The organism is Sphingomonas radicis, from assembly GCF_051400635.1.
Taxonomy (GTDB): Bacteria; Pseudomonadota; Alphaproteobacteria; order Sphingomonadales; family Sphingomonadaceae; genus Sphingomonas.
Genome location: NZ_JBLFFG010000002.1, coordinates 1021391 through 1077035 on the forward strand (window position 1 = coordinate 1021391; position 55645 = coordinate 1077035).

The window sequence follows — 55645 nt, forward strand, 5'->3', positions numbered from 1 at the left end:
GCCTTGTCCTCGGCGGGCAGCAGCGTGAGCAGCCGGTTCATCCACCCGTCCTTGAGCGCATAGGCCGAGGTGCCGCCGGTCTCGAGCACGTTCTGTCCGTCGAAATGCGAGCGGTCGCGGTACGGCGAGGCGACCGCGTGGACGAACAGCGCCTGCTTCGTCTGGTACAGCCGATGCACATTGGCCAGCGCCAGGTGCAGCGCGAACGTCGAATCGAGCTTCGGCGCAGCGGCAAAGTCCTGCGCGAGCACGCCGCGCTGGCCTGCAAAGGCGGGGTCGCCCACCGGCGCCAGCGTCCCCAGCCCGTCGGCCGCGCCGCGCTGGATGATGAATATGAAGCGCCGCTCGGTGGCGGCACGTGCAAAGGCCATCGGCACGCCGAAGCCCGAAGTGAGGACGGCAGTGCTGCCGAGCGCGACGAAGCTGCGACGCGTGAGCATTTTCTATCTCCGCAGGAATTCGGGGGCGACGAGCATCAGCGCCACGCCTTGGCCGGGGCTTTCGGCGCGGGCGATCGCCTGGGCAGTGGCGGGGCTCAGCGCATCGGGAAAGAGCTCGGCGGCGCGGGCGCGGGCATCGACCAGATCGCGCGTGCGCTGCGCCATCCGCTCGGCCGCTTCCACCCGCCGCATCAGCGCGTCGGGCCCCGCCCAGCTGCCGGCAACGTCGTCCCACCCTGCGGGCGAGCCGGGGCGCCATACCGGCTGGCCGAGCTGGGTCATCAGCCCGGTGATTGCCTGTGGCTGGAGCTCGCGGGTGCCGAGCGCGCGATAGGCCGAGATCGACCATTCCCACGGCGACTTGAACTTGAGCGGCTGCGCGGCCCAGGCCTCGGGCGATTCGATCAGCGCGCGATAGACGGTCGGCAGGTCGCCTCCGGATTCGAGGAACGCCTTCTCGATCCGCGCCACCATCGGCGCGGGCGGATCGTCGCCGCCGAAATGCCGCGCGAGCTTGGTCGCGACGTGGCGCGCGGTGGCGGGGTGCGTGGCGAGCATGTCGAGCACCGCCGCCGCCTGCGCCTCGCCCTGCTGCGGCCAGCTCTTGCCCAGGATCGTGCGCGTGCCCGGCTCGTGCAGGCGCGCGGCGAAGACGAAGCTTCCGGGCGCGTTGCCCGTCCGGCCGGCAAGCCGCGCTGCGGGCCCGCGGCCGAGCCCCGCCACGGTCCACCCGGTCATGGCGCGCGCGAATTCGGTGACGTCTGCCTGGCTGTAGCCGGTGCGGACGCCGAGCGTGTGGAGCTCCAGGATTTCGCGTGCCAGATTCTCGTTGAGCCCCAGCCTGCGCGCGCGGTTGCCCGCAAGGCCCGCCGGGCTGCCGGGCCCCACCGACTGCGCCTGATCGAGGTAGAGCAGCATCGCCGGGTGCCGCTCCACGGCGTGGAGCATGTCACGGAAGCTGCCGAGCAAATTGGGCCGGATCGCTTCGAATTCGAGCGCGCCGGCCAGGCCCACGGTGGTGAGCTTGTCCGCGGAAACGGCGAAATGATTGGCCCAGAAGTGCGTGAGGCGTTCGAGGAAGGGAGTCTCGGAATTGACTGCGGTCAGCGCTCGGGCCTGCACCGCGGCGACATAATGGTCGCGCCCCTCCCGGCGTGCGGCGCGGCGCAGCTCCGCCCCGGCTTTCTGCGGCGTCGCGGACATTCCGGGCATCGCAGCGGGCGCGGGCGCGGCGGCTGGCTGGCCTGCCCCGCGCCGAGCCATCCGCACCTCCGCCATATAGTCGGCCAGCTCGGCGGCGATCGCCGTGCTGGGGGCGAGCACCGCGATCGGCGCCGGGCGCGGATCGTACCGCTCCATCTGCGCCAGCAGCCAGCGCTTTGGCGCCCCGTCCAGCTTTTCCCCCGGGCGGGCGCCGAGCCCGAAGCGGTTGAGCGCGATGCTTGCTTCCATGGTCCTCACCTCTGGCTCAGGCTAGGCCGCACCTGTCGCAGAAGTATGTCAACGCGGCGGCTCATCGCGGGGAGCCTTCGCCTCAACGTCGATTGCATGTTTTGCAATCGTCGCGAACGTCCTTTGCGTTTGCCGCTTTTGGTGCAGTGCAGCATCGTCGTCGCAGAACATAATATAACAGGATGCCGATCTGGCTCTTTTTTAAGGAGAAAGATCGTGACCACTCGTAGCCTTTTCGCGGCAGCTGCCGCTGTCCTCGCCTTCGCTTCGCCGGCCCTCGCCAACGAGCGCAGCTTCACCCACGAAGGCGTCACCTACGCCTACACCGTCACGCCGAAGGGCGATGCGCGCGTGCTCGAGGGCAAGAGCTCGACCGGCGACAAGTTCCGCCTCGTCGTCAAGAACGGCTGGGTGACCGGCTATGCCGCCAACACCCGCGTCTCGTTCCGCGCGCCCAAGGGCACCGCGAGCGTGCAGGTCGCGCAGCGCTAATTCCCTCCTGAGCCTCCGCGGACCTGGTTCGCGGAGGCCTCAGAAGCCCTCGGGCAGATCGACGGGGCCGACTGCCTCGCGGTAGCGGGCGATGGCATAGCGATCCGTCATCCCCGCGATGAAGTCGGCGATATGCCGGCTGCGCCACGGCTCCTCTTTGGGGATCGCCGAGCGCCATTCCTCCGGCATCAGCGCCGGATCCGCGGCATAGGCCGCGAACAGCCCCGCCACCACGCCATGCGCCGCCTGCGCCGCGTCCAGCTGGCTCGGATGGTGGTACAAATTGGCGTACATGAAGCGCTTGAGGCCCCGCTCGGCCTCCCGCATCTCCTCCGAGAAACAGGCAAGCGGACGCCCCGCCGCCCGAACCTCTTCCACCGTGGCCACTCCGGATTCGGCGACCCGCTCCCGGGTCGCGGCGATGAAGTCGTTGACCATCTCGCCAATCTGCGCCCGGATCAGCTCGCCGATCAGCCTACGCCGGCTGACCCCCGGGAACCTCGCCTCCACTTCGCGCCACCCGCTGGCGATCATCGGAACTTCCATCAGCTGGTCGAGCGTCAGCAGCCCGGCGCGCAGCCCGTCGTCGATGTCGTGGTTGTCGTAAGCGATGTCGTCCGCAATCGCCGCCACCTGCGCCTCCAGCGAGGGCCAGCGGGTCAGGTCGAGTGGAAACTGCGCATCGGCCGCCGCCAGCGCCCATTGCGGCTCGAAGATCGGCCCGTTGTGCTTGGCGAGGCCCTCAAGCGTGTCCCAGCTCAGGTTGAGCCCGTTCCAGCCGGGGTAAGGGCTGTCGAGCTCGGTCAGCGTGCGCAGCGTATGGCCGTTGTGATCGAATCCGCCGTGCGCCGACAGCGCCTCCTCAAGCGCGTCCTCGCCCGCGTGGCCAAAGGGTGGATGGCCGATGTCGTGCGCCAGGCACAACGCTTCGGTGAGGTCCTCGTTGAGCCCCAGCGCGCGGGCGATCGTCCGGCCGATCTGCGCCACTTCCAGGCTGTGCGTCAGCCGCACGCGGAAATGATCGCCGTCGGGCGCCATGAAGACCTGGGTCTTGTGCCTGAGGCGGCGGAAGCTGATCGAGTGGATCACTCGATCGCGGTCGCGCTGGAAAGCATCGCGCGGGCCGCGCGCGGTGCCGCCCGGCTCGGGATGCAGGCGTCCGCGGCTCTGTTCGGGCGCGCAGGCCCAGGGGGCGTTCGGTTTCACGCCGATGCCCTACCCCGTCGCGCCCGGGCTGGGAAAGGCCGATCTCACTTGGCCGCGAGCTTGGTTGCCTTTTGCCCAGCCTCGCTGGTGAAGACAAAGGCCGACACGTCCGACTTGGCCAGCGTGTTCACGAATGCCTGGGCCTCGCCTTTGGTCTTGAAGGGCCCTGCGAGCACGCGATTGGTCGCGCGGTCCGGGAGCGACCAGCCGGTCTTGCCCTTGAAAGCGGCCGGCGCCTTGGTCTCGACACGGCTCCAGGCCCGGCTCAGCGATTCTTCGTTCGCGCCGCTCGCGACCTGGACCCAGATCCGGCTGGGTTCGGGCTTGGCCTTTGGCTCGGGCTTCTTGGTCGGCTTGGGATCGGGCTTGGCTGCTGCCGGCTTGGCGGCTTCGGGCTTGGGTTTGGGGGCCGCCTTCGTAGGCGCAGGCGTCGCCGGTGCCGCCGCAGCCACGCGCGCGGGAGCAGCTACCGGCGTCGATGGCGGAAGCTCCACAGGGAGGGCCGATACGACTTCCAGCTCCCTGGCCGGAATAGTCAGATTGGCGACGATTGAGGCGAGCACCGAATCCTCCTCGCCAGCGCGGGCCGGGCCGGGTGGAGCGGGCGACGCCACGGGCACGGATACAGCAGCCGAAGCTTGGGTAACTGGACGCTGAGCCTGCGGCTGGGGGCGTGTCTCGGCCGGCAGCGGCTGCGCGGAAGCAAGCCGCACCGGTGGCGCGGAATCCGGCTGGATAATCGCCGGGCCGCCCTGCGCGACGACACCGCGCGTAACCGGCTGCGTTGCTGCGGAAGTCGAGGCGGTGGACGGCAGTGGCTGGACAATGGGCCGGGACGGCGCCTGGACGACCGGGCGCGGAGCAGGCTGGGGCGGCGGAGAGGCCGCTGCCGTTTGTGCCGGAGCCTGCGCGACCGGCGCTTGCGCGGTGGTCCGGGCCGGAGCAGGCTGCGCCCCCGCCGTCTGCACCGGCGCTTGCGTAGCAGTAGTCCTGCTCGAGCGCCGCTGCGCGGTACGCGAACGGCGATCGTTGGTGGCGCGCGCGGGAGGCTGTGCCTGGGCGACCTGCACGGGCTGCTGCTGCGGCACATACGGCGCCATCTGCGGCGCCATCCGCGCATCCGCCAGCCGCGCCGGGGTGGGCGAGATTTCGCCGAAATGCGCGGCGAATGCCCTGTCTCCAGGCGTCATGGTCGCGAGCCGGCGGAAGAAGGGCGCCAGCGCCGATCCCATGTTGCCGGGCATCATCGTCGACGCGATCCGCTCCGCGCCCGCGACGTCGCCGTTCATCGCCTGGACGAACGCGCGCGTGCGCCACGCGGCGCGATCCTGGCGCCGCAGAAGCGGATCGAGCTGGCGCATCGCCTCGTCGATGTTGCCGGTGATGCCGAGCGACAGCGCATAGCGGCGCACCGTCTCGTCATCGCGGTCGGTCTGGAGCGCGAGCTTATAGTCGCGCTGCGCGAGCAGCGGCTGGCCGAGCAGGTCATAGGCAAAGCCGCGATCCGCCGCATAATCGCGCATCTGCACGCCGCGCGCCTCGGCCGTCTGGAACAGCCGCAGCGCTTCCCCGGGGCGGGCGAGGCGGACCAGCGCCATGGCACGGCCGGCCAAGATGCGCGGATTGGCGGGGTCCACCGACTGGGCGCGCGCGAAGAAGGCAAAGGCAGCGGCAGTGTCGCCCAGGCGCACGCTGAGCTCGCCCGCCCGGAGCAGCGCCGGAACGTTCTGCGGGCTCGCCGCCAGCACCCGTATCTCCTGGGCGAGCTGATCTGCGTCAGGGTTCGGCCGCGCGACCATTCCGGTCGTCTGGGCCTGCGCCGGCACCGCGCCCGCAGCAAGAGCGGCGGCGAGCGCGAGCGGGCGCAGAAATCGTATCCGCTCCATGCCGGCCAGCTTAGACCCGATCCTAGGTTAACAGCCAATGACGCGCCGCCGGCTCCTCGCCGAAGCGAGCCGAACCGGCGACGACGTGCGCCAAGTTATTGATTGTTCTGGCTGCGCAAGAACCGGGGGATGTCGAGCGGGTCCTTTTCGCCCTCATCGTCGGCTGACGGCTTGGCGCCGCGCGAAGCCGCCATGCGCTCGAACAGCGTGCCGCCGGCGCGACGCACGGGCTTCGAGTCCGAAAGCAGATCGTCGTCGCCACCTCCGGTCAGCCACCGGCGGCGGCTGCCGATTCCGGGCGCCGGCTCGGGAGCGGGCTCTGGCGCGGCAGGCTCCGCAAACGACGCGGGCTCTTCGGGCACCGCACTCTCGGAGCCGAGCAGCAGCTCGTCCGAACCGCCCTGATCCTCGAAGCTCGCGACAGGCTCGGGAGCCTGGGGTTCAGGCGCATAGGCTTCGGTCGCTGCCGGCACTTCGGCGACAGGCTGAGCGACGGGAGCCTCAGGCTCGGCCTCGAAGCTCGGCTCTACAACCGGAGCCGCGACCGGCGCGGGTTCGGCGGCGGCAGTGCGGCGCGGGTTGGAGAAGGAGAAGACACGGGGTTGTTCGGCTGCGGTCGGCGTCATGCGCGGCTGCGCATCGGCGTCGATCCCGGTCGCCACCACCGACACGCGGATCTTGCCCTCGAGCTCGGGATTGAACGCCGAGCCCCAGATGATGTTCGCGTCGGGATCGACGAGCTCGCGGATGTGGTTGGCCGCTTCGTCTACCTCGAGCAGGCGCATGTCCTCGCCACCGGTGATCGAGACGATCACGCCCTTGGCCCCGTTCATGCTCACGCCGTCGAGCAGCGGATTGGCGATCGCCTTCTGCGCCGCCACGAGTGCGCGGTCGTCGCCGTCGGCCTCGCCGGTGCCCATCATTGCCTTGCCCATCTCCTGCATCACGGAGCGGACGTCGGCGAAGTCGAGGTTGATGAGCCCAGGCATGACCATCAGATCGGTAATGCCGCGCACGCCCTGCTGGAGGACCTCGTCGGCCATCTCGAACGCTTCCTTGAAGGTCGTGTTCGCGTTGGCGATCAGGAACAGATTCTGGTTCGGGATGACGATGAGCGTGTCGACATATTTCTGCAGCTCTTCGATGCCGGCCTCGGCGCTCTGCGCGCGGCGCTTGCCCTCGAAGGCGAACGGCTTGGTGACGACACCCACCGTCAGTATGCCCATGTCGCGCGCAGCCTTGGCGATCACCGGCGCCGCACCGGTGCCGGTGCCGCCGCCCATGCCGGCGGCGATGAAGCACATGTGCGCGCCCTCGAGCGCCTGCTGCACCTGATCGATCGTCTCTTCCGCAGCCGCGCGTCCTATTTCGGGACGCGATCCTGCACCCAGGCCCTGGGTGATCTTCGCGCCGAGCTGGATCCGAAGCCCCGCCGCCGACTGCTTGAGCGCCTGGGCATCGGTGTTGGCAACGAGGAACCCGACCCCCTGCACATCCGAGCGGATCATGTTCGCGATCGCGTTGCCACCCGCGCCGCCAACCCCGATCACCGTGATGCGCGGCGTCAGTTCGTCGACGTCTGCGGGAAGAAATTCAATGCTCATCCTATGGTCTCCTTGGCACCCCCGTCGCGACGTGCGGTGCCTTGAAATCTGTTCTGCACGAACGACCGGGTCGACTCTAGAGGAAAGAGCGGTGCCCCGTCGCGTTTCTTTAATAATTCGACCGGAAGGCCGCCATCAGCCGCTGGAGAATCGCACCGGCGCTGACCTTGGTCACCATCTGGTGCGGTTGCGGCTCCAGCGCCCGCAAGTCGATTGGGTCCGCAGCGGCGAACCGCGCGAGCCCCGCAAGCGTCGCGAACCCGGGGCCCGCATGCGCCTCAGGCAAAGCGATCAGCCCCTTGGGCCGGCCGACACGCACTGCGCTGCCGAGCGCTTGCTGCGCGTAATCGGCGATGCCCTTCAGCTCCGCGCCACCGCCCGTGAGCACGATCTGCCGGCCCACCGGATCGGCGAAGCCGAGCTTCTTCAGCTCCTTCTGGATCTCGCTCATCAGCCTTTCGAGGCGCTGGCGGATGATCGCGTTGAGCTGTGCCTTGGTGACCCGCGGCCCCTCCGCCCCGCCGTCGGGGATCGCGGGGACCACGTCGATCATCTCGTGATTGTCGCGCGGGGACAGGTTCGCCGAGCCGTGGAAGCATTTGGTGCGCTCGGCCCAGTTGCGCGCAGTGCCCAACGCGGAGGCGATGTCGTCGGTGATGTCGGCCGAGCCCATCGGGATCGACGCGAGACCCGCGAGCACGCCGCCCGCGAAGACCGAGACGTTGGTGACTCCCGCCCCCACTTCGACCAGCGCAACGCCGAGCTCGCGCTCCTCGTCGCTGAGGCACGCGAGCCCCGTAGCGACCGGCGCCGCGATGATCGAGCGGACTTCGAGATGCGCCGAGCGGACGCAATGATCGAGGTTGCGCACCGGCGAACCTTCGGTGGCGACGACATGGATGTCGACGCCGAGCCGATCGGCATGCAGCCCCAGCGGGCGCTTGACGCCGGCGAGCCCGTCGACCGTATAGCGCGTCGGCTGCGCATGGAGGATCATCTTGCCCTGCGGGTCGATCGCCTCACGCCCCGCTTTGAGCAGCTCGTCGATGTCGGCCTGCTCGACGCGGTGCCCGCCGAGATCGGCTTCGAGCTTGACGATGTCGGACAGCAGCCCGCCCGCCGAGAAGCTGACCCAGACGTCTTCGATGTTGAATCCGGCGATACGCTCGGCCTGCTCCACCGCCTCGCGGATCGCTAGCTCGGTCGCGTGCATGTCGGCGACATAGCCGCGCTTGACGCCGCGGCTCTCGCGCTGCCCGGTGCCGAGCACCACGAGCTGCCCGTCCTCGGCCTTTTGCGCGATCAGCGCCGATACTTTCGACGAGCCTACGTCGAGCGCCGTGATCAGCCCTTCCGGTGCGGTCTTCGCCATTGCCCCAATTCCCTGCTCAAACGCCTTTATCCCCCGATTCAGGCGGAGTCACAACAGTTTGCCTGCGCACTACGAGCTTTTCCGGATCGCGCATGTCGAAACCGAGGTGGCCGTGGCCGAGAAGGCGCTGCGCAGTGTCCAGCTCGGCGAATTTCTTGAGCGCGGCGGCAGCCTCCGCCTCCCCCTCCGGAAGCTGCAGCCGCTCGCCGGTGTCGAAGGTCAGATCCCAGCGCCGGTTGCCGATCCAGGTCGCCGCTTTCACCATCGGCCGGAGCGCCGGGGAAGCATCGAGCAGCTTGCGCCGCGCAGGCTCCTGCGAATTGGCGCCATCGCCGATCAGCAGCGGCAGGTTCGGCATCGCCTCGGGCGAGACCGGCTCGAGCGGAACGCCGGAGGTGTCGATCAGCATCAGCTGGCCGTGGTTCTGCCAGATCGCCGCAGCCTGGCGCTCGACGATGAAGATACGCAGCGTGTTGGGGAGTTGCCGCGAGACGCGGGCGTCCTGCACCCACGGGTGCTGGAGCAGCCGTTCGCGGACCAGCGCCAGATCGACGAGCGGCATCGCCCGCGAATCCTGGTCCAGCGCCTGCTCATAGACTGTCATCCGGTCCATGCGCTTGAGCCCGTCGATCTGGATCGCGTCGACCTTGAGCCCCGCCTCGCCGACCACGTTGGAGACGGCGACACCCGCCATCGCCGGAACTCCGAGCCAGGCCGCCACGCCGAGCGCAGCCGCAGCGACCGTCCCGACGATCGTTCCCGTGACGATCCGGTGCAGCGTTTCCGGGCTGATCGGCAGCGCGGCGAAGGCGCGTTCGAACAGCCCCGGCTTCTTCGGGCGGCGCGCAGCCGCCTTCTTCCTGGACGGCGCGCCGCGGCGGGTGGTGGAAAGCTGGGCTGGCTTGCGGCTCAAGTCGCCCCTCCCGCGAGCGCTTCGTCGACGATCTTCTGCACGAGTTCGGCATAGCTCATGCCGATGTGCCGCGCCTGCTCGGGCACCAGACTCAGCGGAGTCATGCCGGGCTGGGTGTTCACTTCGAGCAGGAACAGCCCGTCGATGCCTTGGCTGTCGTCCCAGCGGAAGTCCGAGCGCGACGTGCCCTTGCAGCCGAGGATGCGGTGCGCCTCGAGCGCGATGCGCTTGCAGGCGTCGGCGATCTCGTCGGGAACCTCTGCGGGGCAGACATGCTCGGTCAGCCCGTCGGTATATTTGGCGTCGTAATCATAGAAGCCGCTCTTGGGCTTCAGCTCGGTGACGCCGAGCGCAATGTCGCCCAGCACCGCAGTGGTGAGCTCGCGCCCCCGGATGAAGGGCTCGGCGAGCAGTTCGTCGAACTCCTGCCACGGCCCGATTGCCTCGCGCGCGATCGGATTGCCGTAATTGCCCTCCGCCGTGACGATCGCCACGCCCACCGACGAGCCTTCGTTGACGGGCTTGAGGACATAGGGGCGCGGCAGCGGATCGCGCTCGTGCAGCTCCTCGGTAGCGACCATGCGTCCGCCGGGCATCGGCACACCGTGGGGCACCAGCGCTTGCTTGGTGAGCTGCTTGTCGATCGCGATCACCGAAGTGACCAGCCCAGAATGCGTGTAGGGGATACCCATCAGGTCGAGCATGCCCTGGACGGTGCCGTCCTCTCCCGGCGTGCCGTGAAGCGCGTTGAACACGATGTCCGGCTTGAGCTCGGCGAGCTTCACCGCAACGTCGCGCGCCATGTCGACGCGCGAGACGCGGTGGCCCAGGCTCTCGAGCGCGTCCGCGACGCCGTTGCCCGACATCAGCGAAACCTCGCGCTCGGCGGACCACCCGCCCATCAGGACGGCGACGTGGAGGGAACGAAAAGCCCTCTCCCCTCCGGGGAGAGGGTTGGGAGAGGGGGAGTGTGAGACGTTGGTCATATCTACTGCCCCTCTCCCCGACCCTCTCCCCAAAGGGGAGAGGGAGAATTGCGCACGCCCACTCTCTGAATCTCCCATTCCAGCTCGATACCCGACTGGGCCTTCACCTTGGTGCGGACCTCCTCGCCCAGCGCCTCAATGTCGGCCGAAGACGCGTTGCCCAGGTTGAGCAGGAAGTTGCAATGCTTCTCGCTGACCTGCGCGTCACCCCGGCGGAGGCCACGGCAGCCCGCCGCGTCGATCAGCGCCCAGGCCTTGTGGCCTTGCGGGTTCTTGAAGGTCGAGCCGCCAGTCTTCGAGCGCAACGGCTGGGATTCCTCGCGCGCGGCGGCGATCCGATCCATTTCGGCCTGGATCACCTCGGGCTCGCCCGGATGACCACGGAAAACGGCGCTCACCACGATCGCTCCTGCGGGCAATTCGCTATGGCGATAGGTGTAGCCAAGCTCCTCCAGCGACAGAATCCTGCGCTCCCCGCTGCGCAGCACGATCTCGCACTCGACCAATATGTCGCTGGTCTCGCGCCCATAGGCGCCGCCGTTCATCCGCACGAATCCGCCGACCGTGCCCGGAATCGATCGCAGGAACTCGACGCCGCCGATCCCCGCGTCGCGCGCCTTGGACGAAACCAGTATGCCCGATGCACCGCCCCCGCATCTGAGCGCAGTCGCATCGATCTGCTCGACCGTGGCGAACGCCTTGCCGAGCCGCACCACCACGCCGGGCACGCCCCCGTCGCGCACGATCATGTTGGAGCCCAGGCCCAGCCCCATCACCGGCACAGATGGATCGAGCGCGTAGAGGAAGTCGCTGAGATCGGCGGTGTCAGCAGGCTCGAAGAGCCATTCAGCGGCACCGCCGCTCTTGAACCATACAAGCGGCGCCAGCGGCGCGCCGTGGGTCAGTTTCCCCCGGACAGGCGGCAAAGCGTAACAGACGCTCACTTAAGCCCCCGCAACTGAAGGGATGCCCTCTCCCCGTTCGTGCTGAGCTTGTCGAAGCACCGTTGTTCGAGCGGACATCGGAGAAGCGGAGAACCACCCTTCGACAAGCTCAGGGCGAACGGTGTGGAGGCGGCGTCCGTCACTTCCACCCCCAGAGGCGCGTCCATTGCTTCCACGCGACAAGGTTGGCCTCGGCGGCCTTCTGGCCCGCCTGCTGGAGCTTGGCGAAGTCGCGGCCCGCGTCGAGCATCTTCTCGGCGGCGTCGAGCTGCGCCCGTTGCGCGCGCAGGATCTCGCGCTGCATCTCCACTGCCGTCGAGAACCAGTCGCTCATGCCGCCGCCTCCGTGCGCGCAGCCTCGATCGCCGGCGCCAGGCCCGCCGCCCATTTGGTGATGTCGCCTGCACCCAGGCACACGACCAGATCGCCCGGCGCGCCGGCCTCGGCAATCGCACGGGCGAGCGCATCGGCATCGTTCACCGTCGCGGCGGAGCGATGACCGCGCCGCTTGACGTTCTCGACCAGCGCCTCGGCCGTCACGCCCTCGCGCGGCTCCTCGCCTGCGGCATAGACCGGCGTCACGAACACCATGTCGGCGTCGTTGAAGGCCTGGGCGAAGTCGTCCATCAGATTGCCGAGCCGCGAATAGCGGTGCGGCTGGACGACTGCGATCACCCGGCCCTCGGCGCTCTCGCGCGCCGCGGAGAGCACGGCGCGGATCTCGACCGGGTGATGGCCATAATCGTCGATCACTGTGATGCCATCCGCCTCGCCCACTTTGGTGAAGCGGCGCTTGACCCCGCCGAACTTGGCGAAGCCCTGCTGGATCGTCGCATCCGGAATGCCGAGCTCGAGCGCGACACCGACAGCGGCCAGCGCGTTCTGGACATTGTGCCGCCCGGGCATCGGCAGCTCGATATTCTCGATCGATCGGGTCGTGCCGTCGCGTTGGCGGATGATCGCCTCGAAGCGGTTGCCGCCTGCGAAAGGCGTGACGTTCACGCCGCGCACATCGGCGCTGGCGGCGAAGCCATAGGTCACGATGCGCCGGTCGCGCACCCGCGGGATGATTGCCTGCACCTCGGGATGGTCGAGGCAGAGGAGCGCCGCGCCGTAGAAGGGCACGTTCTCGACGAACTCGACATAGGCATCCTTGGCGCGGTCGAACGAGCCGTAATGATCGAGATGCTCGGGATCGATGTTGGTCACCACCGCGATCGTGCCGTCGAGCCGCAGGAAGCTGCCGTCGCTCTCGTCGGCCTCCACCACCATCCAGTCGCTGTCGCCCAGCCGGGCGTTCGATCCGTACTGGTTGATGATGCCGCCGTTGATCACGGTCGGGTCCACCCCGCCCGCGTCGAGCAGCGCCGCGACCATCGAAGTGGTAGTGGTCTTGCCGTGCGTCCCCGCCACTGCGACGGTGGACTTTAGGCGCATCAGCTCGGCGAGCATCTCAGCGCGGCGCACCACGGGGATGCGGCGCTCATAGGCAGCCTCGACCTCCGGATTGGTGCGCACGATCGCGGTGGAGACGACCACCACCGCCGCGTCCCCCAGATTCTCCGGCTTGTGGCCGATTTCCACCGGGATGCCGCGGTCGCGCAGCCCCTGGACGACATAGCCTTCGGCCACGTCCGAACCCTGCACCTTGTAGCCCAGATTGTGCATCACCTCGGCTATGCCGGACATGCCGATGCCGCCGATGCCGACGAAATGGATCGTTCCGATGTCGGTTGCGACGCCCTTCATGCGCCAGACTCACTCATGCGTATGCGGGCCTTCCTTGGGTAGCTGCCGATCGCGCGACGGGCGCGGCAGGAGCATGGATCGATTCGACCAGGTCCGCGAGGTCCCGGACTGCAAAGGGGCGGCCGCAGCTGCGCGCGCGTGCCGCGGCGAGCGCCAGGCCCTCGGAATCGAGGCCCAGCTTCTCGATCTGCTTCGCCAGCTCCTGCGCGGTGAAGGCGCGCTGCGGGATCGTCCGCGCGCCGCCCGCCTCGCTGATCTCGCGGGCGTTGGCGGTCTGATGATCGTCGGTCGCGGTGGGGAGCGGCACCAGGATCGCCGGGCGGCCCGCCGCGGTGAGCTCAGCGATGGTCGAGGCGCCTGCGCGCGCAATTACGACATGCGCCCAGGCGAGGCGTTCGGGGAGATCGGGCAGATAGGTGGCGATCTCCGCAGGAATCGAATGCGCGGCATATTTGGCGCGAACGGCGTCGATGTCCTCCAGCCGCGCCTGATGCGTCACCTGCAGCCGGCGGCGGAACGCGTCGGGAAGCAGCGCGAGCCCGTCGGGCACCACCTGGCTCAGCACCGACGCACCCTGGCTGCCGCCGGTGACCAGCACGCGGAAAATGCCCTCTTCGTCGAGCGCCGGATAAGGCCGGTCGCGCAGCGCCAGCACTTCCTCGCGCACCGGATTGCCGACGAGGTGGGTCTTGGGCTTCCAGCCCGGCTTGAGCCGCTCGACGCCTTCATAGGAAGTCGCGATCGCATCGACCTTGCCGGCGACATAGCGGTTGACCCGGCCCAGCACGGCGTTCTGCTCGTGGACGATCGTCGGGACGCGGGCGCGGAATGCCGCGAGCAGCGCGGGAAGCGCGGGGTAGCCGCCGAAGCCGATCACGGCGGAGGGGCGCATCTCGCGGTACAGTTTGAGTGCCATCGATCGCCCGGCGAGTATCTTGGTGAAGGCGCGTGCGTAGCCGAGCGGGCCGCCCCCCAGCCTTCCGGCCGGCAGCACATGCGTCTCGACACCCTCGAACAGGCCCGGGAAGCGGACGCCGCGATCGTCGCTCACCAGCGCCACGCGGTGGCCGCGCCGCGTCAGCTCCACCGCGAGCGCCGCCGCGGGCACCATGTGCCCGCCGGTGCCCCCGGCTGCCAGAACGTAGCTGCGCGCCTGCGTCATCCTTTGCTCCACCGGCCCGTATAGGGAGAGCGCTTCAGATACGGGTTTCGCCGCGTGAAAGCGAGCAGCAGCCCGAAGCCGATCGAAAGCGCGATCATCGAAGAGCCTCCGTAGCTGATGAAAGGCAAGGTCATTCCCTTCGACGGCGCGATCCCGGTGTTGACTGCCATGTTTATCATCCCCTGCACCCCAAACTGCGCCCCCAACCCGGCAGCTGCGAGCAGTGGAAATGCTTCCTCCTCGTCGAGCAGCTTCATGAAGACCCGGATTACGATCGCGGCATAGAGTGCCACGATCACTGCGCAGGCGAGCAGGCCGAATTCCTCGCCGATTACCGAGAAGATATAGTCGGTATGCGCTTCGGGCAGGCGGAACTTCATCTGGCCGCTCCCGGGGCCCGTGCCGGTCAGCCCCCCACCCGTGAGCGTCGCGTGCGCCATATCAACTTGATAGCGATCGGCGAGCCCCGCCTCCTTGGTCGGAAACAGAAAATTGTCGATGCGCGTGCGGGCGGTGTCGTAGAAGAAGTAGGCGGCAACCACACCCGCGATTGCCGTGCCACCCAGGCCGGCGATCGCCGCCGGGGAAATCCCCGAAAGCGTGAGCAGGATGAGCCATACGATGCCGAACACCATCGTCTGCCCGAAGTCCGGCTGAAGCATCAGCAGCACGCCGATCACCGCGGTGAGCACTCCGGTGACGAAGAGAACCGGCAGCTCCGGGTCCTTGGCGCGGAAGGAGAGGATCCAGGCGGTGGTGACAATAAAGAACGGCTTCAAGAACTCGGACGGCTGCAGGTCCGAGATGCCGAGGTCTATCCAGCGGCGGGCACCATTCACTTCGGCGCCAACTATCGGCACCAGCACGAGCAGCAGGAAGAAGAATGCGGCGCCAATCAACGACAAACGGCGCGCAAGCGTGACCGGGAGCATCGATACCGCGATCAGCACGGGCAGAGACACGCAGACCCAGATCAGCTGGCGCCAGAAATAATACATCGGCGGCACGATGTGCGACGCATCCGAATAGCGCCGCGCCGCGGCGGGCGAGGCTGCGGCGACGGCAACCAGCCCGATCGCCATCAGCAGCAGCACCAGCGTGAGCAGCATGCGGTCGACTTCCCAGAACCACATGCCTGCGCGAGACGTGTTCGAGCGCCCGAGTTGCTTGCTCACCCGGCGCTTGACCTCGCGGCCGATCGAGTCGGCTCCGGCCGCGTCGTTCATCCGAGCGCCTCCACGGCATCGCGGAAGGCCTGGCCGCGCGCCTCATAGTCGCGGAACTGGTCGAACGAGGCGCAAGCGGGCGAGAGCAGCACGGTATCGCCGGGGCGCGCTTCGGCAGCGGCGCTGCTCACCGCCGCGTCGAGCGTGCCCGAACGTTCCACCGGCATCTCGCCCTCCAGCAACTGCGCGAACATCTCGCTCGCGTCGCCGATCGTATAGGCCTTTGCGACATGGGGGAATCCCGGGCGGCACGCGTCGAGATCGTCGGTCTTTGCCTGGCCGCCGAGAATCCAGTGGATACGCTCGAACGCCGAGAGAGCGGGCGCGGTAGAGGTGGGATTGGTGGCCTTGCTGTCGTTGACGAAGAGCACACCGTTCCTGGTCGCAACACGCTCCATCCGGTGCGGCAGGCCCGGGAAGCTCTCGAGCCCACGATCGATCGCTTCGCGCGCGATGCCAAGCGCCTCGCAGGCGGCGATGGCGGCGAGCGCATTCTGCGCATTGTGCGGACCCTGAAGCGCCGGCCAGCGCGACTGATCCATGCACACGCCGGGAGCGATCTTGGTCAGGTCCTCGCTTCGGCCGGCACGCGCAAGCTGGGCAGCAATCTCATAGGAAGGCGTGTCACCAATCCCGATAACCGCCGCATGCCCCTTCGACTGCATCGCGAACAGCCGCGCCTTGGAGGCGGCATAGGCTTCGAATCCGGCATAGCGATCGAGGTGATCGGGCGTGATGTTGAGCAGCACCGCAACGTCGCAATCGAGGCTGAAGGTCAGATCGATCTGGTAGCTGGAGAGCTCCAGGATATAGACTCCATTCTCCGGCAGCGGGTCGCGTCCGAGAATCGGCAGGCCGATGTTGCCGCCCGCAAGGCTGGGCAGGCCGGCAGTGCGGCAGATGTGATCGATCAGCGCGGTGGTGGTGGACTTGCCGTTGGTGCCGGTGATCCCGACGACCTTGTGCGGCGGCAGTTCGGCCCGAGCTTGCGCAAATAGCTCGACATCCCCGATCACTGGCACGCCGAACGAAGTGGCGTGCGTTGCGATCGGATGCTTATTGAGCGGAACCCCCGGCGAAACGACGACTGCCTCAAAGCCGGTGAGATCGATTTCGACCGGGTCCGCAACCTGCAACCTCACACTGTCCAGAGCGTGCGAGAAAGCCTGCGCGCTATCGACCGCCCTTTCCCGGCGATCCAGGCTGGTATCCCAAATGGTGACCTCGGCTCCGCTCGCCAGCAAGGCGTCGACCGTCGCCAGGCCCGAACGCGCAAGCCCGAGCACTGCATAGCGTTTGCCGCGCCAGGCGGAACAAGTGATCACCGCAGCTTGAGCGTCGAGAGCCCCGCGAGCGCGAGCACGAAGGCGATGATCCAGAAGCGGATCACCACCGTCGGTTCGGACCAGCCGAGCTGCTCGAAATGGTGGTGGATCGGCGCCATCTTGAACACGCGCTTGCCGGTCCGCTTGAAGAAGAAGACCTGGATGATCACGCTCAGCGCCTCGACCACGAACAGCCCGCCGACGATGCCGAGCACCAGCTCATGGTGCGAAGTGACTGCGATCGCGCCCAGCGCGCCGCCCAGCGCGAGGCTGCCGGTATCGCCCATGAAAACCGCGGCGGGAGGCGCGTTGAACCACAAGAACGCCAGCCCTGCCCCAATCATCGCGCCGCAGAAGATCGTGAGCTCGCCCGATCCCGGAATGTGGGGAATGCCCAGATAGGTCGCGAAGCGCGCGTTACCGGTCAGGTAGACGATCACCATGAACGCCAGGCTGGCGATGATCACCGGCATCGAGGCCAGGCCGTCGAGCCCGTCGGTGAGGTTCACTGCATTGCCGAATGCGACGATCGTGAACGCGGCGAAGAGGACATAGAAATAGCCGAGATCGGGATGGATCCAGCTGAGGAAAGGCACATAGAGCTGGGTGCCGGTGTGATGGATGATGATCCAGCTCGCGATGCCTGCGATCACGAACTCGCCGAGCAGGCGGACACGGCCGGAAACGCCCGCGGTGCTCGCCTTGCGCACCTTGTCATAGTCGTCGAGAAACCCGATCATCCCGAAGCCGAAGGTCACGAACATGCACGCCCAGACCAGCGGGTTGCCAAGGTCCATCCAAAGCAGCAGCGATATCATCAGCGAGCTGAGGATCATCAGCCCGCCCATCGTGGGAGTGCCGCGCTTGGCAAGATGAGTCTGCGGCCCGTCGGAACGGATCGGCTGTCCCTTGCCTTGGCGGACGCGCAGCCAGCCGATGAAGCTCGGCCCGATCAGCAGCCCCAGGAACAGCGCGGTCGCCACTGCCGCGCCGGTGCGGAACGACAGGTAGCGGATCAGGTTGAGGATGCCGGGAAAGCCGAGCTGTTCCGCGATCAGGTAGAGCATTAGGCCATCGCCCTTTCCGCCAACGCCGCGACGAGGGTCGAGAGCCGCACGCCGTTAGAGCCTTTCACGAGGACCGCATCGCCCGGCGCCAGCACGACTTCGAGCCGTTCGCGCGCGGTGGCGGCGTCGGGCACATGGACGAAATCCACCCTGCCCTCAAGCGCATTCGCGAGCGGGGCCATGGCTTCGCCCACCAGGATGGCCTTTGCCACGCCTGCGGCCTGGACCGGCTCGCTGAGCCCGGCGTGAAACGCATCCGAATGCTCGCCCAGCTCCCGCATCTCGCCGAGGACGGCGACCTTTCGCCCCATTTCCTGGCCGAGCACCGCCAGCGTCGCGCGCATCGAGGCGGGATTGGCGTTGTAGCTCTCGTCGATGACCAGCGCCTCGCCGTTGCCCACCCTGGTGAGAAACCGGGCGCCGCGGCCCGGCAGACCACCCATCTCGGCAAGCGCGAGCCCCGCCATCTCCAGATCCCCGCCCGCGGCATCGACAGCGGCCAGGATTCCCATGGCGTTCGACACCCAGTGCGCGCCGGGCTGGGCGATGGTGAAGCTCAGCTCGCAGTCGCCAAAGCGGGCAGTGACGAAGGTGCCGCCGGTGCGCGTGCGGATAGACTCGACGGCGCGGTAATCGGCCCCCTGGCCCAAGCCGAAGGTGACGATCTTCGCGGCATGAGGCTCGGCGGCCGCGATCAGCCGATCGCGGTGGCGGCTGTCGAACGGCACGATAGCGGTGCCGCCGGGCTCGAGCCCCCGGGATATCTCGCCCTTGGCATCGGCGATCGCTTCCTCGCTCTCGAAGAAGCCCATGTGGGCCGGTGCAATGGTGGTGACCATCGCCACGTGCGGGCGCACCAGCCGCGTGAGCTGCGCAAGCTCGCCGGCATGGTTCATCCCCATCTCGAACACGCCGAAGCGCGCGTCGCGGGGCATACGCGCAAGGCTGAGCGGCACGCCCGTATGATTGTTGTAGCTTTTGACCGAACGATGCGCGCAGCCCGGCTCGATCCGGTCGAGCGCGGCGAACAGTGCCTCCTTGGTGCCGGTCTTGCCCACCGATCCGGTGACGCCGATCACCTTGCCCTGCATCCGCGCCCGCGACGCACTGCCGAGCGCATTCAGCGCCGCCATCGTATCGGCGACCAGCACGTGTGGGTGCGGCGTCGGCACGGAAACGACCGCTCCGGCCGCCCCCTGCGCGAACGCCTGATCGAGGAAGCGATGCCCGTCGGTGGTCTCGCCCTTGAGCGCCAGAAACAGGTCGCCGGCACCCACTTCGCGCGAATCGAAGGTGACTCCTGAAACCTCGAACCCGACCGAGGCAGCGCCACCGGTCGCGGCGGCGATCTCGGCGGAGGTCCAGAGCACAGAACTCATAAGCCCCTCCCCTTCAGGGGAGGGGTTTGGAGTGGGGCATGTGTCTCTCCGAGGCTAAAGGCTGCTTGGACAGCCCCCACCCCAACCCCTCCCCTGAAGGGGAGGGGCTTAAGGAGCGCCCCCCTCACGCGGCGCATTCCCGCGCCACGGTCACATCGTCGAAAGGAAGCACCATGTCACCCACGATCTGCCCCTGCTCGTGTCCCTTACCGGCGATCAGCACGATATCCTCGGCGCCCGCCATCTCGATAGCGGTGCGGATCGCGTCACGCCTGCCGCCGATGTCGAGCGCGCCTGGTGCGCCCTTGAGCACTTCGGCACGGATCGCCGCAGGGTCCTCGCTGCGAGGGTTGTCGTCGGTCACGATCACCACGTCGGCGCCGGCCGCCGCCGCCTGCCCCATCGGCTTGCGCTTGCCGGGATCGCGATCTCCGCCGGCGCCGAGCACCAAGATCAGCCGCCCCCGCGTATGCGGCTTGAGCGCAGCGATCGCAGCCTCGATCGCATCGGGCGTATGGGCATAGTCGACGTACACCGGCGCCCCGGTCCGGGCGATCACCGCACGCTCGAGTCGCCCGCGCACGGGCTGGAGGCGAGCGAGATTGGCGATAGTCGCTGCGACATCGCCGCCGGTCGCGATCACCAGCCCTGCCGCGACCAGCGCATTGGCCGCCTGATAGGCGCCGATCAGCGGCAGCACCACCGTGTGCGTGCGCCCCTCCGCCTCGATCGTCAGCCCCTGCCCCAGCAACGTCGGATCGCGCGCGACCAGCTTCAGCGTCTCACCATGCTCGCCCACCGTGATGAGCCGGTTGCCACGCATCCGCGCCAACTCCTCCACCCGCATCGCATGCGGATCGTCCGCCCAGACCACCGCGGTGCCATCCGGATCGAGCACATCGGCGAAGAGGCGGAGCTTGGCGCAGAAATAGGCCGCCATGTCGCCATGATAATCGAGGTGGTCGCGGCTGAGATTGGTGAAGGCGGCTGCCCGCACCGGCAGCCCTTCGGTCCGATATTGCGACAGGCCGTGCGACGAGGCCTCGAAAGCAACGTGAGTAACGCCTTCGCGCGCGAGCCCCGCAACATTGGAGAGAAAGGTGACCACGTCCGGCGTGGTGAGCCCGGTGTTCACTCGCTCGTCGGCCGTGGTCACGCCCAGCGTGCCGATCGATGCGGCGTGAAAGCCGGCCATGCGCCACAGCTGGCGCGTCATCTCGACGGTCGAGGTCTTGCCATTGGTCCCGGTCACCGCGATGGCAGTCTCGGGAAAGGGCGCGAAGAACTTCGCCGCGAGCCGGGCGAAGCACTCTCGCGGGCTGTCCGCGGTGATATGGACCGCACCTTCGACCACCGCTTCGGTCCGCGCGACTACGGCGACCGCACCAGCCTTCACGGCATCGGGAATGAAATCCTCGCCATTGACCCTGGCGCCCTCGAAGGCACCGAAGATGGTGCCGGGTGCGACCTTGCGGTGGTCGATGGCGAATCCGGTCACGATCGCAGCCTCGTCGCCGCCCGTCAAAACCCCGAGCTTCATCGGGCGGACGCCTGGGCCCCTTCCGGACCCGTCCAGATCAACGCCTTGAGATCGGCAAGCTCGACGTCGCGCTGCGCGTCGGGAATCACGCCCATCAGCGTCCCCGTGCGGCTGATCACGCGCGAGACGACCGGGGCGGCGGTCCAGGCGGCAGTGGTACGATATACCCCGATCGCGGGGTTTGCCTTGGGCGAATCGAGCATGGCGAGCATCACATAGCGCGGTGCGTCGATCGGGAAAGCCGCTGCGAACGTCGAAACGTTGCGGTGCTTGTCATACCCGCCCCCCGACGCTGCCTCCGCCGTCCCGGTCTTGCCCGCGACACGGAAGCCCGGCGCCTCGCCCTTGCGGCCGGTGCCCATCAGCACGATCATCCGCAGCAGCTGGCGCATCCGCGCGCTGGTCGCCTCGGCAAGCACGCGCTTGCCCGGGTTGGGTTTGGCCGGATCGGCCTTGAGCAAAGTCGCGGGGCGATAGATGCCGCCGTTGACCATCGTCGCATAGGCGCTGGCGAGGTGCAGCGGCGTCACTGCGATGCCGTGGCCATAGGCGGTGGTCATCACCGTGGTGCGCGCCCAATATTGCGGCCAGAGCGGCCGTGCCGCCTCCAGCTCGATTTCGGGCCGAGCGCCGAAGCCCAAACGGCGGAAAATATCCTGCAGCCGATCAGCGCCCAGTTCGTCGGCGATGCGCGCGGTGGCGATGTTCGACGAATAGATCAGCGTCTCGGGGATATTGAGCCAGCGGAACTGCTCGTCGCCGGGATCGTCGTTGATCCGGAAGCGACCGACCTGGAGCGGCCGCGTCGCATCGAAGCGCCGTGACATCGACGTGATCGTGCCGCTGTCGATCGCCGCGGCGACGGCGATCGGCTTGAAGGTCGAACCGAGCTCGTAGACGCTCTGCGTGACGTTGTTGCGCGGCGGCGGCCCCTGGATCGCATTGGGATTGAAGCTCGGCAGCGAAGTCATCGCCACCACTTCACCGGTTCCGACATCGAGGATCACGCCTGCGGCACCGCGCGCCTGAAGCTCGGCCATCGCCCGGCCGAGCTCGCTCTCGAGCGCTCCCTGGACGCGCGCATCGATCGAAAGCGCGACGGGCTGCCCGCGGAGCGTCGGATCGGTCAGCCGGGTGTTCAACACCTTCTCCATCCCCGCCACGCCGTGCCCCTGCACGTCGAGATAGCCGAGCACGTGCGCCGCCATGGACGATTGGGGATAGAGCCGTTCGGGCTCGCGCTGGAACTCGATCGCGGGCTCGCCGAGCGCATTGACGGCGTTGACCAGTTCGGGAAGCGCGCGACGCTTGAGATAGGCGAAGGTGCCGCCCGAATTGAGCAGTGTATAATAGTGCCCTGCGCTCTGCTCCGGAATCAACTCGGCGAGCTTGCGGGCGAGCGCGCCCTTGTCGCCGATCACCTGGTCGGGGTGGACGGCGATCGTCCAGGCGTCGATCGTCCGCGCGAGGGGCGTTCCGTTGCGGTCGACGATATCGGCGCGCGGCGGAACGAATGTCGCGGCGATGTCGCGCGCAGTCGCGGGCTCCGCCCACAGCGCCAGCAGCGCCAGCTTGCCGATCACCACGAGCATGCCGAAGCCGAACAGGAGCGCGAGCACCATCAGGCGCAGCTGCGCGACCGCGACCAGCGCTTGCCGGGCTCCGCCGGTGGCGCGCGCGCGCGCAGGCGGAGCGACGACTACGATCAACGGAGCGCCAGCTTCTCGCGCTTCGCCAGTCGCTGCAGATCGTTCATCGTCGACGCGCTGAGCACGCCGCCGCTTACCATCGCAACGCGCTGGCGCTCGGCCTTCCTGACCAACTTGCGAAGCTCCCCATCATCCCGCGCAGCCACCTTGACCGGGGCAGCAACCTTAACGGATGTCGCGACCTGAGCAACAGCCTGCACCCGCTTGGGAGCAGGGGCAACCGCCGTGGCGACGGTCTCGATCGGCGGCACGCCAGCCGGCACCACCAGCGCGGCGGTCTGCACCTGCGCCCCATCGATCGCGCCCGGCATCGGCTGCCCGAGGCTCGCCAGCTGGGTCTCGCTCGCCAGGAACTGCTCGGGCGCGGGCGCGGCGAGCGCCAGCACTTCGCCGTTCCAGCGCTCGAGCTGGGCCAGGTTGGCGCGCGTGTTGAATTCGGTCTCCAGCTGACGGATGTCGCGGTGCGCCTGCAGGATCGCCGATTTGGTCGCGTTGAGCTTCGCCTGCTCGGCGGCACCATAGGAATTCACCAGGTAGCAGGCCGGCGCCACGATCACGCCGCACAGGAACCAGCCAAGCCCCTCGAAGCGATGCACTGCCATTAGTTCACTCCCTCACTCGTCCACGGCGCGGCCGCTGTGCGACGCGCCACGCGGAGCGTCGCCGATCGTGCGCGTGGATTACGCGCGATTTCCGCCTCGCTCGGGCGCACGGCCTTGGCGGGGGGATCAAAACTCGGTTCGGCACGGGGGCCTATGGCCGGGCGGTGCCGCGAGCCGGCAGGTTCGCTGCCGCTGCGCTCGCGCAGGAAGCGCTTCACCATTCGGTCCTCGAGGCTGTGGAAAGTCACCACTGCCAGCCGCCCACCGGGCTTCAGCACCCGCTCGGCCGCAGCCAGCCCGTCCGCCAACTCATCGAGCTCACGATTGAGGTGGATGCGGATCGCCTGAAAGGTCCGGGTCGCCGGATCCTTCTTGTCGTGCGGTTTGTGCCCCAGCGCCTTGCGGACGACGTTGGCGAGCTCGCCCGTGCGCGAAAGCGGGCGTGCGGCGACGATCGCATGCGCCACGCGACGCGCCCGCGGCTCCTCGCCATAATGGAAGAGCACGTCCGCGATCTCGCCCTCGTCGGCGGTGTTGAGCCACTCGGCCGCAGTCACGCCCGACTGACTCATCCGCATGTCGAGCGGACCGTCCTGCTGGAACGAGAAGCCGCGGTCGGCCTGGTCGAGCTGCATCGACGAGACGCCGATATCCATCGTCACCCCGTCGACGGGCGCGAAGCCGCGATGCGCGAGCTCTTCCGCCATCCGGCTGAACGGCGCCTCGATCAGGATCAGACGCCCATCCGAATTCGCGACGAGAGTTTGGCCGCCTTCGATCGCATGGGGGTCGCGATCGAAGGCGGCCACCTCGGCACCCCGCTCGAGGATGGCGTTGGTGTAGCCGCCCGCACCGAAGGTCGCGTCGACGTGACGCTCGCCGGGCACGATGGCGAGACCGTCGATCACTTCTTCGAGCAGCACGGGAATATGGGGAGCGGCGCCGGTCACAGCTTCACTCCCTTCGACTGACAGAGATACTCGCAGATCTCGCGCAGGCCCGGGTCGGCCTTCTCGTCCTTGAGCAGCGCCTCGGGCGCCCAGATGTCGAAGGTCTCGCCGGCGCCGTTGAAGAAAGCCCATTTCTGGATGCCCGCCTTCATGCGGAAAAAGGGCGGGATCACGAAGCGACCGCTGTCGTCGAACGGCGCCTTCTCGACCAGGCCGAACGCGCGACGCTTGGCGCGCGTGTCCGCTTCACCGCCGCGCTCCTCAGCCAGCTGCTCCTTGCGATCGATCCGGTCGTACTTTTCCTTGGACCAGCTCAGATCGTGCGCGGAGAGGCACGGATCCTCCGGATGAAGGCCCACGACAATCTGGCGGATGTCGGAATTGCGCTCGGCGGCGGCGCGCAGGTCTGCGGGTATGGCGACACGACCTTTCTGATCGACCGCCTGGAGCGCAAATCCCTCGAAGAGCTCCCTATCCGCCACAAAACCCGACCTCAAAAAGCCAGGCACGCCTTTCCCGTCTCCGAAATCACGGCTCCCGCCGCCTCCGGCACCTTGTTTTCACAGGAAAAGGGTCGTGCCCCCTTAGCTCGCCTGTTTAACCACAAAAACGAGCGGGAAACAACGGGAGAATTGGGGATAGAGCGGGAAATTCCGCCACTAGGAGCCACTTTTGCGCAATATTCTCGATTAAGTCTATATTTGTTCTTCTTTTGAATTCTCTGGGCAGGAGCCGCGCGATATCGCCCTCCTGGTCCGAATCCAGGACCTGGGATGGAACGAGGCATGAAAGCGCGAACCCGGCCTTCGCCGGGATAACGGCTTTAGCTAGGCTGCGTCAGCGTACAGGTGCGGGGGCCGGAGACTGCTCGGCTTGGGGCGTGTCGGTGGAGGAAGTGCTGGGCGCCACGCCGAGCTCTGCCAGTGGCTCCTCCTTCGCTGCCTCTTCCTCCGCCTCGGTATCCTGAACTGTCATGTTCGCCACGACCGAGGCGTTGGGCGCGCCCACTGCCGACACCGGCTCGTCACGATTTGCGGAGGAAAGGATCGCGCTGGCGATTCCGATCAGCACCAGAACCAGCGCGAGACCGGTCATTCCGACACGGACGCGCTGCATTGCCTGGGCTGAGTCTTGATGCGATCCCGACTTCATTCTGTGGCATAAATGTAACGCTTCATCCCCGGCTTGTCGAGGGAAGAGCGGCTACGAGCCACTACGGAGTAGCGAGCCAGGCAGGAACCGTGAGGTCCTTCGCGCGCAACCACTCGGGATTGTAGAGCGTGGAGAGGTAGCGAAAACCGGTATCCGCAAGGATCGTCGCGATCCGTTTGCCCGGGCCCAGCTCGCGTGCGAGCCGCACCGCGCCAGCGACGTTGATCCCCGAAGAAAGCCCCAGGCAGAGCCCCTCCTCCGCCAGCAATCGGCGGACCCATTCGAGCCCCTCCTCGTCCGATATCCGGAACTGGGCGTCGACCGGAGCTCCTTCGAGATTACCGGTGATTCGGCCCTGGCCGATGCCTTCGGCGACTGACGAGCCTTTGGCCTTGAGCTCGCCATGCGCATAATATTCGTACAGCGCCGCTCCATGCGGATCGCTCAGCGCGATGCATACCTGCTCGTCCTTGGCCTTGAGTCCCAGCCCCACGCCTGCCAGCGTCCCGCCGGTGCCCACCGCGCAGGTGAAGCCGTCGATCCGGCCGTCCATCTGCGACCAGATCTCCTCCGCGGTGCCGACGATGTGCGCGCGGCGGTTCGCGATATTGTCGAATTGGTTCGCCCAGATCGCGTTGGGCGTCTCTTCGGCGATCCGGCGCGAGGTGTGCACGAAATGGCCGGGGTTGGAATAAGGCGCGGCAGGGACCAGCACGAGCTCGGCGCCGAGCGCGCGCAGCGTGTCCATCTTCTCGCGCGACTGAGTCTCGGGCATCACGATGATCGTGCGATAGCCCTTTGCATTGGCGACGAGCGCCAGCCCGATACCGGTGTTGCCGGCAGTGCCCTCCACGATCGTGCCGCCGGGCGCGATCAGCCCCCGCTCCTCGGCGTCCTGGACAATGTAGAGCGCCGCGCGGTCCTTCACCGATGCGCCGGGATTGGCGAACTCGCACTTGCCATAGATATCGCAGCCGGTCGCTTCGCTGGGCCCCTTGAGGCGCACCAGCGGGGTGTTGCCGATCAGCGCCAGGGTGTCGGGAGTAAGATGCATGGCCGCTAGATAGGGGTGCTCGACCCACCGGGGCAAGCAAGCGAAACTATGCCGCTACTCCCGCGCGCTTCAGATGCGGCCCCAGCCGCCCGGTCAGCCACAGGAAGAACATCCGATAGTCGGAGACGAGCGACCAGAGCGGGTATGTGAAGGTCGCGGGGCGGTTCTTCTCGACGCCGAAATGCGCCGCCCAGGCGAAGCCATAGCCAGCAAGCGGGATACCGAGCAGCCACCAGCCGGACCATGCGATCCCCGCAGCCAACGCCACCAAGGTCAGCGCCGTACCGACATAGTGCAGCCGGCGTGTCTGCGGCTTGGCATGCTCCCGAAGATAATAGGGCCAGAAGTCCGCATAACGAGTGATCGTGCGCGCCATGGAACGAAATCTACAATGACGTGCAGCTATCCACAAGCTGGACGCGCCAGTATCAGCCTGCTCCCGGAGGTGAAACAGATGGTCGTGCGGCCCGACATCAACGGAAGCAAGACGCGCAAGCACAGCTTCCCGCCCGTGGTGGACGCCGGAGTGCGGCTGCTCGTGCTGGGCTCGCTTCCCGGCGATCGCTCGCTGGCCGAGGGGCGCTATTATGCGCACCCGCAGAACCAGTTCTGGCGGCTGATGTCCGCGGTGATCGAATGCGATCTGGTATCGCTCGACTATGACGCGCGCCTCAGCGCGCTGCTCGCTGCGCACGTTGGCCTCTGGGACGTCGTCGCCAGCGCCACCCGCAGCGGGAGCACAGATGCCGCGATGCGGGATGTCGAGGGGCACGACATCGCAGCGCTTGCCGCCACCCTGCCCCACCTGCGTGCGATCGCATTCAACGGAGGCACGGCACTACGGCATGGGATGCGCCAGCTTAGGCCCGCCGCCGCGGACTATGCGATCGTGGCGCTTCCCTCCAGTAGTCCGCTGCATACCGTGGGAATTGCCACCAAGCTGGCTGCCTGGGAGAAGCTTCGGGACCATCTCCGCTGATGGGCGCCGTCAGCCTGCAGCGTTCTCCGCCCTGCCGGTATCGTTGTCGGCCCGTTGATCGGCGCAGCCTGCCAGCCGCCGCGTGCCGATGATCAATTCCGCCGTCAATGCCTGCTTCTCTTCTCCGCAGGGAACCAGGCTGAGCGTCAGCGTCACGCGCTCGCCCTCGGGGGTCTGAGTCGAATAGATTGCGCGATCGCCACTGACCTGGGGCGTTACCGGATAGAAATCGGTCAGCGCCCGCCCGGATCGGTCGGTGAAAGTAATGCGTCCGGGAGCAATGCCCATCCGCCAGAACGGGCGGGCGCCTCCGGCCTCGACGGGCTTCGCCAAATCTATCTGGCCGAGCATGGGTCCGCCACGAAGCTCCACCTTCTTCTTCTCGGTCGGGTTCGCGGTCGTCTCGGACGAACCGCAACCGGCCAGCGCCACCATCAGTGCAATCGCCAGGACACGCATTTCCGATGCCTCCATCTTCGGAGCGATGCTTGCGTGATGCTGTCGGGTCAAGCCAAACGATGTTCCGATCCGGCACAGAGGGAAATGCCTCAGTCGCATTACTGAAATGAATTTGCGCCAAGGCACGCGCAGATTCGCGGGGGACGACGCAATGATTCGCGGCCGGTGCACCGCACCGCACAATTATTGCGTTGCACAATAATAGCACCGAAATTATGTTACCTTGTATCTCGATTCCGCTTGACGGTTGATAATGTCTGAGGAAAAGCGACGTCCGCTATGAATAACACCCCCGTTTTCGCCCTCGCCGCCCTCGCGCTCGTTTCGCTTGCCGCTTGCAAGCCCCAGGCCGAGGAAGTCACCAGCACCGCTCCGGATCCCATGGCCTCGCAGCTGGCCAATGCCGCTCCGGTCGAGCTCCCACCCGCTATCGCCTCTAGCGCTTCGCTGCGCTGCGGCGACAACAGCCTGGTCTTCGTTGACTTCTTCCAGGGCGACAAGCAGGTCCAGCTCCGCACCGAAAAGGGCGGCAGTGCGACCATGCTCAAGGCGCCTGAGCCAGGCCAGCCGTTCGAGGCCGAAGGCGGCTACAAGCTGACCGGAACGCCCAAGAACGTCACCGTCACGCTGCCGGGCAAGGAGCCCAAGACCTGCCGCGCCTGATCCGGCCGCAGATTCTCTTTCAATCCCAAAGGGCCGGCGGGCTTTCCCGCCGGCCCTTTTTCATGGCACCGTGCGGCATGGCCCCGAGTCCGCGCCGATGAGCCATCGCCTCCCCCCTCCACTCGAGCTGGACCCCGGCCTCGTGCTGCGCGCCTATGCGATGGGCGTCTTCCCGATGGCGGATCATCGCCAGGCCGCCAGCGTCTATTGGGTCGAGCCCAAGCTGCGCGGTATCCTGCCGCTCGATCGCTTCCACCTGTCGCGCTCGCTGCGGAAGACGATCCTGGCGGAACGCTTCCGCGTCACGACCGACCAGACATTCGAGCGCATCCTTCAACTCTGCGCGCAATCGGCACCCGACCGGCCCGACACCTGGATCAACGGCCCGATCGAGCGCGTCTTCACCGAGCTGCATCACCAGGGATTCGCCCATTCGATCGAATGCTGGATCGGGGATGAGCTGGCGGGCGGGCTCTATGGCCTGGCGCTCGGCCGCGCCTTCTTCGGCGAATCGATGGTCACGCGGGTGCGCGACGCGTCTAAGGTCGCCTTCGCCCATCTGGTCGCGAGGCTGAAGGCCGGCGGGTTCACGCTTCTCGATTGCCAGTTCCAGACCGATCACCTGGGATCATTGGGCGCGATCGAGATTCCGCGCGACGATTATGTCGCGTTGCTGGGCGCGGCGCTCGGGGATTCTGCCGCAGGGATTTCAGTCGGTGCGCCTTCGGTCGACGGCGATTGGCTCGCGCTCGATCGGTTGCCTCCGCCCCCGCCTCCGCCAGCCCCAGGTGCCGGCTCGGTATCGGGGCCGCTGTCGCGGAAAGTCATCGCGCAGCTCTTGGGCCAGACGTCGTAGATCGGGTGCTGCACCACGTTGAGCGCGGGCCGTTCCTTGTAGAGCCAGCCCGAGAAGACTCGGTGCCACTTCTTGTCGAGCTCAAGCACGTCGACCTGCACGAAGGCGCCGGTGAGCTGATCGGCTTCCCAGGGTGCGGTGCGATCACAGGCGCGCAGCCGCACGATCACGTCGCCGATCCGCGCGGCCTGGCCGGGCTTCAGCTTGAACTCGCGCGACTCGCCATTGCGCTTGTTGAGCAGCCCCAGCACCGCCTCGCGCTCGTTCATCGGCGTCGCGGCGGCGTTGAGGATGCTGCTGTCGGGATCGGTCGTCACCAGCTCGGCACTGCCATCGGTCCTGGCGCCGGGCGCGGTGCCGGGGATGACGATATCGTCCGCGCTGTTGTTGGCCGGCTGGTCGCCGCCCGAGCAGGCCCCGATCGTCAGCGCCAACAGCATCACCGCTGCCGCATGCCCGGGCCGCAGGCTCATGCGTCGGGAGTCCAGGCCTCGTAGTCGCCGGTGGAGCGCGCACGGTGCCCGCCCGCCTCGAGCGCGCCCGACGGCTTGTATGCCATCCGCGTACCGGTCTGGTTGGCCTCCCACGGCTTTTCCCATTCCCGCTGCGGCGGCAGTGCCCGATCGGGCACGTCGTCGATCTGGTGGTGGAGCCAGCTGAACCACTCGGGCGAGATCCGGCTCGCGTCGTTCGAGCCTTTGTAGATTACCCAGCGGCGCGTGAGGCCGTTCGGGTCCTTGCCGCCTTGCCAATAGATATTGCCGAGCGCGTCCTCGCCCACCTTGGTCTTGCCACGCAGACCAAGCCAGGTGCCGAAAGTGGCGCCGTTCCACCAAGTGAAGGGATTGCGATTCAGGCTCATGCGCGCGGGATTAGCCCCGGCAATCAGCGGAGGCAATCGAAACCACCGCCGGTTTCAGGGAGCGCAGCAGCACGATACGTCGCCGCACCGGATCATCGCTGGCCCGGCCAGGTCACCTTGTCACCGGGGGCGATGCCGAGCTCGGCCGACTTGCCGCCCTTGATTTCGAGCACCGCGCTCACGGGCTCGCCCGAGCGCGAGGGTTCCTCCGAGAAGGGAATCGTGTTCTCCGCGATGCTCGCGATCGTCCCGTCGGGACGGATGAAGATGATGTCGAGCGAGCTCGGCGTGTTCTTCATCCAGAAGCTCGCCTCGCGCGGGCCGCCGCCGTCGGCCGGATAGGGCGCGAAGATCATCCCGCCGTCGGCCGGGATGTCGGTGCGGAACATCAGCCCGCGCTCCTGCTCGGCGGCCGTACGCGCCACCTCGACGTTGAACTGCCGCGGGCCCGAGCGCGTCTGGACCGTCACCTGGAGCTTGGTGGCTGCATTCTGCGCCGCGGTGCTGCTGGCTCCGGCGTCCCCCTTGCATGCGCCGGACACGAGAAGAGCCGCTGCGGCAATCGCCGCTGCACAACCACGCACGAACATCATCGTCTCAGCTGGTCCTTTCGACCGCCACCGCAAGCGGCCCTTTTTCGCCTTCGACGATGCGTGCCCGAAGCGGTTGGCCGGGTTCGACCTCTTCGACCTCTCCGCGCCGCAGCGTCTCCATATGGACGAATATATCGGCGGAGTCGGCGTCGCGCACCAGGAATCCATAGCCCTTGAGACGATTGAACCATTTGACCGTCACCGGCTCGAACGGTCCCGCGGACGAAATGAGTTTGAGGCGATCGCCGCGTTCCGCCGGTCGCTTCGGCGGTTCGATGGCTTCGCTCAGGTCGATCGAGCGGATCTCCTTCGCCTGGAGCCCGCGTTGGCGCTTCACCGCGACGCATTCCACACGGGCACCCTCGGGAAGGCTCCGGCGGCCGTGCTCCTGAAGGACGGTGAAATGGATCAATATGTCGCCGATCGCCGGATCATCGGCGACCAAAAAGCCGAATCCGCGCGTAACGTCGAACCATTTGACGACGCCCGAATGGACCTCGCCCTCCGATCCCGTCTCGGCGCCGCAAGCTTCACTCTCCACCGGCCCGACCGCATAGTCATTTGCCGCAAGCTGTGGGTCAGCACGCATTTTCTTTACCCCCAAGCCCGCGACATTAACACAGCATTTCCAGCGATGGGAATTGCTTTGTATCTTTCGCCACGCCCTCAGTCCCACTGAGAGACAGCAAGCATATCAACGTCTTCCCCCGGCGCCATGCGGACGATCCTGCGAGCGAGATCAAAGGAGTGGCCGGCACGGAGCATTGCGGCGAGCTGTTTCTCGCGCTGCGCCTTGTCGGGAACTTCGGCGCCGAACGGACCTATTCGCTTGCGCCGTGCGAAGGCGAGCGCGCTCGTGGCCGCCCGCGCTTCGATATCGGGCGCCAGCGCCGCGGCATCGGCACTCTCCACTCCCGCGTGACGCAGCGCCTCGGCCACGCGTCGCGCTCCCAGGCCCCGCCGCGCCATCGCATTCGCCTTCGCATCGGCGAAGCCCCGGTCGTCGACATAGCCGAGCTCGGCCATCCGCTCAGCGAGTGCCGTGAGGTCCGGAGCGCTCTCGCCGGACCAGCCACGCTCCCGGATCTTGCTTGCGAGATAGGTCGCGAGCCGCCCCCTTGTCGTTGCGTATCGCTCGACATAACGCAACGCCAGCCGTTCGAGATCGGCGGCTTCGAGAGGAACCATGGGGCGGTGTGAGCGGGGCATGCGCCATGATTGTGCCACAGTGCCAACTGATTTTGAACGATAGTGCGTAGCAGAGCCAACGCGTTTAGACGCATGTGGGGACAAGGCCTGTTACCTCACAGGGGCACGAGAATAAGAATGACGTTGGAAGACACGGGATCGCTCGACATCATCGCTGCGGGGAGCACGCTCGCTCCCACGCCCACCGAGGATAACTTGCCGCGCCGTTTCGCGGATTTCGGGACGTTGGGCGAAGCGCTCGATTATGCGGCGCAGGGCCGGCGCGGGCTCAATTTCCACGATGCACGCGGAAATCTGGCGCATCCTTATCCTTTCGCCGATCTTCGCCGTGACGCGATCGCCCAGGCCCACCGCCTCATCGCCGCAGGCGTGAAGCCGCAGGACCGGATTGCGCTGATCGCCGAGACCGGCCCGGAGTTCGCCTCGCTGTTCTTCGGCGTGGTCTATGCCGGCGCTTGGCCGGTGCCGCTGCCGCTGCCGACCAGCTTCGGCGGCGCCCAATCCTATATCGACCAGCTTCGCGTGCAGCTCCAGAGCTGCGATCCCAGCATGTTGATCTTCCCGCCCGAGATCGGCGGGATGTGCGAGGAAGCGGCGCGGCTGTCGAACGTCGAGGGGATCGACTGGTCCGAGTTCGGCCAGCGACCGGCGACCGAGACGGCGCTGCCCGAAGCGAAGACCGGCGATGTCGCCTACCTTCAATATTCGAGCGGCTCGACGCGCTTCCCGCACGGAGTCGCGATCACCCACCATGCGCTGCTCAACAACCTGTCGGCGCATAGCCACGGCATGAGGCTCCAGGCGAACGATCGCTGCGTCTCCTGGCTCCCCTGGTACCATGACATGGGCCTGGTCGGCTGCTTCCTCTCGGTGGTCGCGAACCAAGTCTCGACCGACTATCTCAAGACCGAGGATTTCGCACGCCGGCCGCTCGCCTGGCTGGACCTGATCACGCGGAACCAGGGCACCACCCTCTCCTACTCGCCCACCTTCGGCTATGATATCTGTGCGCGCCGCATGTCGAGCCAGACCAAGGCTTCGGACCGCTTCGACCTCAGCCGCTGGCGCGTCGCGGGCAACGGCGCCGACATGATCCGGCCTGACGTGATGCAGTCGTTCGTCGATGCTTTCGCCGACGCCGGCTTCAAGGCGACCGCATTCCTGCCGAGCTATGGCCTGGCCGAGGCGACTCTGGCAGTCTCGATCATGCCCCCTGGCGAGGGAATCGTCGTCGAGCTCGTGGAAGAGACACAGCTTTCGGGCGGCAGCCACGGCGCCGGGCGCCCACAGCGCTTCCGCGCGATCGTCAACTGCGGCAAGCCGGTCAAGGACATGGTAGTCGAGATCCGCGAGGAAGACGGCACGCCGCTTCCCGAAAAGGCGATCGGCAAGGTCTGGTGCCGCGGGCCGAGCGTGATGGTCGGCTACTTCCGCGATCCCGAATCTACCGCCGCCTGCATGAAGGACGGCTGGCTCGATACCGGCGACATGGGATATATTTCAGACGGTTACGTCTATATCGTCGGCCGTGCCAAGGACATGATCATCATCAACGGCAAGAACCATTGGCCCCAGGATATCGAATGGGCCGTGGAGCAGCTGCCGGCGTTCAAGCAGGGAGATGTCGCAGCGTTCGCGATCACGACGCCCGGCGGCGAGGAGACCCCCGCAGTGCTCGTCCAGTGCCGCACTTCGGACGAGGCCGAGCGCGTGCGCCTTCGCGACGAGATCCGCGATCGAGTGCGCTCGGTCACCGGCATGAATTGCGTGATCGAGCTCGTGCCGCCTCGCACCTTGCCGCGTACCAGCTCGGGCAAGCTTTCGCGTGCCAAGGCCCGCAACCTGTATCTCGCCGGCGAAATCAAGCCCTACGACATCGCCGCCTGAGCTATCCGCGCCCTTTTGCGGGGCCGGATAAAATAGCCGCGGCTCTAACCTCTCGCTAACCAACGCGCGTCTATGTCTGGCGCGTGACCAGCCAGACGACCTCGCAATTTGCCAGGCCGCGTATCGATACGCGGGCGCTGCTCGGGCTCCACGATCCGCCGGATACGACGGATTGGGGACCGATTCGCGCCGCGCAACTGCACGCCGGCAACCGGTTCGCGCTGTTCATGCTGGCCGCAAATCTGCTGAGCGCGGCGCTGACTGCGTTGATTCTGACGCCGCACGTGTCGCTCTGGCAGCTCGCGAGCTGGTGCATCCTCGTAGTGATAGTGGCGGGCGGCGTCGCCGTTCGCCGCCGCGCGAAGCGCATCCGCACGTCCGTGAGCGCTTCGCTTGCGGAGGTGCGCGATACGGCGATCGAGGGTTTGATACTGGGTCTGGTCTGGTCGATTGCCCCGCTGGCGTTCGGCCGTCTCGTCGATCCCGCCGGCGCGCTTGGGCTGTGGATCGTGCTCTCGGCGCTGATGACCGCATCGGCCATTGGCATGGCCGCGCTCCCGCTCGCGACAATGCTCTTCATCTCGGCGGTCGGTGCCGCGATCGTCGTCACGCTGATCGCCAGCCCCCTGCTCGCCGCCGCAGCCGCGCTGTTCACACTACTACTTGCGGTCGCCACCTTCGGACGGAGCAAAGCACTCGTCGTCATCCGGATGAGCGAGACGGCGCTCGCCGAGCGCGACGAGACCGTGAGCCTGCTACTGCGCGAGTTCGAGGATTCGGGCGCCGATTGGCTGTGGGAGATCGACGCGCAGCGCCGGGTCGTCCGGGCCACCCCCCGCTTCGCGGTCTCGCTGGGCGCTGACCCCAAGACGATCAACGGCACCGCCTTCCTCCAGATCCTCGCCGGCCCCACGTGGGATTCGGGTAACTTCGCTCCCGGGCTGCGCGCGCTCGCCGAGAAGCTCAAGCAGCGCGAATCGTTCAGCGATCTGCTGCTCCCCGTCTATGTGAACGGCGAGGAGCGCTGGTGGGAGATGTCCGCTTCGCCGCGGTTCGACGAACGCGGCGCCTTCTCGGGCTTCCGCGGGGTGGGATCGGACGTTACCGAGCAGCGCCGGTCGCAAGACCAGATCAGCAAGATGGCGCGGTTCGACACGCTCACCGGCCTTCCCAATCGGCTGCTGATCAACGAGGCGCTGATGCGCGCGATGGCCGAGGCCGAGAAATGGGGCTCGCGCTGCGCCTTCATGATGATCGACCTCGATCGCTTCAAGGCGGTGAACGACACGCTCGGCCATCCGGTGGGCGACCGGCTGCTCGGCCGTGTCTCCGAACGGCTCAACCTGCTGATGACCGAGAACGAGATGATCGGGCGGCTGGGTGGCGACGAGTTCGCCGTCGTCGTGCGCGATGCGACCGATACCGCCCGGATCGAGCGGCTCGCCAAAACGATCATCGACACGCTGTCGAAGCCGTATGAGGTGGATCAGCACACGCTCTACATCGGCTGCTCGGTGGGCGTGGCGATCGGCCCCCGGGACGGGCGCACTGCCGAGATGCTGATCCGTTCGGCCGATCTCGCGCTCTATCGATCTAAGGATGCTGGCGGCGGGATGTTCCACGCCTATGAGCCCCAGCTCCACATGGCGGCCGAGGAACGCCGCGTGCTCGAAATGGCACTGCGCAACGCAGTCGAGAATGGCGAGCTGACCCTCGTCTACCAGCCCGTCGTCGATGCCGGCTCGGGCGCGCTCACCGGATTCGAGGCACTGCTGCGCTGGTCGCATCCCGAGTTCGGCAATGTCTCTCCCGCAAAGTTCGTGCCGCTGGCCGAAGAAGCGCGGCTGATCGCGCCGATCGGCGAATGGGTGCTCAGGACAGCGTGCGACGAGGCCGCACGCTGGGAAATTCCTGCGCGCGTAGCGGTCAATGTGAGCCCCGAGCAGCTCCACAACCCCGCCTTCGTCAGCGTGGTCGCGCAGGCGCTCGGCCAGTCGGGGTTGGCACCTGAGCGCCTCGAGCTCGAAGTCACCGAGAGCGTGTTCATGCGCGAAGGCACTGCGGCGGTACAGGTGCTCGAGAAGATCATGGACCTTGGCGTACGCCTCAGCCTCGACGATTTCGGTACCGGCTATTCCTCGCTCGGCTATCTCGCGCACACGCGGTTCAGCTCGATCAAGATCGACCGCAGCTTCGTCCAGGGCGCGTCCAAGGGCACCAAGGAGGCGATCGCGATCATCCGCGCCGTGGTCGCGCTTGCCGACAGCCTGGGAATGGCCACTACCGCCGAGGGAGTGGAGACCGAGGAAGAGCATCTGATGGTCCAGCAGCTCGGCTGCACCAAGGTGCAGGGCTATTATTTCGGGCGCCCCCTCCCGGTGCTCGAAGCGCGCGCGCTCGCCAGCGGCCCGGTGGACGGAAACAGCGTCGCAGCGTGATGCGATCTTCGTGGGGACTCCGGCAGGATTTGCGGTTGCTCCCCCGATAAACCCTCGCTACATCCGCCCTCCGTTAGGGGCGTAGCTCAGCTGGTTAGAGCGTCGGTCTCCAAAACCGAAGGCCCTCGGTTCGAATCCGAGCGCCCCTGCCATTCCTCGCCTCCTTCGTAGCTCTTCGCCGCAAGACGCCTTCGCGCGCGCACAAAAGCGCGTTAACAGGCGCCGAACCTCGCGGGGAGAATACATGTTCCGTCCAATGTACGACTGGGTGCTGCGGCTCGCCCACCACCGGCACGCGCTGCGCAGCCTGGGCATCGTCTCCTTTGCCGAGAGCAGCTTCTTCCCTATCCCGCCGGACGTGATGCTGGTGCCGATGGTGCTCGCGCGCCGCGAGCAGGCCTATCTCATCGCCGCCGTCTGCACCGCCGCGTCGATCGCCGGCGGCATCTTCGGCTATGCGATCGGCTATTTCCTGTGGGACTCGGTCGGCCAGTGGCTGGTCGGCGTCTACCATATGGAAGCCAGAATCGAGCAGCTCCGCCACGGCTATGCCAATTACGGCGCCGCGATCATCCTGCTCAAGGGGCTCACTCCCATCCCCTTCAAGCTCGTCACGCTCGCAAGCGGCTTCTTCGCCTTCAATTTTCCACTGTTCGTGATCCTGGCGACGATCACCCGCGCCGCACGATTCTTCATCATCGCCGCACTGCTCAGGCGCTTCGGCGAGCCTGTCCAGGCCTTCATCGAGGAACGGCTCAATCTCTTCGCCTGGGGGTTCCTGATCCTGCTGGTGGGGGGATTCGCGGCGGTGGCATATCTGTGAGGCAGGTGCTTGCCTTGTCCCCGGCGCCTCGCTAGATAGCTGACCCATTCCGACAGTGGTGATGGAACGCGCCGATCCCTTGCTAGGGAGCGGCGGCGGACCTATGCCCCGCCGAGGAACAGCGTTTTCATGTGAGGCTGCCGCAGTGGCGAAGACCAATCCGATCCAGTTCATGCAGCAGGTGAAGGCCGAGACCGCGAAAGTGGTGTGGCCGTCGCGCAAGGAGACCATCATGACCGGGGTCATGGTGCTGATCATGGCGAGCCTGCTCGGCGTGTTCTTCCTTGGGGTCGACGCGATCTTCGACGCGGTCGTGCGCTTCCTGCTCAGCCTCGCGCAATAAGGGATATAAGATGGCGCGCTGGTACATCATCCACGCCTATTCGGGTTTCGAGGGCAAGGTCCGCGACCAGATTCTGGCCGACGCGACCCGCATGGGGCTCGATCGCCTGGTCGAGGCCGTCGAAGTGCCGACCGAGACGGTGACCGAGGTCCGCCGCGGCAAGAAGGTCCAATCGGAGCGCAAGTTCTTCCCGGGCTATGTCCTCGCCAAGCTCGAGATGAACGACGACGTTTATCACCTGGTGAAGAACACCCCGAAGGTGACCGGCTTCCTGGGCAGCTCGGGCAAGCCCCAGCCGATCAGCGAGGCCGAAGCCGCGCGCATCCTCAACACCAAGGAAGAGGCCGCCGCCGCTTCGCCCAAGGCGAAGATGAAGGTCGATTACGACATCGGCGACACGGTGAAGGTGACCAGCGGCAACTTCGCGACCTTCTCGGGCGTGGTCGAGGAGCTCGACTACGACAAGAACCGCGTGAAGGTTTCGATCTCGATCTTCGGCCGCGCGACTCCGCTGGAGCTGGGCTTCGAGGACGTCGAACGGGTGAAGTAAGCCCCCCGAGAGGTATTGGATTACAAAGAGGCCGGGGCGGAAGCTCCGGCCTTCTTCGTTTTGGACAGTCTCCATTGCTCTGAGTTTCGACCGCCTTCGGGCCGTCAGCAACGAACCGGCGTTGCACCCGATCCAGGCACGGTATATCTTCGGAGCATGTCGCGAGCGCGTCTTCTGCGGGTTTTGACGCTCTTTGCCATGCTTTTCGTAGTGATCGGCATGTCGGGCGGGCACGCGGCTATGGCGGCACCGGCGCCACGTGCTGACGATGCGCGCATGCATGGCATGTCCATGCCGTCCGACCATTGTTCGGACATGGCCAAAGAAAAGGCGCCCGCGACGCCGACTGTCGCGCTGGACTGTATGATCGCGTGCAGCGTCCTGCCGTCGGTGCAATCCGGGCCCGACTACCAGCCCCTCGTCCCGGCTGCGCGCCCGCCGCTGCCGTTGCAGGCCTGGCTTGCCGGCCTGCACCCGGAAATGGAGCTTCCGCCCCCACGCCTCGTCTGACGTTGAACCAGCCACAACGGATTCAAACGTCGGAGTACGACATGCAATATTTGCTCATTATGGCGGCTGCCCTTGCGGTAGCGCCGCTGCCGGCTGCCGCACAGACCGCGGATGCTGGACAGCATCAAGGCCATCAGACTAGCCAGCAATCCGGCCAACACGACCCGCACGTGGGCCATGACATGACTGCCGACTGCTGCGCGGAGAAGGGCGAGAAAGCGGCCAAGGCCGATTGCTGCAAGAAGGAAGACGGCAAAACCTGCTGCAATCCCAAGCAGAAGGCAGCCCCTGCGCCGCAGTCCCACCAGGGCCACTAGACGGCGCACATGAGGGTGGCGCCGGACGCGTGTCGCGCGGCCGACGCCACTCCCCTTCCAGCGATCAGAAAGGCCGCGCTGTGGCCAAGGACCATTCACGATGAACAGCTTCGATATGGGCAGACGCCGCCTGCTGACGGGCGTCGCGCTGGGCGGTGCGGCGCTGGGCCTGCAGGGTCTGCTCCCCGCATGGGCACGCAGCGGCTCGGCAGGCCCCGTGCCCGGCATGCCCACGCTTTCGGGCGAGGAGATCCGGCTGACCGTGGGCCATTCCGCCTTCCCCACAGGGGGCAGGACCGGCCATGCCGTGACAGTTAACGGCACCCTCCCCGCGCCGCTGCTCCATCTACGCGAGGGGCAGAAGGCGCGCATCGCCGTGACCAACACCCTCCACGAGGACACTTCGATCCACTGGCACGGGCTGCTGCTGCCCTTCCAGATGGACGGCGTGCCCGGGATCAGCTTCCCGGGCATTCGGCCGGGGGAGACCTTCGTCTACGAATTCCCCGTCCGCCAGAGCGGCACCTATTGGTATCACAGCCATTCGGGCCTGCAGGAACAGATGGGGCATTACGGGCCGATCGTCATCGACCCGGCGGGCGCGGATCCCATCCGCTATGATCGGCAGCACGTGATCGTGCTCTCGGACTGGAGCTTCCTGCATCCGCACACGATCTTCCGAAAGCTCAAGCAGCAGGGCGGCTATTTCAACCGGCAACGGATGACGCTGGCCGGCCGACTGAGCGGCGATCCCGAGCATCGCATGCGAGCCGCCGATCGGGTGATGTGGGCACAGATGCAGATGGACCCGACCGACATCCTCGACGTGACGGGCACCACCTACACCTATCTGATCAACGGCCAGGGCCCGCAGGAGAACTGGACGGGACTATTCGCGCCGGGCGAGCGGGTGCGGCTGCGCATCATCAATGCGGCTGCCCAGTCGATTTTCAACGTGCGCATCTCCGATCTGGCGATGACGGTGGTCGCCACGGATGGACAGAATGTGCGGCCCATCGAGACCGACGAGTTCCGGATCGCCGCTGCGGAAACCTATGATGTGATCGTGCACCCGCGCGAGAACCGCGCCTATAGCTTCGTGGCCGAGGCGATCGACCGATCGGGCATGGGCGTAGCGACGCTGGCCCCACGCATGGGAATGCGGGCCGTAATTCCGCCGCTGCGCGAACGCCCGCTCCTCACCATGCGCGACATGGGAATGGATCATGGCGCGGGCGGCTCCGCTGGCGGCCACGCTATGCCCGGCATGGATCACGCGGCAATGGGCCATGGCGAACCCAGGAGCGGGCAAGGCCCCGCCAACTCGCGTTCGAACCCTCCTCCCGGCGTCGACGTGGGTGTCGGCGTCGACAATATCGCGATGATGCCTGTCGATCGCACTGGTGATCGCGGCACGGGCCTCGAGAACGTCCCGCACCGCGTGCTGACCTATCGCGACCTGGTCTCGCTCACGCCGAACCCCGATCGGCGGCCGCCGGCACGCAGCATCGATGTCCATCTAACCGGCAACATGGAGCGCTTCATGTGGTCGTTCGACGGCGAGCGCTTCAGCGAGAACCCCGAGCCGATCCGCTTCGCGCGCGACGAGCGCGTGCGCATCCGGCTGATCAACGACACGATGATGGCGCACCCCATCCACATCCACGGCCATTTCTTCGAGCTGGTGAACGGCCATCCGGGCCATCATCCGCTCAAGCACACGGTCGATGTGCTGCCGGGCGGGATCGTCGAGCTCGACATGACCGCGGACGCGCCCGGCGACTGGGCGTTCCACTGCCATCTTCTCTACCACATGCATGCCGGGATGATGCGCGTCGTGTCGGTCCGTCCGGTGGAAGGAGACGCGCAATGACTCGCCTGCCGATCCTCCTGCTCGCGCTCGCGACGAGCGCCCCTGCCCTCGCGCAACATGCCGGCCACGGCAGGCCACCCGAGCCGCAGAAGCGGCAACAGACGCAGACGCAGCCCGACCCGCACGCCGGCCACACCGCGCCTGCACCCAAGCCCGCCCCGGCGCCCACCGACCCGCATGCCGGTCACACCATGCCCGCACCAGCGGATTCGCATGCCGGGCACGACATGCCGGCGCAGGCCGCAGCGCCTGCCTCACCCCCACCCGAAGCGACGACGGGGCCACTCCACGCCGCTGATGGCGTCTATTCCCCCGCGGAGATGGCGAAGGCGCGCGAGGCGATCCGCACCGAGCACGGCGGGCAATCCGTCTCGCGCTTCATGATCGACCAGCTGGAAGTGGCGGTTCGCGGCGGCCGCAACGGCTATGCCTGGGAGGATGTCCAGTTCTGGTATGGCGGCGACATCGACAAGCTGTGGATCAAGAGCCAGGGCGAAGGCAGCTTCGGGGGCCAGCTGGAGAAGGCCGAGGTCCAGGCGCTCTGGAGCCACGCGATCTCGCCCTATTTCGATCTGCAGGCGGGCGTCCGTTACGATATCCGGCCGCAACCCGACCGCGGCCATCTCGTGCTGGGCGTGCAGGGGCTCGCCCCCTATTGGTTCGAGCTCGACGCAGCCGCCTTCGTTTCCGAAAAGGGCGATGCGAGCGCGCGGATCGAAGGTGAATATGATCTACGCATCACCCAGAAGCTGATCCTCCAGCCCAACGCGGCGATGGAATTGACGCTGCAGGACCTGCCCGAGTTGCGAATGGGCTCGGGCCTTTCCACCGCCGAGGCCGGCCTGCGCCTGCGATACGAATTCGTGCCCGAGTTCGCGCCTTATGCCGGTGTCCAATATGAACGCGCCTTCGGCAATACGGCCGATTTCCGGCGAAGCGACGGCGAGGACACCGGAGGCTGGAGCCTGGTACTCGGCGTGAGGGCGTGGTTCTGATGCCCTCTCCTGATCATGGGCGTTGCCCGGACGGCCGTTCGCAGCCTTCCGGCGCAACAATATCCAGGGGACGCTATCGGAAGTGAATTGCTCCCGATCATGCCGATTGAAAAATGGCGGGATATGATCGCCGACGATGAGGATGTCGGCAGTCGGGAAGTCCGAGGCCGTGATCTCCCGTGCCAATGCTCGGCCGCTCGAATCGAATAATTCGAAGATCCGGCACGTCATCGGAAAATCGGCCGCGAGCGCGGGATCGAATTTGGCGCAGTCGGTCGTCCCGAGCCGCTCATCCTTGATCACCGGAAGGTGAGAATTGACCGTGAGCCAGTAGAGGAACTGCGGTTCCTTGGCGCGCTTCAGGGCATTGGCTATCTGGGCGGGAACATCGCGATCACAGGCGCCGGGAAATACGCCGGGGCACTCTTCCGCTCCATCCGCGAGCAACTGCTCGCCAAATCGCGTCTCGGCAAAACCGATATTGGGGTACCAGTGGGTGCGATCGAAGAACTCACCCTTGAAACTGTGCCATGCCTGGGTGTGGTAGCCGCGCGCCGCCAATCTGGCGGGAAGGCACGTGCGATCCACCTTCGCCATCACTTCGGCATAGTCGCCCCATCTCCCGCAGAGCTCGCGCATTTCGCCGCTGGTGGTCGAACCGTAATACAAGGTGGCGCCGCTGGTCACGTCGTATAGGCGCCGTACTTCAGGCCGGGCCCAGATATCGACGAGCTGGCGGCGGACCTGCGGGTTCACGGGCCGGCCCATCGATTCCACCATGACGATCATCAGGTGGCGCTTGTCGGTAAGCTGCTGACCGAAGCCGCTCCGCTCCACGCCGGACGTGAACAGCGCACCCGGCTCCGCAAATCGCTTGTAGGACCCACGATTGGCCCCGCCCGACGCCTTCTCAGCCGCCGCGACAGAAAGCACGAGGCCGAATGCGAGAAGGATAGCGCGCAGATCACCGAGCGCGGTGGAGCACCGCAACACACGATAGCCCGCGAATACAACCACGATGGCCGCGGCGCCGCACAGGATATACTCCGGCGACGCACTCGGATTGAGCTCGCTGGCGAACTCGAGCGAATGCGTCAGAGAGAGCGGGCTCAGATTGAATATCGCCGAGATGTAGATAAGCACCGAGAAAATCATGACGGCCAGGAATGCGCCGAACTTGATCACGAACGGAGCACGGTGAAGCGCTAGCCCGATCGATCCGATGACCAGCGTTTCAAAGAGACGCGGAGGGCCGCTGAGGACCGACAGAATCCAGAAGCAAATGTTAGGAAGGATGATCCAGCCCGCCACCCAGGCAAGGAAAGGGCGCCCATCTGTTCGAGTCCATCGTCTCGGCGCTGCCAGAACGGCTTCCATAATGTCTCCGGCTTCGGGATGCCGAACTTATGGCTCTACGCCGATAAAGAATGGTTAATGTCCGCGCTGCCCGGGCGTCTCCACGAGGCAGCGACCCCTTTCAATTTTGCCCTCTCAGCACGGCTCGGCAGCTATGACATAGTCGTGGCCGTGGCGGATGCCGTCTTCGTTGGCGGCGAATTCGAGGGCAGCAGTGCGGAGCTGCTCGCCATGCGCGGCGAGCGCGGCCGCCAATCCGCGGTCGTGGAGCCGCGCCAGCCGCGGAGCGCACATGTCGATCTGGCTGTTCACGAAGCGCGCCTTGTAGCGGATCGGGAAACGGCGCGAGGCGATGACGCGGAAGCCGGCACGCTCCATCTGCTCCAGCACCCATTGCATCGGATATTCGCGGTACGGGCGCTCCCCGGTCAGGAGCAGGCAGGCGTCGCGGAAGCGGCCGATCTCCCAGATGACGCGGCCGGCGGGCGTGCCGGGATCGTGCGTCACATAAGGTTCGAGCCCCACCAGATAGATGCGCCCGCCGGTGATCAAGCGAAGCCGCGCGAACAATGTCGACTGGAAACGGGGGGCGAACCCTTCGACCGCGCCGAGGAGATAATCGGCGAGAACCGTATCGAACCGCTCGCCGGCAAGGAGCGTGGGGTCCGCCCAATTGGCGACGAGGATGCGGTCCTGCGCGCGCCGGACGGGCTCCACTGCGTCGCGGACCTGCAAGGCATGGGCGGTAGCCCCGGTCACTGCGACCCAGCGCTGAGTGACGAGCGAGGACAGCCAGCGAGCCGAGTGCGTGCCGGTTCCTGCATCGAGGAACGATCCCCAGGGCCGATCGCCCTGGAGATTCTCGATGTAGCGGAACAGCGCTGAACGGGTTTGTTGCGGGGCGGCGCCGGTCATCGCTTGCCGCCGGCCGCTAGAAGCCCGCCCTGACGCCCATCACCAGATTGCGCCCGCGCAGCGGCGATGCGTCCTTGATGAACGACGTGTGGTTATAGGCGAGCGCGTTGGTGAGGTTGGTCGCGCGGGCGAACAGCTCGACATTGCGGCGCCCGCCCAGATCGACTCGATAGGCGATCGTGGCGTTGACCATATCATAGCCCTGGGTTCGGCTTTCGTAGGATGCAACCTCGTCCTGCTCGAATACATGATAATATTCGGCATCGGCAGTGAAGCCACCGACGTGCGCATCGACACGCCCGCCGAGCCGCCCCGCCGGAATGCGCGGGAGATTGCCGCGATCATCCTTGAGCTTGGCGCGAACATAGTCGCCGAACACAGAGGCCGCGAGCGCAGGAGTGAACTGGTGCCGGATCTCGCCATCGACGCCGGTGAAGGTAGCACCCGCGCCGACATAGCGGATCAGGCGGAAGCCCTCGAACTGATCGAGCGTCTGGGCATAGATGTAGTTGTCGAAGTCCTGATGATAGGCGCCGATCGTGAAGCTGGTGGGCCCGCGCGTCTTGCGCAGCGTGAGGTTGATCGACTTGGAGGTCTCCTCATCGAGCGAGGCCTGGGTTCCGAGAAGCGCGTTGCCGGTGACCAGCCCGATCTCGAAGGTGTTGGTCGCGAGGTGGACGCCATAGGCATAAAGCTCCTGAACGCTTGGCGCACGCTGCGACCGGGCGAGCGAGAGCGCGACCGAATAGTCGCCGTCCACATCCCAGATCGCGGCGCCCGAGACCGAGGAGGGATCGTGCTTCACCGATGGGAAGAAGCCGATTTCCGGCTTCACTTCCTGCCATTCCTTCCGCGCCGCAAGCTCGAGCCGGACCGGACCGAGCGGCAGCGTCTCCATCAGGAACAGCGCCGTATTCTTGGTATCGGTGTTGATCAGGAAAGCTTCTTCGCCGAGCGCCTCGAAATCGCTTTCCCAGCGCTGCACGCCGAACACGCCGCGCAGGCCCGCGATGGGCTTGTGCGTCAGCTCGAGCCGCAGGTCGTAGCCCTTGTTCTTGAAGGTGGTGGCGACTTCCTCATGCTCGATCTCGTCGTGCTCATAATCGGTGAACGAGAGGCGGAAACGCAGCTTCTCCAGCCCCGGCAGCGGATCGCGATAGTCGCTGCGGATATCGAAGCGTTCGCTCCGCAGCTTCACGAACGGGACTTCCTCGTGCTCATGGTCATGGTCGTGATCATGATCGTGGTCGTCCTCGTCATGACCGTGGCCGCCGCAATGGAGGCTGGTGCCGTGCGGATGGCAGTCCTCATAATCGTGGCTATGCCCCGGCAGCCCGTATTCGCTGCGCTGGCGCGTATAGGCGACACCCAGATAGCCGTTTGCCCCCACCCATGAACCGCCCACACTCACGGTCGAGGTATCGTTGTAGGAGCCTTCGACGGTGCTGGCGCCGAAGCGCGGCACCGAATAGTCGTCGGACTCGCGCCGCACGCCCTCGACGCGGAAGGCAAAGGGCCCCACGCCCGCGGTCACGCCGCCCACGATCGACCGCTCGTCGTCGGCCGTGCCGAGCCGCCCCTCGATGGCGCCCGAAATGCCGCCCTCGGGGAGCGCGGTCGGCACCTTGTCGTCGAGCAGGTTGATCGCGCCGCCGGTCGCGCCACTGCCGTAAAGAAGCGCGGCAGGGCCGCGGAGCACTTCGATGTCGCGCAGCAGCAGCGGTTCGGTCGTGATGTTGTGATCGGGCGAAATGGCCGAGGCGTCCTGAATGGCTGAGCTGTCGCTGAGCGCCTGCACGCGCGGCGAGGTCTGGCCACGGATCACGGGACGGCTCGCGCCTCCGCCGAAATTCTCGAAATGGATGCCCGGCTGCCCGGCCAGCGTCTCGCCCAGCGTCGCCTGACGGCGGTGCACCAGCTCCTCGCCTGCGAGCGTCACCACCGGCGTCGCGGTCTCGTCCGCGCGCTGCCCGAGCGGCGCGGCAGTGATCACGATATCGCCCTCCGAATGGCTCCCCGCCTGGGCAAAGGCGACGCCCGGCGCGAGCGCCCCGAACGAGACCGCACACAGAAGACGAATGCGATTTTTCATGATTTCACCCCTTTTGCTCATTAGCTCGACGGCCTATTAAGAGATGATATATCATCTAATCAAGGACGTAGTCATGAACGAGGCGAACCCGGTGCGCGCGCGGCGGAACCGGCTGACCGATATTTCCGAGGGAATAGCGGTCTCCGCATCGTTCCTGTGCCTGATCCATTGCCTCGTACTGCCGTTCCTGCTGCTGCTCCTGCCGGGAATCCTGGGGCTGTTTGTCGGCTCGCCGACCTTCCACGGTGCCGCGCTGGCCGTGGCACTGCCCGCCGCGCTGATCGCTTTCCGGCACGGCTATCGCCAGCATCGCGCACCGCTTCCCGTCCTCCTCGGGCTTTCGGGCAGCGCCAGCCTGGTGGCAGGACTGCTGCCGGTGATGGGCGAAGGCGCGGAAACGGTGCTGACGGTGGCGGGAAGCCTGATGCTCGTCGCTGGCCATGCGCTCAACTGGCGGCTGCGCAAATGCGCTGGGCGCCATGGGTGAGAGGTCGGCGCGCGCTCTTTTGCCGAAGGCGGATACGCAGCGAAGATCGCCCGCCACGCTCGATGCGATGGTGCTGGAGCTGCTCGCCCACGGCGACCGACCGCTCACCATCGGGGAGCTCGAGCGCCGTAGCGAGAAAATGGGCTGGCGGTTGCGCCGGATGCAGCTCCATCGCGTGCTGGCAAGGCTCATACGCCGCGAGGCGGCCAAGCGCGTCGAGCTTCTCGGCGCCTATATTCCCGGCGGTGCCGACGCAGATTGTTTGCTCGTCTGCTCCAGCTGCGGCGCCGTGCAAAAGCTGCCCCTGCCCTCGCTGCGCATGAGCACATCCGCGCTCTGCCAGCGGGAGGGCTTCGCGCCGTCACGGCTGATCTGCGAGGTCCCGGGCCGTTGCGCACCCTGCATTGGCGGAATGGCGGATTGACCGGCGCAGGCCTGCCGAACCGCTCCAGCCGGCATGAAGCCCGCAGGGAAACCTCGGGCCAAAGACAGGGCTTCTCCCGATTATGCCCCCGCCCCGCAAACCTATGCTCGGCTCCGAACCTAGACGGAGCCGCGCATGAAGGTCGGTCTGCATTGCTTCGCCCTGATGGGCCTTCTGGGCTGCGCATGGCCTGCCGCGGCGCAGAATACATTGGCCAAGGACGTAGCCGACTAGGCGCAGACGCTCGACACGCCAGACCACCCGCGCCAACCCGCCAATCCACCGCCGCCTCCGCCGAGCAGCGAGCCTGATCTGGTGGTAGCGCCTATCCCGGTCTCCAACCCGGCATTCGGCACCGGGCTCGCCGCCACCGCGGTGTTGTTCTACAATCCGAACCGCGCGTCACAGCCGTGGATCAGCGGCATAGGAGGCGGATACACAAGCACCAAGAGCTGGGGTGTAGGCGCGTTCCATTCGATGTCGGCAGCGGGCGACCGAGTGCGCGCGCTCGCCTTTGCGGGCTATGGCGAGGTCAACCTCAACTTCTATGGCATTGGTCCCAACGCCGGCTCGGCGGGCGTCTCGGTCGATCTGCACGACAAGGCGTTCATGGGGCTGGCGGACGGCGAATTCAAAATCTTCCGTAAAGGATTCCTGCGCCACCTCTATCTGGGCGCACGCTATCTCTATCTCGACATCAACGCATCGGTGGACCTGCCCTCGCTTCCTCCCGACAGCCCGGTCCAGATCCCCAGCCAGCTCCAGCGCGAGAGCAAGATATCGATGATCGGCCCCGCCTTCACCTTCGACTCTCGCGACAATTCGACCAACCCGCGCAAGGGAGTCTATGCCACCGGCTCGAAGCTCTACGGCGTGGAATGGCTCGGCAGCGACTTCACGCACAACAAGCTGCAATTCGCCGGCAATGCTTATTTCCCGCTGGGCACGGCGGTAGTGGGGGTCCGCAAGCAATTGTGCGGAGCGTCGGACGATGCGCCCTATTACGACCTGTGCATGTTCGGCCAGCAGGGAGACCTGCGCGGATACGAGACCGGCCGCTACCGTGACGGAGCGAGCTGGGCGATCCAGGCCGAGGTGCGCCAGCATCTGTTCGGTCGCTTCGGCGGGGCGGTGTTCGGCGGAGTCGGCGGGATCGCGGAGAATACCAAGGCGATCTGGAAGCACAGCACTGTACTGGCCTCGGGCGGCGTGGGGCTGCGCTATCTCGCCTCCAAGAGCTCCAACGTAAATCTGCGCGCCGACGTGGCATGGGGAAAGGACGGCCCGGCCTTTTACTTCGGCATCGGCGAAGCCTTCTGAAATCCAGGAGGCCGCTCCAGTTGCCGAGTAGATCGTTTCGGGACGAGCATGGAACGATTTCTCGATTGCCGTGATGGTGGCACCCCATTAGCCCTATGTGGGTAACGGGCGGGGGAAAATATGGGGCTTCGTGCAAGCGGCGCGCTGGTCGCGCTAGGGGTTTTTGCTGCGCTTCCGGCGCAGGCGTCAGACAAGACGGATTTCGAGACATGCGACGGGCGGGTCCATCCCGGCAAGCAGAGCGACGGGATGCGCGGCGAGGCAGGCACGGGGCGGTTCGCGTCCTTCGTGTCCAAAGCGCCTGCGCTGACGATCGCGGCATGCACGCGCGCGCTGGCGAGCAAGCGGCTGCTGCCGACCCAGACGCTGCGGCACGTGCATCTGTTGCGCGCGCGTGCAGCGGCATATCTTCAGCAGGGCGAGACATCCAAGGCGATCGACGATCTAAACGCCGCCGAAATGGTGGCAGCGCCGATCTCGGCTGATCGCTTCTACCAGCGCAGCATGGGAGTCTCGCTCAACCTTCTCCGGGCCCTGGCATTCGCGCGCAGCGGCGATCTCGAACGCGCGTTGCCGCTGGCCAGCGCCGCGATGGAGGCACGCCCCTATTCGCTGCAGGTGCAGCAGGTAGCCGCAACCGTGCTGCAGGCAGCTCGGCCGGTGGGGACCGCTTCCCCTTCCCCCTGGATCGGCCAGGCGCGGCTATCGCCAGTCATCGCCAGAACCGCGCTGCTCAGCGAGGCCGAAATCGGAAATTTCGCAGGCGTTCTGGCGCTGGCGCCGGCGGTGAAGATCGCGTGGCCGAGTGAACCGTTGACGCCGGTGGCGCTCCTGGCCGCTGGCGACGGATCGACGGACTTCATGTTCGCGGTGCTCGCATCACTCTACATCGCCTATGCGCGCGCCGTGACGGGAGATGCTGAAGGCGCACGGCACAGCCTTGCCGAAGCTCGGACCCATGTCGGCACGTCGCCACCCAAGGGCGAAGGCGACGTAATGGCCGAGTTTGTGGCCTCCAGAGCGAAGCTGATCGATCAGTTTGTGGAGACTCGCGCGCGTCAGATCGAGGCGCGCATCGCGGTCGCCGAGGGCCGAACCTCCGATGCGATCGGCGCGTTGGTCGCCTCGCCGATGCCGCGTGACGCGCTGACCCTAGAGCTGCTTACCGCGCTCAAGGCGGCAGCCCCGGCGGAGAATGCCGGGCTGATACCGGACGTGGCGCCTTTCGCCGCGGCGCTCGACGAGCAGCGCAAGGAAGCGCTCGCCAGCGTCGTGCCGCAAGCGCTGCTGGCGCCGGAGACGCCGCGCGCCGTGGTCGATTACGAGCGTGCGCGGCCCAATATCCTCGGCGCGCTGGTGGGCGGCGTGCTGAGCATGGGGACGAGCCTGCTCGGCGGGATCGACCGCACCGATGGCTTCCGAACCACCGAGAACGCCGACGGCACGATCAAGGTCGAGTTCATCGGCGCCACGCCCTCGGCCGCGCTGGTGCAGGAGATGACGCTGCTGCGCGCCGCCGAGGTCGCACGCGCGGCGGGCAAGCCGGGATTCGTGATCGTCGAGCGCAAGGATTTCACGCGCGTGATGCGGACGATGCAATATGGCGTCGAGATCAATTCGACGCCGCACGGATACAAGACCGAGCTGACGATCCGTTGCGTGGATGCAGGCGCCGAACCCCAACGCGCGCTCGACGCGATGACGATCATCGATGCGCTGGGGCCGCTCTATTACGAGGAAAAGCAAGAGCAGCAGCGGAAGAAGGCATAAGCCCAGGTCCAACAGGAGCAGGCGCCCCAACAACGCGATTGCGCTTGATCGCGCTTTGCGCTAGGGGCGCCGCCTTCCAAAGCAACAGCATTGGAAACCCTGCGGGAGGGTGCCCCTAAACCGGCGCCCGCTTGTACCGCTAAACTTGATCAAGGGTTTCGCACTCGAGTGCGGATCCCTGGAAAGAGAGTGACATGGCAAAGAAGATTACCGGCTATATCAAGCTACAGGTGCCGGCCGGCGCCGCAAATCCGTCTCCGCCGATCGGCCCGGCTCTGGGTCAGCGCGGCGTGAACATCATGGAATTCTGCAAGGCGTTCAACGCCCAGACCGGCGAAGTCGAGAAGGGCACCCCGCTGCCCACCGTCATCACCGTCTATGCGGATCGTTCGTTCTCGTTCGAGACCAAGACGCCGCCGGCGAGCTATCTGCTCAAGAAGGCCGCGAACCTGAAGTCGGGCTCGAAGGAGCCAGGCAAGGTTTCGGCGGGAACCATCAAGCGCTCGCAGCTCCAGCAGATCGCCGAGGCCAAGATGAAGGACCTCAACGCGAACGACATCGACGCCGCGACCAAGATCATCGAGGGCAGCGCCCGGGCCATGGGCCTTCAGGTTGTGGAGGGCTAAGGACATGGCAAAGCTGACCAAGAAGCAGAAGACCTGGACCGTCGACGCCGAGAAGCTCCACGGCGTGGACGAGGCGATCGCGATCGTGAAGTCGAACGCGACCTCGAAGTTCGACGAGACCGTCGAAGTCGCACTCAACCTGGGCGTCGATCCGCGCCACGCCGACCAGATGGTCCGCGGCGTCGTGACGCTGCCCAAGGGTACCGGCAAGACCGTGCGCGTGGGCGTGTTCGCCCGTGGCGCCAAGGCCGACGAAGCCACTGCCGCGGGTGCGGACGTCGTGGGCGCCGAAGACCTGATGGAAGCCATTCAGGGCGGCAAGATCGACTTCGACCGCTGCATCGCCACGCCTGACATGATGGGCCTGGTCGGCCGTCTCGGTAAGGTGCTGGGCCCCAAGGGCCTGATGCCGAACCCGAAGCTCGGCACCGTGACCATGAACGTCGGCGAGGCCGTGAAGGCCGCCAAGGGCGGTCAGGTCGAGTATCGCGTCGAGAAGGCGGGCATCATCCACTCGGGCATCGGCAAGGTGTCGTTCCCGGCGGAGGACCTGCGCGCGAACTTCGACGCGCTGGTCGACGCGGTGGTCAAGGCCAAGCCGGCGGGCGCCAAGGGCAAGTACCTGAAGAAGGTCGCGCTCAGCTCGACGATGGGCCCGGGCGTGAAGGTCGACGTGGCGGAAGTCGCCACGGTCTGATCGCCAGTCCCAGGACAAGCAAAGCGAAAGGGCTCGGGGGCAACCCGGGCCCTTTCTTTTTGTCCAGCTCTCACGGGATACGTGAAAGTCACGTAAAAGTTGACTCTCCGGCAATTCCCGTTATGTGCGCGCCTTCGCTCGGGTGGCTTGCCGCCCTTGCGTACCGTCCGAGACAGCGAGTGGCCGGAATTTGCCGGCCTTGATCTCTCGCCTAGACGGGGACAGATTTCATCGGCGCTTCCGGCACGTTCGGAGCGTCCGGGTCATGCCAGGGTTAGGCTCTGGCGCTGACGATCCTTCCCCTCGGACTATTATGTAACCGGGTCTCTCGCTTGCGGGAGGCTCATAACGAGGAGACCGGCATGGATCGTTCCCAGAAGACCGAAGCCGTTGCCGAGCTGAACCGCACCTTCAACGAGGTCGGCGTGGTGGTCATCACCCGCAACCTCGGGATGACCGTCAAGCAGTCGACGGACCTCCGCAACAAGATGCGCGACGCCGGTGCGAGCTACAGGGTCTCGAAGAACAAGCTTGCCAAGATTGCCACCGAGGGCACCGATTATTCGGTGATCGCGGACCTGCTTACGGGTCCGACGGGGCTCGCCACCTCCACCGATCCCGTGGCTGCGGCCAAGGTGATCGTGGACTTCGCCAAGACGAACGACAAGCTCGAGATCGTCGGCGGAGCGATGGGCGCGCAGCTGCTCAACGCCGAAGGCATCAAGTCGCTCGCGTCGCTGCCCTCGCTCGACGAGCTGCGTGGCAAGCTCGTGGGTCTGCTGGTCGCTCCGGCGACCAAGCTCGCGACCATCACGCAGGCGCCGGCAGCGCAGATCGCTCGCGTTCTCTCGGCTTATGCGGAGAAGAACGCCGCCTGAACGGCATTCTTGGATTACATTCCCTAACCTATTTGAATTGATTGGAGTATATCATGGCTGACCTTAACGCTCTTGTTGACCAGCTCTCCGAGCTGACCGTTCTCGAAGCCGCCGAGCTCTCGAAGCTTCTCGAAGAGAAGTGGGGCGTCTCGGCCGCCGCTGCCGTCGCCGTTGCCGGCCCGGCCGCTGGTGGCGCGGGCGCCGGTGCGCCGGCTGCCGAAGAGCAGACCGAGTTCGACGTGATCCTCACCGGCGACGGTGGCAAGAAGATCAACGTCATCAAGGAAGTCCGCGCGATCACCAACCTCGGCCTGACCGAGGCGAAGGCTCTCGTCGAGGGCGCGCCGAAGGCCGTCAAGGAAGGCGTGTCGAAGGACGAAGCCGAGAAGATCAAGAAGCAGCTCGAAGAAGCCGGCGCGACCGTCGAGGTCAAGTAAGCCTCTTCTGCTTGCTTGCAGAAAAAGAAGGGCGGTCCCGCGGGGCCGCCCTTTTTCGTTCGGAAACGGCTATTGTGTGCCGCCAGCGCGGATCGTCCATCCCTGCTCACTGCAGTTCGGGCAGTTCGCCGGGACGCGCGTAAAATCGTTGGTGATGCCGAAGGCTTCGGTGAGCGTCGTCACTCGGCGTGCATGGACACCCAGCTCGCCAGCTATGCAAGCATCGCAGAGCGCCTGGGGTCTGCGAGCTTCGAGGAGGTCGGCGATTTGTTTGGCTAGCATGGCAGCTGTCTAGGAAAACCGCCGCGAACCTCTCAATAATCTACTTTAAGCGCGCAAATTCACACACGCTCAGGCTGCGACCGGGGCTGGGCGGGGAACGTAGCGTGTCGCGGCGAGCGGCGCGGCGAGTTGGGCACGATCGAGCCAGATGGGGCCGAGCTTGGCGCCCTGCCCCGCCGTTCCGATCATGAAGTCCGAGCCGAAGCGGCGGACGCTGAGGCCGCCGCGCCAGCGCAGATCGATCATCACGATCGGCACGAACATCGGCCGGCCGCCGACCTGGACGACATGGATATGCTCGCGCCGGATGCGCAGCCGCGCCGGCATCCGCCCGCCTGCGCCCGCAGCGAGATCGAACGCCTGGCCCGCGGGATCGACCATCGGATTGGCGTGGAAACCCGCTATGTGGCGGTCCTGATCGGGGTTGGCGCTGATCAACGCGAGCGAGGGGCGGATCGCCTCGGCCGAAGCCGACTGGCGATTTCCGATCAGCAGCTCGATCTCGATCACGACTTCCTGCTCGTTCAATTCGACCCGCAACGGCTGCACGACGAGTTCGAAGGGATCCGAGGCGGCAGCGGGCATTATGGACGCGGCCGGGGCATGCCGCGGCGGGGGAGCGCTCTGCGGCGAGGCCGGCTGGGGACGCGGAGCGAGGCCCGGAGGAGTCGCGCGAAGCGGAGGTTCGGGCACCGCGACCGGCTCGGGCACCAACACCTGCTCCTCCGGATCGGTGCGGCGGCGACGCAGCGCCCAGAAGGCGCCGAGCAGGAGCGCCGTTCCTGCGGCGCCCCCAAGCGCCCATAGCCAACCGGGGGTGGCAGCCGGCGCCGCTGCCGCCGGTGTGGCAACGGGAGCCGGCTGCAAGGTCGCAGGCTGAGTGGAGACGGGTTGCGGCAGCACAGGCTCGTCAGTCGCCGGTATGGCTGTGGCAGCGGGCGCAGGTGCAGGAGTTGCGGTCCGAACCGGCGCCTGCGCCTGGCGCGCGCTCGGCTGAGCCGGGCTGGTTCGCGCTGCTGGCGTGGAGGTGACCACGGGCGGCGGCACGGCAACCGGCGTTGGGCTGGGCGTGGGAGAACCGCCGATCGAGAAACGCTCGGGCACTACGTTCGGCAGGTACATCACGTTCGGCGGCCCGGAGCGCGTGGGCGCCGGTGTCGGTGTCGGTGTCGGCGCAGACGCAGGCGGAGAAGCCGGCGCGGTCTGTTGCGCGTGCGTGGGCGCGGCGAGCGCCACGAGCACCGCCGCTGCGGCGCAGCCCATCAGGCGTCCGGTCCGATACTTGCGATAGTCCACGACTACGTCTGTAGCCGCTCCAAGATGAATTGCAGCTTGCACGCGGCGCGTTTTAGCCTCGATTCGCCGCGGACGGGAGAGGCAAGGCGAAGCCCTCCCCTCCTGCCAAAGCGTCTCAGGGCACGGTAACGCGCTGGAACGGCACGTTCGCCAGCTCGGGCAGCGCCTTGAGCTGCGGCTCGACCGTCTTCAGGTCACCCACCGCGACGAGCGTGAGCTTGTCGAGCGGGTAGCCGGCCTTGGCCGAAGCCATCATCGCCTCGGAGCCGACCGCCATCACCGCGGGAACGTAGCGATCGGTCCAGTCGGCCGGCAACCCCAGCGTGTCGCGCGTCGCGAGCGTGTTGACCAGCGCGGGCGAGGTCGAGTTCTGGATCGCGAACAGTCCCGCGAGATAGGTGCGGATGCCCTTGGATTCCTCAGCGGGCGCAGGCTCGCTCTGCATCCGGCGAATCTCCTTGAACACTTCGGTGAGCGCCGCGCCGGTGGCTTCGGTGGTCACGTCCGCGTCGAAGGTCCACAGCGCTTCCTCCGGATTGAAGGTCACCCCCGATCCCGGCGAATAGGTATAGCCCTTGTCCTCGCGGATGTTGCGCGTGATGCGCGAGCTGAAGGCGCCGCCGAGCAGCGCATTGGTGACGCGCTGGGGAATATCGGCATCGGTGCCTGCGCGCGCCGCATCGAAGGAGAGGCGCAGCGTGGTCTGCGGCGCGCCGGGGCGATCGACCAGGATCACCTTGGGGCCGGGTGCGTGCGGGCTGGTGAGCACGAGCGGATCGGGACCCGCCGCCCAGCCGCCGAAAGCCTTCTGCACCGCCGCCTTGACCGCCGCCGCGTCAAACTTGCCCGCGACATAGAGGTGCGCGCGCTTCGCTCCGAACTGAGTCGCGTGGAAGCGCTTCACGTCGTCGATCGTGTAGCCGGCGAGCTGCGCTTCGCTGGGGATCGTCCGGCCATAGGGGTGGTTCAAGCCATAGACGGTGCGGCCGAGTGCGACGTCCGCGAGCGTTCCGGGCTGCGAAAGCGCGACTGCCAGCTGGCGCCCGAGCGATGCCTTGACCCGCGCGAGCTCGCCCGCCGGAAAGTCGGGACGGATCGCGACATCGCCGATCAGCGCCATGGCCTCGGGCGTGTGCTCGGCAAGCACGTTCATCGTGACCTGAGTCGACTGGAGCCCGGCGCTGACGTCGAGGTCCCCGCCCATCGATGCGGCGGCGGTGGCGAGTTGGCCGGCCGAACGCCCCCCTGCCTCCTCTTTCATCATCGCCGCGGTGACTTCGGACAGCCAGGTGGCCTCGCCTTCGGTCGCGTTGCCCGCGCGGACGCGCAGCGACACGACGGCCTTGGGCGCGATGCCATAGGGGACCAGCGTGACCTTCATCCCGTTCGCCAGCGTGAAGGTCTCGGTCGCCGGAAGCCGGAACGGCTTGGGATCGGCGATCGGCGGTGGCGGTGGGAAGTCCTGCGCGAGCGCCGGAGCAGCGGCGAATGCGAGGCA

At 66.6% G+C, this 55645-nt stretch carries 55 protein-coding genes, 1 tRNA gene and 2 pseudogenes (2 of these 58 cut by a window edge); 23 read left to right on the forward strand and 35 right to left on the reverse strand.

What is annotated here, in order from left to right; all coding sequences use genetic code 11:
- Positions 1–440, reverse strand: the 5' end (the start) of a protein-coding gene (locus ACMGDH_RS11750; protein ID WP_436828110.1) for a DUF1501 domain-containing protein. Its footprint begins 712 nt before the window's first position; only the first 440 of its 1152 coding nucleotides appear in the window; it begins with the start codon at positions 438–440; its stop codon lies off the left edge, out of view.
- Positions 441–443: 3 nt separating this feature from the next.
- Positions 444–1892 (reverse strand): DUF1800 domain-containing protein, encoded by a 1449-nt coding sequence (locus ACMGDH_RS11755; protein ID WP_436828111.1) that lies wholly within the window; start codon positions 1890–1892, stop codon positions 444–446.
- A 216-nt stretch (positions 1893–2108) separates the two neighbouring features.
- On the opposite strand from ACMGDH_RS11755, the gene ACMGDH_RS11760 reads away from it, so the two are divergent.
- Positions 2109–2384: a hypothetical protein gene (locus tag ACMGDH_RS11760; protein WP_436828112.1), complete on the forward strand. Its 276-nt coding sequence runs from the start codon at positions 2109–2111 to the stop codon at positions 2382–2384.
- Positions 2385–2423: 39 nt separating this feature from the next.
- Here the strand turns inward: ACMGDH_RS11760 and ACMGDH_RS11765 are convergent, their stop codons facing one another.
- The 19 genes from ACMGDH_RS11765 to ACMGDH_RS11855 form a co-directional block, all read right to left on the reverse strand.
- A complete protein-coding gene (locus tag ACMGDH_RS11765) occupies positions 2424–3590 on the reverse strand; it encodes a deoxyguanosinetriphosphate triphosphohydrolase (RefSeq protein WP_436828113.1) in 1167 nt (388 codons plus the stop codon).
- A 44-nt stretch (positions 3591–3634) separates the two neighbouring features.
- Complete coding sequence (locus ACMGDH_RS11770) at positions 3635–5476, reverse strand: SPOR domain-containing protein (protein WP_436828114.1); 1842 nt, start codon at positions 5474–5476, stop codon at positions 3635–3637.
- Positions 5477–5571: 95 nt separating this feature from the next.
- A complete protein-coding gene (ftsZ, locus tag ACMGDH_RS11775) occupies positions 5572–7080 on the reverse strand; it encodes a cell division protein FtsZ (RefSeq protein ID WP_436828115.1) in 1509 nt (502 codons plus the stop codon).
- A gap of 109 nt (positions 7081–7189) precedes the next feature.
- Positions 7190–8452 (reverse strand): cell division protein FtsA, encoded by a 1263-nt coding sequence (gene ftsA / locus ACMGDH_RS11780; protein WP_436828116.1) that lies wholly within the window; start codon positions 8450–8452, stop codon positions 7190–7192.
- Between the two features lie 16 nt (positions 8453–8468).
- Entirely contained in the window at positions 8469–9365 is an 897-nt protein-coding gene (locus tag ACMGDH_RS11785) for a cell division protein FtsQ/DivIB (protein ID WP_436828117.1), read from the reverse strand.
- Complete coding sequence (locus tag ACMGDH_RS11790; RefSeq protein WP_436828118.1) at positions 9362–10351, reverse strand: D-alanine--D-alanine ligase; 990 nt, start codon at positions 10349–10351, stop codon at positions 9362–9364. The genes ACMGDH_RS11785 and ACMGDH_RS11790 overlap by 4 nt, the downstream gene beginning before the upstream one ends.
- A gap of 2 nt (positions 10352–10353) precedes the next feature.
- Positions 10354–11295, reverse strand: coding sequence for a UDP-N-acetylmuramate dehydrogenase (gene murB, locus ACMGDH_RS11795; RefSeq protein ID WP_436828119.1), 942 nt, complete (start codon positions 11293–11295; stop codon positions 10354–10356).
- 139 nt (positions 11296–11434) lie between these two features.
- Positions 11435–11629, reverse strand: coding sequence for a hypothetical protein (locus tag ACMGDH_RS11800; protein ID WP_436828120.1), 195 nt, complete (start codon positions 11627–11629; stop codon positions 11435–11437).
- Entirely contained in the window at positions 11626–13044 is a 1419-nt protein-coding gene (murC, locus tag ACMGDH_RS11805) for a UDP-N-acetylmuramate--L-alanine ligase (RefSeq protein WP_436828121.1), read from the reverse strand. The genes ACMGDH_RS11800 and murC overlap by 4 nt, the downstream gene beginning before the upstream one ends.
- Positions 13045–13057: 13 nt before the next feature.
- Positions 13058–14206 (reverse strand): undecaprenyldiphospho-muramoylpentapeptide beta-N-acetylglucosaminyltransferase, encoded by a 1149-nt coding sequence (murG, locus tag ACMGDH_RS11810; protein ID WP_436828122.1) that lies wholly within the window; start codon positions 14204–14206, stop codon positions 13058–13060.
- Positions 14203–15432 carry an FtsW/RodA/SpoVE family cell cycle protein gene (locus tag ACMGDH_RS11815; protein ID WP_436828123.1) on the reverse strand — a complete coding sequence of 410 codons (1230 nt, stop codon included), beginning with the start codon at positions 15430–15432 and terminating at the stop codon, positions 14203–14205. The genes murG and ACMGDH_RS11815 overlap by 4 nt, the downstream gene beginning before the upstream one ends.
- Entirely contained in the window at positions 15429–16757 is a 1329-nt protein-coding gene (murD, locus tag ACMGDH_RS11820; protein ID WP_436828124.1) for a UDP-N-acetylmuramoyl-L-alanine--D-glutamate ligase, read from the reverse strand. The genes ACMGDH_RS11815 and murD overlap by 4 nt, the downstream gene beginning before the upstream one ends.
- Positions 16754–17824, reverse strand: coding sequence for a phospho-N-acetylmuramoyl-pentapeptide-transferase (mraY, locus tag ACMGDH_RS11825; RefSeq protein ID WP_436828125.1), 1071 nt, complete (start codon positions 17822–17824; stop codon positions 16754–16756). Before mraY ends, murD begins: the two co-directional genes overlap by 4 nt.
- The gene (locus ACMGDH_RS11830) at positions 17824–19203 is read right to left on the reverse strand and encodes a UDP-N-acetylmuramoyl-tripeptide--D-alanyl-D-alanine ligase (RefSeq protein WP_436828126.1); all 1380 of its coding nucleotides are present in this window, start codon (positions 19201–19203) and stop codon (positions 17824–17826) included. The genes mraY and ACMGDH_RS11830 overlap by 1 nt, the downstream gene beginning before the upstream one ends.
- A 124-nt stretch (positions 19204–19327) precedes the next feature.
- Positions 19328–20743, reverse strand: a complete 1416-nt coding sequence (locus ACMGDH_RS11835) for a UDP-N-acetylmuramoyl-L-alanyl-D-glutamate--2,6-diaminopimelate ligase (protein ID WP_436828127.1) — start codon at positions 20741–20743, stop codon at positions 19328–19330.
- Positions 20740–22452, reverse strand: a complete 1713-nt coding sequence (locus ACMGDH_RS11840; RefSeq protein ID WP_436828128.1) for a peptidoglycan D,D-transpeptidase FtsI family protein — start codon at positions 22450–22452, stop codon at positions 20740–20742. Before ACMGDH_RS11840 ends, ACMGDH_RS11835 begins: the two co-directional genes overlap by 4 nt.
- On the reverse strand, positions 22449–23054 hold the full coding sequence (locus ACMGDH_RS11845; protein WP_436828129.1) for a hypothetical protein: 606 nt from the start codon (positions 23052–23054) through the stop codon (positions 22449–22451). The genes ACMGDH_RS11840 and ACMGDH_RS11845 overlap by 4 nt, the downstream gene beginning before the upstream one ends.
- Positions 23054–24004, reverse strand: a complete 951-nt coding sequence (gene rsmH, locus ACMGDH_RS11850) for a 16S rRNA (cytosine(1402)-N(4))-methyltransferase RsmH (protein ID WP_436828130.1) — start codon at positions 24002–24004, stop codon at positions 23054–23056. Before rsmH ends, ACMGDH_RS11845 begins: the two co-directional genes overlap by 1 nt.
- Positions 24001–24363, reverse strand: a complete 363-nt coding sequence (locus tag ACMGDH_RS11855; protein ID WP_436828131.1) for a division/cell wall cluster transcriptional repressor MraZ — start codon at positions 24361–24363, stop codon at positions 24001–24003. The genes rsmH and ACMGDH_RS11855 overlap by 4 nt, the downstream gene beginning before the upstream one ends.
- On the opposite strand from ACMGDH_RS11855, the gene ACMGDH_RS11860 reads away from it, so the two are divergent.
- Entirely contained in the window at positions 24352–24720 is a 369-nt protein-coding gene (locus ACMGDH_RS11860; RefSeq protein WP_436828132.1) for a hypothetical protein, read from the forward strand. The two genes, ACMGDH_RS11855 and ACMGDH_RS11860, sit on opposite strands and share 12 nt — an antisense overlap.
- A gap of 121 nt (positions 24721–24841) precedes the next feature.
- Here the strand turns inward: ACMGDH_RS11860 and ACMGDH_RS11865 are convergent, their stop codons facing one another.
- The 3 genes from ACMGDH_RS11865 to ACMGDH_RS11875 form a co-directional block, all read right to left on the reverse strand.
- Positions 24842–25120 (reverse strand): hypothetical protein, encoded by a 279-nt coding sequence (locus tag ACMGDH_RS11865; protein WP_436828133.1) that lies wholly within the window; start codon positions 25118–25120, stop codon positions 24842–24844.
- 97 nt (positions 25121–25217) lie between these two features.
- Positions 25218–26210 (reverse strand): cysteine synthase A, encoded by a 993-nt coding sequence (locus ACMGDH_RS11870; protein ID WP_436828134.1) that lies wholly within the window; start codon positions 26208–26210, stop codon positions 25218–25220.
- A gap of 46 nt (positions 26211–26256) precedes the next feature.
- Positions 26257–26586, reverse strand: coding sequence for an Mpo1-like protein (locus tag ACMGDH_RS11875; RefSeq protein ID WP_436828135.1), 330 nt, complete (start codon positions 26584–26586; stop codon positions 26257–26259).
- A 15-nt stretch (positions 26587–26601) separates the two neighbouring features.
- Between ACMGDH_RS11875 and ACMGDH_RS11880 the strand changes: the two genes are divergently transcribed.
- Entirely contained in the window at positions 26602–27189 is a 588-nt protein-coding gene (locus ACMGDH_RS11880; protein ID WP_436828136.1) for a DNA-deoxyinosine glycosylase, read from the forward strand.
- A 9-nt stretch (positions 27190–27198) separates the two neighbouring features.
- On the opposite strand, the gene ACMGDH_RS11885 is transcribed toward ACMGDH_RS11880, so the two are convergent.
- Entirely contained in the window at positions 27199–27648 is a 450-nt protein-coding gene (locus tag ACMGDH_RS11885) for a hypothetical protein (protein WP_436828137.1), read from the reverse strand.
- A gap of 279 nt (positions 27649–27927) precedes the next feature.
- On the opposite strand from ACMGDH_RS11885, the gene ACMGDH_RS11890 reads away from it, so the two are divergent.
- Both ACMGDH_RS11890 and aat read left to right on the forward strand, forming a co-directional pair.
- Complete coding sequence (locus tag ACMGDH_RS11890; RefSeq protein ID WP_436828138.1) at positions 27928–28311, forward strand: hypothetical protein; 384 nt, start codon at positions 27928–27930, stop codon at positions 28309–28311.
- 97 nt (positions 28312–28408) lie between these two features.
- Positions 28409–29167: a leucyl/phenylalanyl-tRNA--protein transferase gene (gene aat, locus ACMGDH_RS11895; RefSeq protein WP_436828139.1), complete on the forward strand. Its 759-nt coding sequence runs from the start codon at positions 28409–28411 to the stop codon at positions 29165–29167.
- A 35-nt stretch (positions 29168–29202) separates the two neighbouring features.
- Here the strand turns inward: aat and ACMGDH_RS11900 are convergent.
- From ACMGDH_RS11900 to ACMGDH_RS11920, 5 genes and pseudogenes are all read right to left on the reverse strand, one after another.
- Positions 29203–29640: pseudogene (locus tag ACMGDH_RS11900) on the reverse strand (DUF2155 domain-containing protein); the annotation flags it as partial.
- On the reverse strand, positions 29637–30029 hold the full coding sequence (locus tag ACMGDH_RS11905) for an NADH:ubiquinone oxidoreductase subunit NDUFA12 (protein ID WP_436828140.1): 393 nt from the start codon (positions 30027–30029) through the stop codon (positions 29637–29639). The pseudogene ACMGDH_RS11900 and the gene ACMGDH_RS11905, both read right to left, overlap by 4 nt.
- Before the next feature lie 92 nt (positions 30030–30121).
- Complete coding sequence (locus tag ACMGDH_RS11910; protein WP_436828141.1) at positions 30122–30571, reverse strand: DUF192 domain-containing protein; 450 nt, start codon at positions 30569–30571, stop codon at positions 30122–30124.
- 55 nt (positions 30572–30626) lie between these two features.
- The gene (locus ACMGDH_RS11915; RefSeq protein WP_436828142.1) at positions 30627–31211 is read right to left on the reverse strand and encodes a cold-shock protein; all 585 of its coding nucleotides are present in this window, start codon (positions 31209–31211) and stop codon (positions 30627–30629) included.
- Positions 31212–31288: 77 nt separating this feature from the next.
- Positions 31289–31810 (reverse strand): regulatory protein RecX, encoded by a 522-nt coding sequence (locus ACMGDH_RS11920; protein WP_436828143.1) that lies wholly within the window; start codon positions 31808–31810, stop codon positions 31289–31291.
- A gap of 138 nt (positions 31811–31948) precedes the next feature.
- On the opposite strand from ACMGDH_RS11920, the gene ACMGDH_RS11925 reads away from it, so the two are divergent.
- The 10 genes from ACMGDH_RS11925 to ACMGDH_RS11970 all read left to right on the forward strand — a co-directional run bounded on the left by ACMGDH_RS11925 (position 31949) and on the right by ACMGDH_RS11970 (position 41567).
- Positions 31949–33718 (forward strand): fatty acyl-AMP ligase, encoded by a 1770-nt coding sequence (locus tag ACMGDH_RS11925; RefSeq protein WP_436828144.1) that lies wholly within the window; start codon positions 31949–31951, stop codon positions 33716–33718.
- Between the two features lie 83 nt (positions 33719–33801).
- Complete coding sequence (locus ACMGDH_RS11930; protein WP_436828145.1) at positions 33802–36156, forward strand: putative bifunctional diguanylate cyclase/phosphodiesterase; 2355 nt, start codon at positions 33802–33804, stop codon at positions 36154–36156.
- Positions 36157–36231: 75 nt separating this feature from the next.
- Positions 36232–36308, forward strand: a tRNA-Trp gene (locus ACMGDH_RS11935).
- Between the two features lie 92 nt (positions 36309–36400).
- Positions 36401–36979 carry a YqaA family protein gene (locus ACMGDH_RS11940; RefSeq protein WP_436828146.1) on the forward strand — a complete coding sequence of 193 codons (579 nt, stop codon included), beginning with the start codon at positions 36401–36403 and terminating at the stop codon, positions 36977–36979.
- 172 nt (positions 36980–37151) lie between these two features.
- A complete protein-coding gene (secE, locus tag ACMGDH_RS11945; RefSeq protein ID WP_436828251.1) occupies positions 37152–37322 on the forward strand; it encodes a preprotein translocase subunit SecE in 171 nt (56 codons plus the stop codon).
- Between the two features lie 10 nt (positions 37323–37332).
- Complete coding sequence (gene nusG / locus ACMGDH_RS11950) at positions 37333–37872, forward strand: transcription termination/antitermination protein NusG (protein ID WP_436828147.1); 540 nt, start codon at positions 37333–37335, stop codon at positions 37870–37872.
- Positions 37873–38070: 198 nt separating this feature from the next.
- Positions 38071–38382 (forward strand): hypothetical protein, encoded by a 312-nt coding sequence (locus tag ACMGDH_RS11955; RefSeq protein ID WP_436828148.1) that lies wholly within the window; start codon positions 38071–38073, stop codon positions 38380–38382.
- 41 nt (positions 38383–38423) lie between these two features.
- On the forward strand, positions 38424–38699 hold the full coding sequence (locus ACMGDH_RS11960) for a hypothetical protein (protein WP_436828149.1): 276 nt from the start codon (positions 38424–38426) through the stop codon (positions 38697–38699).
- A 100-nt stretch (positions 38700–38799) separates the two neighbouring features.
- Entirely contained in the window at positions 38800–40572 is a 1773-nt protein-coding gene (locus ACMGDH_RS11965) for a copper resistance system multicopper oxidase (protein WP_436828150.1), read from the forward strand.
- Positions 40569–41567, forward strand: coding sequence for a copper resistance protein B (locus ACMGDH_RS11970; protein WP_436828151.1), 999 nt, complete (start codon positions 40569–40571; stop codon positions 41565–41567). The genes ACMGDH_RS11965 and ACMGDH_RS11970 overlap by 4 nt, the downstream gene beginning before the upstream one ends.
- 264 nt (positions 41568–41831) lie before the next feature.
- Here ACMGDH_RS11970 and ACMGDH_RS11975 read toward each other — a convergent pair.
- From ACMGDH_RS11975 to ACMGDH_RS11985, 3 genes and pseudogenes are all read right to left on the reverse strand, one after another.
- Positions 41832–42944: pseudogene (locus ACMGDH_RS11975) on the reverse strand (sulfatase-like hydrolase/transferase); the annotation flags it as partial.
- A 114-nt stretch (positions 42945–43058) separates the two neighbouring features.
- A complete protein-coding gene (locus tag ACMGDH_RS11980) occupies positions 43059–43838 on the reverse strand; it encodes a class I SAM-dependent methyltransferase (RefSeq protein ID WP_436828152.1) in 780 nt (259 codons plus the stop codon).
- Positions 43839–43854: 16 nt separating this feature from the next.
- On the reverse strand, positions 43855–45930 hold the full coding sequence (locus tag ACMGDH_RS11985; RefSeq protein ID WP_436828153.1) for a TonB-dependent receptor domain-containing protein: 2076 nt from the start codon (positions 45928–45930) through the stop codon (positions 43855–43857).
- A gap of 73 nt (positions 45931–46003) precedes the next feature.
- Between ACMGDH_RS11985 and ACMGDH_RS11990 the strand changes: the two genes are divergently transcribed.
- From ACMGDH_RS11990 to rplL, 8 genes are all read left to right on the forward strand, one after another.
- The gene (locus ACMGDH_RS11990) at positions 46004–46417 is read left to right on the forward strand and encodes a MerC domain-containing protein (RefSeq protein ID WP_436828154.1); all 414 of its coding nucleotides are present in this window, start codon (positions 46004–46006) and stop codon (positions 46415–46417) included.
- Entirely contained in the window at positions 46410–46841 is a 432-nt protein-coding gene (locus ACMGDH_RS11995; RefSeq protein ID WP_436828155.1) for a hypothetical protein, read from the forward strand. Before ACMGDH_RS11990 ends, ACMGDH_RS11995 begins: the two co-directional genes overlap by 8 nt.
- Before the next feature lie 315 nt (positions 46842–47156).
- On the forward strand, positions 47157–48161 hold the full coding sequence (locus ACMGDH_RS12000; protein WP_436828156.1) for a BamA/TamA family outer membrane protein: 1005 nt from the start codon (positions 47157–47159) through the stop codon (positions 48159–48161).
- Between the two features lie 120 nt (positions 48162–48281).
- Complete coding sequence (locus ACMGDH_RS12005) at positions 48282–49931, forward strand: hypothetical protein (RefSeq protein ID WP_436828157.1); 1650 nt, start codon at positions 48282–48284, stop codon at positions 49929–49931.
- A gap of 194 nt (positions 49932–50125) precedes the next feature.
- Positions 50126–50557, forward strand: a complete 432-nt coding sequence (gene rplK / locus ACMGDH_RS12010) for a 50S ribosomal protein L11 (RefSeq protein ID WP_436828158.1) — start codon at positions 50126–50128, stop codon at positions 50555–50557.
- A gap of 4 nt (positions 50558–50561) precedes the next feature.
- Positions 50562–51254: a 50S ribosomal protein L1 gene (rplA, locus tag ACMGDH_RS12015; protein WP_436828159.1), complete on the forward strand. Its 693-nt coding sequence runs from the start codon at positions 50562–50564 to the stop codon at positions 51252–51254.
- A gap of 362 nt (positions 51255–51616) precedes the next feature.
- On the forward strand, positions 51617–52132 hold the full coding sequence (gene rplJ / locus ACMGDH_RS12020; RefSeq protein ID WP_436828160.1) for a 50S ribosomal protein L10: 516 nt from the start codon (positions 51617–51619) through the stop codon (positions 52130–52132).
- Positions 52133–52185: 53 nt separating this feature from the next.
- Positions 52186–52569, forward strand: coding sequence for a 50S ribosomal protein L7/L12 (rplL, locus tag ACMGDH_RS12025; RefSeq protein WP_436828161.1), 384 nt, complete (start codon positions 52186–52188; stop codon positions 52567–52569).
- Between the two features lie 351 nt (positions 52570–52920).
- On the opposite strand, the gene ACMGDH_RS12030 is transcribed toward rplL, so the two are convergent.
- Positions 52921–54147 carry a hypothetical protein gene (locus ACMGDH_RS12030; protein WP_436828162.1) on the reverse strand — a complete coding sequence of 409 codons (1227 nt, stop codon included), beginning with the start codon at positions 54145–54147 and terminating at the stop codon, positions 52921–52923.
- A 115-nt stretch (positions 54148–54262) separates the two neighbouring features.
- Positions 54263–55645: the 3' portion of a M16 family metallopeptidase gene (locus ACMGDH_RS12035; RefSeq protein WP_436828163.1), read on the reverse strand. It continues 36 nt past the right edge of the window; the window shows 1383 of its 1419 coding nt (coding positions 37–1419); its start codon lies beyond the right edge, outside the window; it ends in the stop codon at positions 54263–54265.

Bases quoted from the DNA above. Each gene is read 5' to 3' on its own strand.
- ACMGDH_RS11790 (WP_436828118.1), bottom strand. From the start codon at position 10,351: ATGACCAACGTCTCACACTCCCCCTCTCCCAACCCTCTCCCCGGAGGG.
- rplJ (WP_436828160.1), top strand. From the start codon at position 51,617: ATGGATCGTTCCCAGAAGACCGAAGCCGTTGCCGAGCTGAACCGCACC.
- ACMGDH_RS11800 (WP_436828120.1), bottom strand. From the start codon at position 11,629: ATGAGCGACTGGTTCTCGACGGCAGTGGAGATGCAGCGCGAGATCCTG.
- ftsZ (WP_436828115.1), bottom strand. From the start codon at position 7,080: ATGAGCATTGAATTTCTTCCCGCAGACGTCGACGAACTGACGCCGCGC.
- murC (WP_436828121.1), bottom strand. From the start codon at position 13,044: ATGAAGGGCGTCGCAACCGACATCGGAACGATCCATTTCGTCGGCATC.
- ACMGDH_RS11865 (WP_436828133.1), bottom strand. From the start codon at position 25,120: ATGCAGCGCGTCCGTGTCGGAATGACCGGTCTCGCGCTGGTTCTGGTG.
- secE (WP_436828251.1), top strand. From the start codon at position 37,152: ATGCAGCAGGTGAAGGCCGAGACCGCGAAAGTGGTGTGGCCGTCGCGC.
- ACMGDH_RS11880 (WP_436828136.1), top strand. From the start codon at position 26,602: ATGACGTGCAGCTATCCACAAGCTGGACGCGCCAGTATCAGCCTGCTC.
- ACMGDH_RS11830 (WP_436828126.1), bottom strand. From the start codon at position 19,203: ATGAGTTCTGTGCTCTGGACCTCCGCCGAGATCGCCGCCGCGACCGGT.
- ACMGDH_RS11875 (WP_436828135.1), bottom strand. From the start codon at position 26,586: ATGGCGCGCACGATCACTCGTTATGCGGACTTCTGGCCCTATTATCTT.
- rplK (WP_436828158.1), top strand. From the start codon at position 50,126: ATGGCAAAGAAGATTACCGGCTATATCAAGCTACAGGTGCCGGCCGGC.
- ACMGDH_RS11905 (WP_436828140.1), bottom strand. From the start codon at position 30,029: ATGAGCCTGAATCGCAATCCCTTCACTTGGTGGAACGGCGCCACTTTC.
- mraY (WP_436828125.1), bottom strand. From the start codon at position 17,824: ATGCTCTACCTGATCGCGGAACAGCTCGGCTTTCCCGGCATCCTCAAC.
- ACMGDH_RS11815 (WP_436828123.1), bottom strand. From the start codon at position 15,432: ATGAACGACGCGGCCGGAGCCGACTCGATCGGCCGCGAGGTCAAGCGC.
- aat (WP_436828139.1), top strand. From the start codon at position 28,409: ATGAGCCATCGCCTCCCCCCTCCACTCGAGCTGGACCCCGGCCTCGTG.
- ACMGDH_RS11980 (WP_436828152.1), bottom strand. From the start codon at position 43,838: ATGACCGGCGCCGCCCCGCAACAAACCCGTTCAGCGCTGTTCCGCTAC.
- ACMGDH_RS11770 (WP_436828114.1), bottom strand. From the start codon at position 5,476: ATGGAGCGGATACGATTTCTGCGCCCGCTCGCGCTCGCCGCCGCTCTT.
- ACMGDH_RS11955 (WP_436828148.1), top strand. From the start codon at position 38,071: ATGCTTTTCGTAGTGATCGGCATGTCGGGCGGGCACGCGGCTATGGCG.
- ACMGDH_RS11835 (WP_436828127.1), bottom strand. From the start codon at position 20,743: ATGAAGCTCGGGGTTTTGACGGGCGGCGACGAGGCTGCGATCGTGACC.
- ACMGDH_RS11965 (WP_436828150.1), top strand. From the start codon at position 38,800: ATGAACAGCTTCGATATGGGCAGACGCCGCCTGCTGACGGGCGTCGCG.
- ACMGDH_RS11915 (WP_436828142.1), bottom strand. From the start codon at position 31,211: ATGCGTGCTGACCCACAGCTTGCGGCAAATGACTATGCGGTCGGGCCG.
- ACMGDH_RS11870 (WP_436828134.1), bottom strand. From the start codon at position 26,210: ATGCATCTTACTCCCGACACCCTGGCGCTGATCGGCAACACCCCGCTG.
- ACMGDH_RS11890 (WP_436828138.1), top strand. From the start codon at position 27,928: ATGAATAACACCCCCGTTTTCGCCCTCGCCGCCCTCGCGCTCGTTTCG.
- ACMGDH_RS11970 (WP_436828151.1), top strand. From the start codon at position 40,569: ATGACTCGCCTGCCGATCCTCCTGCTCGCGCTCGCGACGAGCGCCCCT.
- nusG (WP_436828147.1), top strand. From the start codon at position 37,333: ATGGCGCGCTGGTACATCATCCACGCCTATTCGGGTTTCGAGGGCAAG.
- rplA (WP_436828159.1), top strand. From the start codon at position 50,562: ATGGCAAAGCTGACCAAGAAGCAGAAGACCTGGACCGTCGACGCCGAG.
- ACMGDH_RS11845 (WP_436828129.1), bottom strand. From the start codon at position 23,054: ATGGCAGTGCATCGCTTCGAGGGGCTTGGCTGGTTCCTGTGCGGCGTG.
- ACMGDH_RS12005 (WP_436828157.1), top strand. From the start codon at position 48,282: ATGGGGCTTCGTGCAAGCGGCGCGCTGGTCGCGCTAGGGGTTTTTGCT.
- ACMGDH_RS11985 (WP_436828153.1), bottom strand. From the start codon at position 45,930: ATGAAAAATCGCATTCGTCTTCTGTGTGCGGTCTCGTTCGGGGCGCTC.
- ACMGDH_RS11755 (WP_436828111.1), bottom strand. From the start codon at position 1,892: ATGGAAGCAAGCATCGCGCTCAACCGCTTCGGGCTCGGCGCCCGCCCG.
- ACMGDH_RS11885 (WP_436828137.1), bottom strand. From the start codon at position 27,648: ATGCGTGTCCTGGCGATTGCACTGATGGTGGCGCTGGCCGGTTGCGGT.
- murG (WP_436828122.1), bottom strand. From the start codon at position 14,206: ATGACGCAGGCGCGCAGCTACGTTCTGGCAGCCGGGGGCACCGGCGGG.
- ACMGDH_RS11960 (WP_436828149.1), top strand. From the start codon at position 38,424: ATGCAATATTTGCTCATTATGGCGGCTGCCCTTGCGGTAGCGCCGCTG.
- rplL (WP_436828161.1), top strand. From the start codon at position 52,186: ATGGCTGACCTTAACGCTCTTGTTGACCAGCTCTCCGAGCTGACCGTT.
- ACMGDH_RS11940 (WP_436828146.1), top strand. From the start codon at position 36,401: ATGTTCCGTCCAATGTACGACTGGGTGCTGCGGCTCGCCCACCACCGG.
- ACMGDH_RS11990 (WP_436828154.1), top strand. From the start codon at position 46,004: ATGAACGAGGCGAACCCGGTGCGCGCGCGGCGGAACCGGCTGACCGAT.
- ACMGDH_RS11925 (WP_436828144.1), top strand. From the start codon at position 31,949: ATGACGTTGGAAGACACGGGATCGCTCGACATCATCGCTGCGGGGAGC.
- ACMGDH_RS11995 (WP_436828155.1), top strand. From the start codon at position 46,410: ATGGGTGAGAGGTCGGCGCGCGCTCTTTTGCCGAAGGCGGATACGCAG.
- ACMGDH_RS11920 (WP_436828143.1), bottom strand. From the start codon at position 31,810: ATGGTTCCTCTCGAAGCCGCCGATCTCGAACGGCTGGCGTTGCGTTAT.
- ACMGDH_RS11860 (WP_436828132.1), top strand. From the start codon at position 24,352: ATGAAGGCCCACGACAATCTGGCGGATGTCGGAATTGCGCTCGGCGGC.
- ftsA (WP_436828116.1), bottom strand. From the start codon at position 8,452: ATGGCGAAGACCGCACCGGAAGGGCTGATCACGGCGCTCGACGTAGGC.